The sequence below is a fragment of the Actinophytocola sp. genome (assembly GCF_045807065.1).
Lineage (GTDB): Bacteria > Actinomycetota > Actinomycetes > Mycobacteriales > Pseudonocardiaceae > Actinophytocola.
In genome coordinates this window covers 1-55,771 of the sequence record NZ_JBJMIE010000628.1, presented here as the reverse complement: position 1 = coordinate 55,771, position 55,771 = coordinate 1, and the positions used below count along the sequence as shown (strand labels likewise).

At 70.6% G+C, this 55,771-nt stretch carries 36 protein-coding genes; 16 read left to right on the top strand and 20 right to left on the bottom strand.

Annotation, left to right across the window (positions count from 1 at the left end; genetic code table 11):
• The 3 genes from ACJ73U_RS36695 to ACJ73U_RS36685 all read left to right on the top strand — a co-directional run.
• Positions 1-2,410, top strand: a 2,410-nt coding sequence (locus ACJ73U_RS36695) for a LuxR C-terminal-related transcriptional regulator (protein WP_407782356.1), incomplete at its 5' end; no start/stop codon positions are given.
• A gap of 98 nt (positions 2,411-2,508) precedes the next feature.
• Positions 2,509-3,480 carry a polyphosphate kinase 2 family protein gene (locus tag ACJ73U_RS36690; RefSeq protein WP_407782355.1) on the top strand — a complete coding sequence of 324 codons (972 nt, stop codon included), beginning with the start codon at positions 2,509-2,511 and terminating at the stop codon, positions 3,478-3,480.
• Positions 3,480-6,149: a cation-translocating P-type ATPase gene (locus ACJ73U_RS36685; RefSeq protein WP_407782354.1), complete on the top strand. Its 2,670-nt coding sequence runs from the start codon at positions 3,480-3,482 to the stop codon at positions 6,147-6,149. Before ACJ73U_RS36690 ends, ACJ73U_RS36685 begins: the two co-directional genes overlap by 1 nt.
• Here ACJ73U_RS36685 and ACJ73U_RS36680 read toward each other — a convergent pair.
• Positions 6,135-7,850 carry a SulP family inorganic anion transporter gene (locus ACJ73U_RS36680; protein ID WP_407782353.1) on the bottom strand — a complete coding sequence of 572 codons (1,716 nt, stop codon included), beginning with the start codon at positions 7,848-7,850 and terminating at the stop codon, positions 6,135-6,137. The two genes, ACJ73U_RS36685 and ACJ73U_RS36680, sit on opposite strands and share 15 nt — an antisense overlap.
• Before the next feature lie 132 nt (positions 7,851-7,982).
• Between ACJ73U_RS36680 and ACJ73U_RS36675 the strand changes: the two genes are divergently transcribed.
• Positions 7,983-9,113, top strand: a complete 1,131-nt coding sequence (locus tag ACJ73U_RS36675; protein ID WP_407782352.1) for an aminopeptidase P family protein — start codon at positions 7,983-7,985, stop codon at positions 9,111-9,113.
• A 188-nt stretch (positions 9,114-9,301) separates the two neighbouring features.
• A complete protein-coding gene (locus tag ACJ73U_RS36670; RefSeq protein WP_407782351.1) occupies positions 9,302-9,841 on the top strand; it encodes a hypothetical protein in 540 nt (179 codons plus the stop codon).
• An 86-nt stretch (positions 9,842-9,927) separates the two neighbouring features.
• Here the strand turns inward: ACJ73U_RS36670 and ACJ73U_RS36665 are convergent, their stop codons facing one another.
• Positions 9,928-10,116 carry a hypothetical protein gene (locus ACJ73U_RS36665; protein WP_407782350.1) on the bottom strand — a complete coding sequence of 63 codons (189 nt, stop codon included), beginning with the start codon at positions 10,114-10,116 and terminating at the stop codon, positions 9,928-9,930.
• An 11-nt stretch (positions 10,117-10,127) separates the two neighbouring features.
• Between ACJ73U_RS36665 and ACJ73U_RS36660 the strand changes: the two genes are divergently transcribed.
• A complete protein-coding gene (locus ACJ73U_RS36660) occupies positions 10,128-10,745 on the top strand; it encodes a hypothetical protein (protein ID WP_407782349.1) in 618 nt (205 codons plus the stop codon).
• A gap of 84 nt (positions 10,746-10,829) precedes the next feature.
• On the opposite strand, the gene ACJ73U_RS36655 is transcribed toward ACJ73U_RS36660, so the two are convergent.
• Positions 10,830-12,146: an NAD(P)-binding domain-containing protein gene (locus tag ACJ73U_RS36655; protein WP_407782348.1), complete on the bottom strand. Its 1,317-nt coding sequence runs from the start codon at positions 12,144-12,146 to the stop codon at positions 10,830-10,832.
• A 457-nt stretch (positions 12,147-12,603) separates the two neighbouring features.
• Here ACJ73U_RS36655 and ACJ73U_RS36650 point away from each other — a divergent pair, with 457 nt between their 5' ends.
• From ACJ73U_RS36650 to ACJ73U_RS36640, 3 genes are all read left to right on the top strand, one after another.
• Entirely contained in the window at positions 12,604-13,443 is an 840-nt protein-coding gene (locus ACJ73U_RS36650; RefSeq protein WP_407782347.1) for a helix-turn-helix domain-containing GNAT family N-acetyltransferase, read from the top strand.
• 49 nt (positions 13,444-13,492) lie between these two features.
• Positions 13,493-13,912 (top strand): arsenate reductase ArsC, encoded by a 420-nt coding sequence (locus ACJ73U_RS36645; protein ID WP_407782346.1) that lies wholly within the window; start codon positions 13,493-13,495, stop codon positions 13,910-13,912.
• 232 nt (positions 13,913-14,144) lie between these two features.
• Positions 14,145-15,740 carry a peptidoglycan-binding domain-containing protein gene (locus tag ACJ73U_RS36640; RefSeq protein WP_407782345.1) on the top strand — a complete coding sequence of 532 codons (1,596 nt, stop codon included), beginning with the start codon at positions 14,145-14,147 and terminating at the stop codon, positions 15,738-15,740.
• Between the two features lie 47 nt (positions 15,741-15,787).
• On the opposite strand, the gene ACJ73U_RS36635 is transcribed toward ACJ73U_RS36640, so the two are convergent.
• The 4 genes from ACJ73U_RS36635 to ACJ73U_RS36620 all read right to left on the bottom strand — a co-directional run bounded on the left by ACJ73U_RS36635 (position 15,788) and on the right by ACJ73U_RS36620 (position 21,063).
• Positions 15,788-17,449, bottom strand: a complete 1,662-nt coding sequence (locus ACJ73U_RS36635; RefSeq protein WP_407782344.1) for a BTAD domain-containing putative transcriptional regulator — start codon at positions 17,447-17,449, stop codon at positions 15,788-15,790.
• Positions 17,450-17,459: 10 nt separating this feature from the next.
• Positions 17,460-18,797 (bottom strand): peptidoglycan-binding domain-containing protein, encoded by a 1,338-nt coding sequence (locus ACJ73U_RS36630; protein ID WP_407782343.1) that lies wholly within the window; start codon positions 18,795-18,797, stop codon positions 17,460-17,462.
• Between the two features lie 66 nt (positions 18,798-18,863).
• On the bottom strand, positions 18,864-19,808 hold the full coding sequence (locus ACJ73U_RS36625) for a peptidoglycan-binding protein (protein WP_407782342.1): 945 nt from the start codon (positions 19,806-19,808) through the stop codon (positions 18,864-18,866).
• A gap of 28 nt (positions 19,809-19,836) precedes the next feature.
• A complete protein-coding gene (locus tag ACJ73U_RS36620) occupies positions 19,837-21,063 on the bottom strand; it encodes a GH25 family lysozyme (RefSeq protein WP_407782341.1) in 1,227 nt (408 codons plus the stop codon).
• Positions 21,064-21,210: 147 nt separating this feature from the next.
• Here ACJ73U_RS36620 and ACJ73U_RS36615 point away from each other — a divergent pair, with 147 nt between their 5' ends.
• The 3 genes from ACJ73U_RS36615 to ACJ73U_RS36605 all read left to right on the top strand — a co-directional run bounded on the left by ACJ73U_RS36615 (position 21,211) and on the right by ACJ73U_RS36605 (position 26,382).
• Positions 21,211-25,005: a helix-turn-helix domain-containing protein gene (locus ACJ73U_RS36615; protein WP_407782340.1), complete on the top strand. Its 3,795-nt coding sequence runs from the start codon at positions 21,211-21,213 to the stop codon at positions 25,003-25,005.
• A 232-nt stretch (positions 25,006-25,237) separates the two neighbouring features.
• The gene (locus ACJ73U_RS36610; RefSeq protein ID WP_407782339.1) at positions 25,238-25,528 is read left to right on the top strand and encodes a dihydroxy-acid dehydratase; all 291 of its coding nucleotides are present in this window, start codon (positions 25,238-25,240) and stop codon (positions 25,526-25,528) included.
• A gap of 83 nt (positions 25,529-25,611) precedes the next feature.
• Complete coding sequence (locus ACJ73U_RS36605) at positions 25,612-26,382, top strand: toll/interleukin-1 receptor domain-containing protein (protein WP_407782338.1); 771 nt, start codon at positions 25,612-25,614, stop codon at positions 26,380-26,382.
• Here ACJ73U_RS36605 and ACJ73U_RS36600 read toward each other — a convergent pair.
• Positions 26,300-27,001 carry a hypothetical protein gene (locus tag ACJ73U_RS36600; protein ID WP_407782337.1) on the bottom strand — a complete coding sequence of 234 codons (702 nt, stop codon included), beginning with the start codon at positions 26,999-27,001 and terminating at the stop codon, positions 26,300-26,302. The genes ACJ73U_RS36605 and ACJ73U_RS36600 overlap by 83 nt on opposite strands.
• Positions 26,998-29,484: a tetratricopeptide repeat protein gene (locus ACJ73U_RS36595; protein ID WP_407782336.1), complete on the bottom strand. Its 2,487-nt coding sequence runs from the start codon at positions 29,482-29,484 to the stop codon at positions 26,998-27,000. The genes ACJ73U_RS36600 and ACJ73U_RS36595 overlap by 4 nt, the downstream gene beginning before the upstream one ends.
• Before the next feature lie 1,032 nt (positions 29,485-30,516).
• On the opposite strand from ACJ73U_RS36595, the gene ACJ73U_RS36590 reads away from it, so the two are divergent.
• Positions 30,517-30,657, top strand: coding sequence for a hypothetical protein (locus ACJ73U_RS36590; RefSeq protein ID WP_407782335.1), 141 nt, complete (start codon positions 30,517-30,519; stop codon positions 30,655-30,657).
• A 1,009-nt stretch (positions 30,658-31,666) separates the two neighbouring features.
• Here ACJ73U_RS36590 and ACJ73U_RS36585 read toward each other — a convergent pair.
• The gene (locus tag ACJ73U_RS36585) at positions 31,667-31,876 is read right to left on the bottom strand and encodes a hypothetical protein (RefSeq protein ID WP_407782334.1); all 210 of its coding nucleotides are present in this window, start codon (positions 31,874-31,876) and stop codon (positions 31,667-31,669) included.
• 750 nt (positions 31,877-32,626) lie between these two features.
• Positions 32,627-32,953, bottom strand: a complete 327-nt coding sequence (locus ACJ73U_RS36580) for a hypothetical protein (RefSeq protein ID WP_407782333.1) — start codon at positions 32,951-32,953, stop codon at positions 32,627-32,629.
• A gap of 117 nt (positions 32,954-33,070) precedes the next feature.
• Between ACJ73U_RS36580 and ACJ73U_RS36575 the strand changes: the two genes are divergently transcribed.
• The gene (locus ACJ73U_RS36575; protein ID WP_407782332.1) at positions 33,071-35,878 is read left to right on the top strand and encodes a tetratricopeptide repeat protein; all 2,808 of its coding nucleotides are present in this window, start codon (positions 33,071-33,073) and stop codon (positions 35,876-35,878) included.
• Between the two features lie 12 nt (positions 35,879-35,890).
• Here ACJ73U_RS36575 and ACJ73U_RS36570 read toward each other — a convergent pair whose 3' ends face one another.
• The 7 genes from ACJ73U_RS36570 to ACJ73U_RS36540 all read right to left on the bottom strand — a co-directional run bounded on the left by ACJ73U_RS36570 (position 35,891) and on the right by ACJ73U_RS36540 (position 41,907).
• A complete protein-coding gene (locus ACJ73U_RS36570; protein ID WP_407782331.1) occupies positions 35,891-36,346 on the bottom strand; it encodes a DUF2690 domain-containing protein in 456 nt (151 codons plus the stop codon).
• 190 nt (positions 36,347-36,536) lie between these two features.
• Positions 36,537-36,899 carry a hypothetical protein gene (locus ACJ73U_RS36565; protein WP_407782330.1) on the bottom strand — a complete coding sequence of 121 codons (363 nt, stop codon included), beginning with the start codon at positions 36,897-36,899 and terminating at the stop codon, positions 36,537-36,539.
• Positions 36,900-36,953: 54 nt separating this feature from the next.
• Positions 36,954-37,304, bottom strand: coding sequence for a peptidoglycan-binding domain-containing protein (locus tag ACJ73U_RS36560; RefSeq protein WP_407782329.1), 351 nt, complete (start codon positions 37,302-37,304; stop codon positions 36,954-36,956).
• A 284-nt stretch (positions 37,305-37,588) separates the two neighbouring features.
• The gene (locus ACJ73U_RS36555; RefSeq protein ID WP_407782328.1) at positions 37,589-38,197 is read right to left on the bottom strand and encodes a hypothetical protein; all 609 of its coding nucleotides are present in this window, start codon (positions 38,195-38,197) and stop codon (positions 37,589-37,591) included.
• A gap of 56 nt (positions 38,198-38,253) precedes the next feature.
• Positions 38,254-39,048: a hypothetical protein gene (locus ACJ73U_RS36550; protein WP_407782327.1), complete on the bottom strand. Its 795-nt coding sequence runs from the start codon at positions 39,046-39,048 to the stop codon at positions 38,254-38,256.
• 645 nt (positions 39,049-39,693) lie between these two features.
• Entirely contained in the window at positions 39,694-40,896 is a 1,203-nt protein-coding gene (locus tag ACJ73U_RS36545) for a cytochrome P450 (RefSeq protein WP_407782326.1), read from the bottom strand.
• A 3-nt stretch (positions 40,897-40,899) separates the two neighbouring features.
• Complete coding sequence (locus ACJ73U_RS36540) at positions 40,900-41,907, bottom strand: class I SAM-dependent methyltransferase (RefSeq protein ID WP_407782325.1); 1,008 nt, start codon at positions 41,905-41,907, stop codon at positions 40,900-40,902.
• Positions 41,908-42,332: 425 nt separating this feature from the next.
• Between ACJ73U_RS36540 and ACJ73U_RS36535 the strand changes: the two genes are divergently transcribed.
• Positions 42,333-43,367, top strand: a complete 1,035-nt coding sequence (locus ACJ73U_RS36535) for a TauD/TfdA family dioxygenase (RefSeq protein WP_407782324.1) — start codon at positions 42,333-42,335, stop codon at positions 43,365-43,367.
• A gap of 33 nt (positions 43,368-43,400) precedes the next feature.
• On the top strand, positions 43,401-47,693 hold the full coding sequence (locus tag ACJ73U_RS36530; protein WP_407782323.1) for an amino acid adenylation domain-containing protein: 4,293 nt from the start codon (positions 43,401-43,403) through the stop codon (positions 47,691-47,693).
• A 31-nt stretch (positions 47,694-47,724) separates the two neighbouring features.
• Here ACJ73U_RS36530 and ACJ73U_RS36525 read toward each other — a convergent pair whose 3' ends face one another.
• Together ACJ73U_RS36525 and ACJ73U_RS36520 are read right to left on the bottom strand one after the other, a co-directional pair.
• Positions 47,725-54,156: an amino acid adenylation domain-containing protein gene (locus ACJ73U_RS36525; RefSeq protein WP_407782322.1), complete on the bottom strand. Its 6,432-nt coding sequence runs from the start codon at positions 54,154-54,156 to the stop codon at positions 47,725-47,727.
• Positions 54,153-55,771, bottom strand: a 1,619-nt coding sequence (locus tag ACJ73U_RS36520) for a condensation domain-containing protein (protein WP_407782321.1), incomplete at its 5' end; no start/stop codon positions are given. The genes ACJ73U_RS36520 and ACJ73U_RS36525, both read right to left, overlap by 4 nt.

The following is a 55,771-nucleotide window of genomic DNA, read 5'->3' as shown; positions in this document are numbered from 1 at the left end:
GTCGCTCGACGCCGCCGACAACACCGCGGGACGTTTCTGGACCGCCGTGCTGAGCGCGGTTCGCGCCTGTGCGGCGGTCCCTCCGGCGAACCGCCTGCACGACCTGCGCCCGCCCGTGACCCCGGACGCCCGCGGGTTCTTCGCCGAGTTCATCGACGCGTTGGCGACACTGCCGACCCCGATCCACCTGGTTCTCGACGACCTGCAGACGATCGTCGGCGACGAGGTGGCACGCGGCATCGCCACACTGCTGCGCCACCTGCCGAGGACCCTGCGGCTCCTGCTGTCCACGCGGTCGGATCCGCCGCTACCGCTCGCCCGGCTGCGGGTCCAGGGGCTCCTCGGTGAGCTGCGGGCGCCCGAACTGCGCTTCTCGCTCGACGAGGCGGCGGAGTTGCTCCGGCTCGCCGGTGTGACACTCACCGGGGACCAGATGCGGCGACTCGTCGAGCAGACCGAGGGGTGGCCGGCCGGACTGCGCCTGGCCGCGCGGTCGCTGCGCCACGCGCCCGACCGCGAGGCGTTCCTCACCGAGTTCGCGGCCACGGACCGGACGATCGCCGACTTCCTCGTCAGTGAGGTGCTCGCCAGCCTGCCCGTGGTCACGACCGACGTCCTGCGGCTGGTCAGCATGTGCGACGAGGTGACCCCGCCCCTGGCCGCCGAGCTGGCGGGCCGTGAGGACGCCGGTGCGATCCTCGCCGCGCTCGCGCACGACAGCGACCTCGTCCTCGACATCGGACCGGACCGCCAGTGGTTCCGGGTCCACCCGCTGCTACGCGCACACCTGCGTGCCGACCTCACCCGCAGGCGCCCCGACCTGGTCGTCGAGCTGCATCGCACAGCGGCGGTGTGGTTCGCCGAGCGGGAGCGACCGGACCTGGCGTTCGACCACGTCATGCGCACCGACGAGGACCGGATGGCGGTGGACCTGCTGCGCCGGCACGCCCCGACCGTGCTGTTCTCCGGCGACGACCACGGGGTCATCCGCAGCGCGCTGACCAAGGTCGGCGCCGCGGTCGCGGACGACCCCCGGCTCGGCCTGATCTCCGCGCTCGCGCACCTGGCCGCCGGCGACTACGCACGGGGTGCGGCGGACCTCGCGCGCGTGTCGGCCACGTGGCCGGCCGATCCCGATCCCGAGCTGGTGCGGATGAGCCAGCTGGTGCTGACCACGAAGGCGGTGATCCAGGGCACGCCTCCGCCGCCGGCGTCGGTCGACTGGCACGCGGTCCTGGCCGCGTACGAGGGCGCGGAGCTGGAGGCGTGGACCCGGCTCGGTCTCGGGTGGACCCACCTGTGCGCGGGCGCGCGCACAGAGGCGCGGCGCGAGCTCGAGACGGCGGAACGGCTGGCGAGCGAGAACGGGTTCGACCGCCTGGCCGTGGACTGCCTGGCCGTGCTGGGCACACTGGCCGGCCAGCAGGGGGACTTCACGACCATGGCGGCGGTGGCCGAGAACAGCATCCTGCTCGCCGGGGCGCACGGCTGGACGTCGTCCCGCTGGCTCTCGGCGGACCACCTCATGGTCGGCCTCGCCCAGCTCCTGCGGCTGGACCCGGCCGGAGCACTGGAGCATGCGCGCAACGCCGTCGCCGCCCTCACTCCCGAGACCGACTCCCCCGTGCTCCGCTACCTGACCGGCGTGCTCACGGGCGCGGCCCATATCGACGCCGGCCGTCTCCAGGACGGTCTGGCGCAGGTGCGGCGGGCCCGCCTGGACCACGACACCGCGAACGTGCCTGCCCCGCTGCTCACCACGGGCGCGCTGATCGAGCTCCGCGGCGCACTCGCCCTGGGCCACGGGACCCTGGCACAACAGCTCATGGCGCGGACCCGCGACCAGGTCGGCGAGGTCGCCGAGGTGGACCTCATGCAGGCGTTGACCTCGTCCGCCCACGGGGCGTGGGACGCGGCGGCGCGATCGGTCCGCCGCGTGCTCGACGGTGTCCGGCCGGCGCTGCGCCCGACCACCCGCCTGGAGGCCATGCTGTTCGAGACCGCGCTGGAGATGCGCCTGGGCAGGCGGACCAGGGCGCGCGGCGCGCTCAACGCGGCATTGGTCATGGCGGAGCCCGCTTCGCTGATCGAACCGTTCCACCAGGCCGACGCCCCGGTGCGGCAGCTGCTGCTGGAACAGGTCGGCGGGTTCGGCACCGCGAACGCCTTCGCGGCCCGCGTCAGCCAGGCACTGTCCACAATGGCCAACCGGCGCGCGGACCCGCTGACCGGCCGGGAGCACGCGGTGCTCATCCGGCTGTCCTCCACGCAGTCGCTGGACGAGGTCGCCACGGACATGTCGGTGTCGGTGAACACGGTGAAGACCCACGTCCGGGCGATCTACGCGAAGCTGGGCGTCAACAACCGTCGCGAGGCCGTCGTGGCCGGGCGCCGGTACGGCCTGAACTGACCACTGTTCACCCGGGCCGGGTGAGGTCGCCCTGTCCACTACCCCGGTACACGTTGGTGCGCCTGACTTCCGGGCACTTCCGACGAGGGGATTCGACGATGACCGCAGCACAGGCACGACGTGTGGCCGAGCTCATCGAGCCGCTGCGGGTCGAACCCGGCTCGACAGTGCGGCTCGGCAAGGACTTCGACCCCGCCTACCGGGCCGAGTTCCTGCGGAAGAAGGACGGCCGCAAGCTGCTCGAGACGGGCATCACGCTGCTCGCCGACTACCAGCGGCGCCTGGCCGCCCAGAACACCCACGGTGTCCTGGTCTGCCTGCAGGCACTCGACGCGGGCGGGAAGGACGGGACGATCCGGCACGTCATGAGCGGGGTCAACCCGCAGGGCGTGCACGTGCGCGGCTTCAAGGCCCCCTCGACCGAGGAGCTCGGTCACGACTACCTGTGGCGCTACGCCGGCGGCCTGCCGAAACGCGGCGAGATCGGGATCTTCAACCGGTCCCACTACGAGGAGGTGCTCGTCGTCCGGGTGCACCCGGAGCACCTGGACCGGCAGCGGCTGCCCGAGCCGGACCGGCACGGTGGGCTCTGGCGCCGGCGCTACCGCGAGATCAACGACTGGGAACGCTACCTGGTGGACAACGGGTTCCGGATCGTGAAGCTGTTCCTGAACCTGTCGAAGGAGGAGCAGCGGACCCGCTTCCTCAAGCGGATCGACGTGCCGGACCGGAACTGGAAGTTCTCCGCGGCCGACGTCCGCGAACGCGAGCGGTGGGACGACTACCAGGCGGCGTTCGCCAGGATGCTGTCCGCCACCAGCACCGCGTGGGCCCCCTGGTACGTCGTGCCGGCGGACCGCAAGTGGTTCGCACGCATCTGCGCGGCCGCGGTCCTCGCGCACACGCTCATCGAGATCGACCCGCGGTACCCCGCGGTGAGCGAGGACCGGCGCCGCGAACTGCTCGGGGTGAAGGCGCAGCTGGAGCACGAGGCGCCCGAGGGCGCCGCCCGCGACCCGTACGCCGCCGCGCACGGGAAGCGGAAGGCCAAGCGGGGCAAGGACAAGTAATGGCCGGCACGCACTGGTACGCGTACTCCGCGGAGGACACCGCCGCGGCCCTCGACGTCGACGTGGCCGTCGGACTCGCCTCGGCCACAGCCGAGCAGCGGCTCGCGGCCAACGGCCCCAACGCGCTTGCCGAGGAGGAGCCGAAACCCGGGTGGCGGCGGTTCCTCGACCAGTACCGCACCTACATGCAGATCATCCTGCTCGTCACCGCCGTGGTGTCGCTGCTGATCCAGGAGTGGGGCACCGCCGCGCTGCTGGTGGTGCTGACCGTGTTCAACGCGGTCGTCGGACTGCGCCAGGAAGGCAAGGCCGAGAGCGCGATGAACGCGCTCAAGGCGATGATGAAGGCGACCGCGCGGGTCCGGCGGGACGGCCGCGAGGCGACCATCCCGGCCGAGGGACTCGTCCCCGGCGACGTCGTGCTGATCTCCAGCGGTGACCAGGTGCCCGCGGACTGCCGCATCACGTCGGCCAGTGCGCTGCGGATCGACGAGTCGTCGATGACCGGCGAGAGCGTCCCCTCGGCGAAGGACGCCGCGCCGTTGCTCGACGGCGACCTCGGTCCCGGGGACCAGACCAACATGGCGTTCATGAACTCACCGGTCACCCACGGCAGCGCCACCGCCGTCGTCACCGGCACGGGCGCGGACACCGAACTGGGGAAGATCTCCGGCCTGCTGTCGGCCACGGTGCGGGAGAAGTCACCGCTGACCAAGGAGCTCAACACACTCACCCTGTGGATCGCCGCTGCCGCCGGGCTCACCATGATCGTGATCTTCGTGCTGGGCCGCGCTCGCGGCCTGGCGTGGGACGCGCTGTTCGTCAGCGCGATCTCGCTGGCGATCGCCGCGATCCCCGAGGCGCTGCCCACGGTGAGCCAGGTGATCCTCTCGCTCGGCAGCGTCGACCTGGCCCGCCGCAACGCGATAGTGAAGGACCTCCCCTCGGTCGAGACGCTGGGGTTCACCTCGGCGATCAACTCCGACAAGACCGGCACGCTGACGATGAACCAGATGACCGCCGTCGAGGTGGTCGACCCGGGCGACAGCTACACGGTCACCGGGATCGGCTACGGGCTCGACGGGCAGGTGCGCCACCCGGTGGGCGCCGCGGCGAGCATCGAGGAGGCGATCCTGCCGTTCCTCGTCGCCAACGACGCGGCGATCGTCGACGGCGCGGTCGTCGGCGACCCGACCGAGGGCGCGCTGCTCGTCCTCGCGCACAAGGCAGGCCTGGACGTCGACGCGACGCGTGCGAAGCTGCCGCGGCTCGCCACCCTGCCGTTCGACCCGTCCTACAAGCTGATGGCCACCTTCCACACCGCGGTCGACGCCGCCGGCCGACCGGTCGTGCGGTGCTTCGTGAAGGGCGCGGCACCCGCGGTGATGGACCGCGCCGCCACGGCCAGGGCCGGCGACGGCGCCACGGTCGACTGGGACGCCGGGCTGCGCGCACGGGCCGAGGGGCACATGGTGCGCATGGAGGAGCAGGGCCAGCGGGTGATGGCGGCCGCCCAGCGCGATCTCGACCCGGACTGCTTCGACGCGGCCGGAGATCTGCTCGGCTACGTCACCGACCTGCGGATGACCAGCCTCGTCGCGATGGTGGACCCACCGCGCGAGGAGTCCCGGGAGGCCGTCGCCAGCGCGCAGGCCGCCCACATCCGGGTCCGGATGGTCACCGGCGACGACGTCACCACCGGCGCGGCCATCGCGCGCCGCCTCGGGATCGGTGGCGACGCCGTCCTCGGCACGGAGTTCGCCGCGATGTCCGAGGCCGAACGGCTCGCGCGCATCGACGACATCGGCGTGCTCGGCCGGGTCGCCCCCGAGCACAAGGTCCTCCTCGCCGACACGCTCAAGAAGAAGGGCGACGTCGTCGCCATGACCGGTGACGGGGTCAACGACGCGCCGGCGATCAAGGCGGCCGACATCGGCATCGCGATGGGCAGCGGCACCGAGGTGGCGAAGAACGCCGGCCGGATGATCCTGTCCGACGACAACTTCGCGACCATCGTGTTCGCGGTCGAGCAGGGCCGCAAGATCTACGACAACCTGACCAAGTACGTCCGTTTCGTACTCGTCCTCCTGGTCGTGTTCGTGCTGACCTTCCTCGGCGCGAGCCTGTTCAACATCGCGGCGGGGGAACCGTTCACGCCCGCCCAGGTGCTGTGGATCCACTTCGTCGTCAACGCCCCGTTCGGGTTCGCCCTCGGCTTCGACCGGCAGACCCCCGGGCTCATGTCCCTGGCGCCCCGACCGCGCGGGCAGTCCGTGCTGACCACGTCGATGATCGTCACCGTCGGCCTGGCCGGGTTCGCCACGACCGTCGGGCTGCTCGTGGTGCTCGCGCTCGGTGACCCCGGGACCGCGAACTCGGTCGCGTTCACCGCGTTCGCGCTGTGTCTGATCGTGGCGGCCGTCGAGTGCCGCGGCGCGACCGGCACCGCGCTGACCACGGCGACCTTCGACAGCAGGCACATGAACTGGACGATGCTGGGTGAGCTCGTCGTCGCCGTCCTCGCGGTCCAGATGGACGCCCTGCAGCGGCTGCTGGGCACCACCGACCTCACCCTGGCCCAGTTCTCCTGGGCGCTCGTCCCCGCCGTCGCGCTGTTCGTGTTGTGGGAGCTGGGAAAGCTGGTGGCCCGGCGCTCAACCGGTGGGTGAGGCCGGCGCCGCGGACACCCACTGGGCGCCCGTCTCGGCCTGGAACGCCGCGATCGCCGCCTCGGCCGTCGGGAAGAAGTGGCCGGGGTCGATCGTGTGCGTCAGGCCGTAGCGTTGGAGCTTGCGGCGCACCGGGTCCTTGAGCCCCGCGAAGACCAGGCTGGTCCCCTGCGCGTTCAACGCCTCGTCCAGCCGCGCCAGGACGTCGGCGGCGGTGGTGTCCACGTCGGTGATCGGCTCCGCCGCGATGACGATCCACCGCGGCGCCGGTTCGGTCCGGGCCAGCCGCGTGATCTCGGCGCGGAAGGAGTTGGCGTTGGCGAAGAACAGCGGCGCGTCGAACCGGTAGATCAGGGCGCCCGGCAGGTGTTCCGCGTCCGGGTAGGAGTGGGTGTCGTGGAAGCCCGCCAGCCCCGACACCCGGCCGAGCACCGTCTGGTGCGGCCACCACGCGCGCCGGAAGACGTTGAGGATCGACAGCCCGACCGCGATGCCGATCCCGGGCAGCACACCGAGCAGCGCGACGCCGAGGAAAGCGGCGACCGACAGCAGGAACTCGGCCTTGCGCTGCCGCCACAACCGCACCGACCCGGCGACGTCGAACAGCGAGAGCGACGCGGTGATGACCACCGCCGCGAGCGCCGGCTGCGGCAGGTTCCGGAACAGCCCCGGCACCAGCACGATCATCAGGAGGATCAGGACCGCGCCGACGAGTCCGGTGAGCTGGGTACGTGCGCCGGCCTGGTGCGCGACGGCCGTGCGGGAACCGCTGGTGGACACCGGGAAGCCCTGGAACAGCCCGGTGGCGAGATCGGCGGCGCCGATCCCGGCCATCTCCTTGTTGCCGCGGACCTGCTGTCCCGTGCGAGCCGCGAACGCGGAGGCGGTGGAGATCGTGTCGGCCAGCGAGACCACGGCGATGCTCACCGCGCCGATCAGCAGCGGCCAGATGTCGGCGACCCTGATGTGAGGGATCGTGAACGGCGGGAAGCCCTTGGGCAGCTCCCCCACCAGGCTGACACCGTGCGCGGCCAGGTCGAAGACGGACACCGCGATGATCGCGAGCACGACCATGAGCAGCACGGCCGGCACCTTCGGGGCCCACCGCCCCAGCGCCAGGATCACGGCGGTCCCGCCGAGGCCGACGACGGCGGCCGCCGCGACGACCTGTCCGGTCGCCACACCGCGGACGAAACCGGTGAACTCGCCGACCAGCCCGTCGGCGTCGACCGTGAACCCGAGCAACTTCGGCAGCTGCCCGACGAGGATGGTCAGCGCGAGGCCGTTGAGGTAACCGATCATCGTGGGCTTGGAGATCAGGTCGACGATGAACCCGAGCCGCCCGACCGCGGCGGCGACCATGATGCCGCCGACCATGAGCGCGAGCATCGACGCCAACGCGACCGCCCGCGCGGGATCGTCGCCGCCGGCCAGCGGCAGGATCGTCGCGGCGATCATCGGGCCGAGCGAGGAGTCCGGGCCGAGCACGAGGACCCGCGACGGCCCGAACAACGCGTAGGCGACCAGGCAGGCGGTGGAGGCGTACAGGCCGGTGATCGCCGGCAGACCGGCCAGCTCCGCGTAGGCCATGCCCTGCGGGACGAGCACCGCCGTGAGCACGAACCCCGCGACGAGGTCTTTCACCAGCCATCGCCGCCGGTACGACGTGACCAGCTGGACACCGGGCATCCTGCGCAACATGGCATCACCTCGGCTTCCTCGGCGGTGCGCCCGACGCTAGGCCGCCCGGACCGGCGTGCCCTCGCGTGTCGCGGGTGAGATTCACCCACGACGGATGACCGGCGTGGTGTCGTTCGGTGCCTACCGTGCACCATGACCACGCACCCGCAACCCGCGCCGTTCACCACCGACGACTACGCGGCCCGCCTCGCGCATGCGACCAAGGACGCGGTCCGGGCAGGCATGGACGGCGCGATCGTCGGTCCCGGCCCGGACCTCGAATGGCTGACCGGCTACCGCCCCACCGCGATCACCGAGCGCCTGACGGTGTTGATCCTGCTGCCCGGCGACGTGCCCACCCTCGTCGTCCCCGTGCTGGAACGTCCCGACGCCGAGGGGGCGGTGGGCGCCCCCGCCCTGCGGATCGTCGACTGGGCCGACGGATCCGACCCGTACCAGACGGCCGCGGCACAGCTACCGGCCAGCGGTCGCTTCGCCATCTCCGACGCCACGTGGTCGGTCCACCTGCTCGGCCTGCGGCACGCACTGCCCGAGACCACGTACCACGCACTGGGCTCGAACCTGCCGATGCTCCGCGCGGTGAAGGACACGGGCGAACTGGACCGCCTCGCCATGGCGGCCGCCGCGGCCGACGAGACCTACACGATGATCGTCCACACGCGATTCGCCGGCCGCCGCGAGAGCGAGGTCGCCGCGCACCTCGCCCGGCTGCTGCGCAAGCACGGCCACGAACAGGTGGACTTCACGGTCGTCGGCTCGGGCCCCAACGGCGCCAACCCGCACCACGAGGCGGGCGACCGCGTCATCGAACCCGGCGACGCCGTGGTCCTGGACTTCGGCGGCCTGATGCACGGCTACGGCTCCGACACGACCCGCACGGTGTCCGTCGGCGAGCCACCGTCCGAGGTCCGCGAGGTGCACGCCATCGTGCGCGCGGCACAGCAGGCGGCGTTCGAGGCCGTCCGCCCGGGCGTGCCGTGCGCGGAGATCGACCGAGCGGCCCGAACCGTCATCGCCGAGGCGGGCTACGCCGACCGGTTCATCCACCGCACGGGCCACGGCATCGGCGTCACCACCCACGAGCCGCCGTACATCGTCGAAGGCGAGGACCAGCCGCTCGTGCCCGGCATGTGCTTCTCCATCGAGCCGGGCATCTACCTACCCCAGCGGTTCGGCGTGCGGATCGAGGACATCGTCACGGTCACGGAAACCGGCGGCCGACGACTCAACAACACCGACCGCGCACTGCTCCTCGTGGAATGACCGAGGAACCACCCGCCGGAAGCCCCGGCGGCGGCGCCAACGGGACACCGTGATCACCGAGGGCTTCGCCTTCGCGGTGTTCGCCCGGTATCCGCCGCGTCTCGGCTCACCTGCGGTGGATGAGGCGGCCGGGACCGGTGCGTGTGACAGTCCTTTCGACCGTCGAGTGACAACCGGAGGGAAGAGACATGGCCATCGGGCCCGTCCAACTGCTCGTCCTCGGATTCCCGGAACCCAACTTCCACGGCCAGGTCGTCGCCGAGCTGGAACGTCTGCGGGAGACCGACACCGTGCACGTCATCGACGCCGTCGCGGTGCACAAGGACATCGACGGCGCGATCGAGGTGCTGCACCTGTCGAACATCTCCGACGAGGAGGCCGTCGAGCTGGGCAGCAAGATCGGCGCGCTGGTCGGGCTCGGCATCGACGGCGAGGACGGCATGGCGGCCGGCGCGGTTCTCGGTGCGGAGGCCGCCGCCGAGTCCGGGGGCCGGATGTTCTCCGAGGAAGGCGCGTGGGACGTACTGGGGGACATCCCGAACGGCACCGCCGCGGCACTGATCATGCTGGAGCACCGCTGGGCGATCCCGCTCCGGGACGCCATCGCGGCCGCCGGCGGCTACCGCGTCGGGGACGCGTTCATCAGTCCGCTGGACCTGGTCGAGATCGGGTTGGTCACCGCGGATGTGGCGCAGCTGTTGCACAGCCAGGAGAAGGCCCCGCTGTGAGGTTCACCGGACCCACCGAGAGGAGGTCACCATGTTCCGGTCACGCCGGATAGCCCGCCGGGTCGGGCGGCGCACCGCGCGACGCGTCAGCCGCCGCCACTTCTTCTGACCAGATCACCGGTCCTGATGATCACCCGAGCCGGCCGGGTGCTCACGGGCGGAGCGGTTTCGACCTGACCCGGCGACAGCGGCAGGCTCGGGGACCCGTCGGCCACGGCGGCCAGCGTCAGGTGGTCGTCGAGCAACCGGCGCCACGCGCGGACATCGTCGAGCACCGGAGGCAGCCGTGAACGACAGGTCGATCTCGCCGATGATCCGGCTGGCCAGGTTGGTGCGTCCGCGCCGCAACTCGCTCAGACGCGGCATCGACCGGCTGGAGGGCGCGGTCCTCGCCGTGATCGTCCTGATCGGACTCATGCTGGTGCCGATCCTCCTCGCCCTCGGTTCGCTCACCTACACGAACCTCGCCGAGACAGCCGCACGGGAGGCAGAGGAGCGCGCCGAGGTGGGCGCCACACTGACCGAGAACGCACCGGCGGCGAGCATCCCCACCCCCGAGGACGGGAGCAGCAGCAAATCCGCTGTGCCCGCCGAATGGCGAACACCCGACGGCGCCCGTCACACCGGTCGGGTGTGGGCCGAGGACGGGTTGCGGGCCGGCGCGAAGGTCGACGTCTGGGTGGACGAGAAAGGCCGCCTGGTCGACGAGCCGACCACCTCGTCCGACGCGCTGTTGACCGCCGCGGTGACCGGCGTCATCGGCTGGCTGGCCGCGGCCGGTCTGCTCGTGTTCACCCAACTGAGGCTGCACCGCATGTTCAACCGACGCCGCTTCCACGCCTGGACGCAGGAATGGGCCCGCGTCGAACCGGAGTGGAGCAAGCGGCACCGCCGACCCAGGTGATGGAGTGCCGTCCCGCTCGAGAAACGCCGATGCCGTCCGGGCCGAACGGCAGAACCGGTCGACGGTGCGATGAACACGCCACCGTCAGCACCTTGCCGACAGGCTCAGCGGCTGCGGCTCGGCCGGCGCACCGCAACAGCCACCCGACTGGTCCGCGGCGGAGTCGTCGAACACGCCGGCTCCCCCGCACACACCGGTCTCCGGCAGCACCAACTCGACCCGCTCGGCCGCCTCCCGATCCCCGGCCAGCGCGGCCACGATCGAGCGAACCTGCTCGTAGCCGGTCATCGCGAGGAACGTGGGCGCGCGGCCATAGCTCTTCATGCCGGCCAGGTAGACGTTCGGCTCCGGGTGGGCCAGTTCCTTCACACCGTGCGGGTAGACCGTGCCGCAGGAGTGGACGTTCGGGTCGATCAGCGGTGCCAGCGCGACCGGCGCCTGCAGCGTCGCGTCCAGGTCCAGCCGCAGCTCCGAGAGCCAGGTCAGGTCGGGACGGAACCCGGTGAGCACGACCACCTCGTCCACCTCGGACACACGCTGCCCGTTGTCGGACACCAGGTCGCGTCCGTCGATCCGCTCGGTGCGGAACCCGGTCACCACCGAGATCCGGCCGGCGTCCACAGCGGACTTCGCGCGCAGGCCGAGTGCGCCACGTGCCGGGAGCTGGTCCGCCGCGCCACCACCGAACGTGTCGGCGACCGCACCCCGTCGCAACAGCCAGGTGACGCGGGTCTCCGGTGCCCGCTCGGCCAGATCGGCGAACGCGACGAGCGCGGTCAACGCGGAGTGTCCACTGCCGGCGATGACCACGTGCCGGCCCGCGTACCGCACCCGCACCGCGTCATCGGTCAGGTCTGGCACGCGATAGGAGATCCAGCCGGACGCCGCGTGCTCCCCGAGCGCCGGCAAACCGTCGCCGCCGAGCGGGTTCGGCGTGCCCCACGTACCGGACGCGTCGATCACCGCGCGAGCCGTGATCCGCTCCTCGGCACCGTCGGCCTGACGAACGTGCACCGTCAGCGGTTCGGTGTCCCGACCGTCGTCCACGACCCGGTCCCGGCCGCGACGCGCAACTCCCACGACCTCGACGCCCAGCCGCACCCGGTCCCCCAGCGCCCTGGCCAACGGCCGCAGATAGCCCGTCGCCCACTCCGCGCCCGTCGGGTACGCCGAGCCCGCGGGCCGTTCCCAGCCCACACCCGTCAGCAGCCGGTCAGCCGCCGGGGCAACCAGCTCCGACCACGAGGAGAACAGACGAACGTGGTGCCATTCGGCGACGGCGGCACCGGGCCGAGCCGCCCTCTCCAGCACGAGAGGCGGCAGACCGCGCTCGACCAGCTCGGCCGCTGCCGCCAGGCCCACCGGACCGGCGCCGACCACCACTACGGGCAGATCCGCCATCGCCATCTCCATTCATCGACCCTGCTCGATCCAACTTGGCCGACTGTATCGACTTGCATCGATGAAGACAATCGTCGTTGTCGCGTTCCTCGACGCCGAGGAAGCCGGCGCCCAGGTTCCGCTCACCACGCCGCCCGTGTCTCAGCCGGCACACGCCTCATCAAACATCGACGGCGCCGCAGCCCCCCGCGGTCGAAGCCGGCGGCCCGGCCCACGCTCTGCTCACCACCCTCGACCGGCAGGACGCGACACCGGCCGCCCCTGCGCCCCGGTGCGATGGCCTCGGACAACCGCGGCTACGCAACGGTCGGCCATCCAGCGATCTGCATCGGCATCCCCGGGGTACCAAACCCCCTTTGAAACCCCCGATCGCGTGGACGCCGCCACCCGCCTGATCGTCGCCACCGCCCGCCGCCCTTGTTTGACGCACCATCGATCGGTGTCGATACTCGGCGGTATGACCGCCACCGCCCCGGCCACCTCGGTCCTCCCCGAGCAGGAGGCCGCGACCTACGCCGAGTGGTTCGCCAGCCTCGCCGAACCGACCCGGATACGGCTGCTGCACATCGTCGCCACCAGCCCGGGCGGCACCACCGTCGGCCGGCTCACCGAACTGCTCGGCATCAGCCAGTCAACCTGCTCCCACCACGTCCGCAAACTCGCCGACGTCGGCTTCCTCAAACTCCACAAGGAAGGCACCAGCACCCGCGTGACGGTCAACTCCGCCTGCTGCGTCGGCCTACCCCACGCAGCGGACGCCGTCATGGGTCTGCTCGCACCCCGCCCCTGTTGCCCGGCTGACGTCCCGGATGACGTCACCGTCCGCGCCCTCCGGCCAGCGGACTGGCCGGCCGTCCGGCGCATCTACGGCGAAGGCATCGCCACCGGCATCGCGACGTTCGAGACCACCGTCCCCAGCCGCGCCTCCCTCGACGCCAAATGGCTCCCCGACCATCGTTGGGTCGCCGAACTCGACGGCCAGGTCGTCGGCTGGACCGCCCTGTCCCCCACCTCGAACCGCGAGTGCTACGCAGGCGTGGCCGAAAGCTCCATCTACGTCGCCGACGGCCACCGCGGCCGCGGCATCGGCAAGGCCCTGATCCGTCAACAGGTCGTGGCCGCCGACGAGGCCGGCCTCTGGACACTCCAGACGGCGATCTTCACCGAGAACCGCGCGAGCATCGCACTCCACCACGCCGCCGGCTACCGCACCGTCGGCATCCGCGAACGCATCGCCCAACTGAACGGCGTCTGGCACGACACCGTCCTCATCGAACGCCGCTCCGCCAACGACTGACCTCGGCGCCCACACCTCCTCATCCCCGACCCACCGACCGAGGAGCACGATGACCGACACCACAACGGACAAACCGTCGGTACTGTTCGTATGCGTCCACAACGCGGGCCGCTCCCAAATGGCCGCCGCATGGCTGACCCACCTCGCCGGCGACCGCGTGGAAGTCCGCTCCGCCGGCTCCGCACCAGCCGACGAAGTCAACCCGGCGGTGGTCGAGGCGATGCGGGAGGTCGGCGTCGACATCTCCGCCGAAACCCCGAAAGTCCTCACCTACGACGCGGTCCGCGAGTCCGACGTCTGCGTCACCATGGGCTGCGGCGACACCTGCCCGGTCCTCCCAGGCAAACGCTACCTGGACTGGAACCTCCCGGACCCCGCCGGCCAAGGCATCGACGCCGTCCGCCCCATCCGCGACGAGATCAAAACCCTGATCGAGGGCTTGATCGCCGAGATCGCGCCTCGCCAGTGAGCCCCACGACCCGCCGGACGTACGCCGGCAACCTGGAGTTCGGCATCCGAGCAGGCGTCACGCCAGTCCGCCGGAATTGTTGAAGCACGGTCACCCGCTGCTTTCTTACCGAGCGTCACGCGTCACCGCGAGTGCCCGAAGTGGGTGTCATGGGTTTGTCCTGAACGGGTCATGACGGATTCGGGATCCTCTTTGCCAGAGTGGGTGCTTCAGGTCCACGTTGGGAGGAACCGTGACCGACATTCGAAAACGTCTGCTTGGAGTTGTGGTCGTCGCCGCGGCGGTTGTGCTGGGTATCGGTGTGACGGCCGTGTCGGCGGCGCCGTCAGGCTTGACCGCGGCGAACTTCAGGTTGCAGAAAGGCGCCTACAACCCGGCCATCGCCGGGCTTGACGGGGTGCTGCCCAAGGCGAAGCTGTCCGATGTCGTCGACAGCGCCAACAGAACCGGCAAACCGTGCGGTGCGCATGCCCCGTCGGTGGTCGCCTCCTTCTGCTGGCAGTCCATCTCGGGCGCGGACGACGAGAACACGACCGACTGGTACCCGCAGGGCATCACCACCAGCGCTGACGCCGATCCGTCCGGGACCTACCAGGGTAAGACGGTCATCGCGTCCACGTGGTACTGGCACGCCGGGGGCACCGACCGGGGTGACCGGGTCGCGTTCGTGGACTACTCGCACCCGGACAAGCCGGTGTACCGGTTCGTGCTGCTCGTGGCGCCCACGACGACCGGGGGCAAGCCGGACTTCAAGCCGATGACCAACAGCGGCGGGGAGTCCGTGCACGCGGGCGGTCTCTTCTGGTACGGCCACTACCTGTACGTGGTGGACACCTCGTTGGGGCTGCGGGTGTTCGACCTCGACCACCTCTGGCAGGTCGACTCCACCCAGGACACCATCGGCCTGCAGTCGAACGGCACGTACGAGGCGTTCGGCTACAAGTACATGCTGCCACAGGCTTTCACGTACACCTCGTCAACGGCGGGCGGTTACCCGGCTTTCCGGTTCTCGTCGACCGCGCTGGACCGGACCACTACGCCGGTGAGCATGGTCGTGTCGGAGTACAACACCACGACCGCCGACACCCACCGCCTGGTTCGGTTCCCCGTGAACGAGGCCGATTTCACGCTCGCGACCGCACCGGACGGCCTGGCGCACGGCACGGAGGCCTATGAGACCGGCGTTCTCAAGGCACAGGGCACGGCATCCGTTCGCGGCCGGTTCTACGCGTCCACGAGCTACTCCACGAGCGACTCCCACTACGGGTCGCTGAGCAGCTACACCGGCAGCCAAGGCGTTGTGCGGTACGAGAACGTCCTGCAGCCGTACCCGGAGGACCTGTCGTACTGGCCGGACAAGGACCAGCTGTGGTCGCTGTCCGAGGACCCGGGCACACGCGTGGTCTACGCGATGCAGGAGTCGCTGCTCGCGTGGCCGACCGTGCAGAACGGCGGCAGCGGCACCGACGTGAAGGCGTTGCAGTACCTGCTCAACGGTCAGGGCAACGCGGGGCTGGACGTGGACGGCGCGTTCGGCCCGGCGACGCTGGCCGCGGTGAAGAGCTTCCAGGGCGCGCACGGTCTCGGTGTCGATGGCGTCGTCGGTCCGCGCACGTGGCGGGCCCTGGTGCCGTCGCTCACGCAGGGTGCCGCCGGTGACTCGGTACGCGCGCTGCAGACCGAACTCACCGCACACGGCAGGTCCACGCCGGTCACCGGGACGTTCGACGCCGCGACCACCACGAGCCTGCGTGCGTTCCAGACGGCCAGCGGCCATCAGGCGGACGGCGTGACGGACATGGACACGTGGCGGGACCTGATCAACTGAGGATCGTCTCGATCGGCCGCGTCCGCCCCACAACGGACGTGGCCGTTCTAGTCCACTTCGGACAGTTCGGCGGCGAGGCAGCGAGCCAGCAGACCGACCTCGCCTGCCTCGTCGACCAGCCCGACATCGGCCAGTTCCAGCGGTTCCAGACCGGACAACCGGATGGCTGGAGTCACCGCGAGCCCGCGGAAGGCCGACCGCGTCCGTTCCGCCAGCAGGTCGTAGCGCCGACGCAGGCCGCGGCGGACCTCCTCGTCCACGAGGGACAGCGCCGAGAGCCACCTGTCCTCGGACAGGGACGTCGCCCCGGGAAACCTGTCCAGCAGCACCCGTGCGGCGCGCAGCGCAGCCAGGTTGCCCGCACACATGCGAACAGTCCGCCGGGCTTCGCGGCCGCCGAAACCCAGCAGCGTCAACTCCTCGGCCTCACTCAGTCGGGAAAGACTCACCACTTCGGCGCCTTCGACGGCCAGCAGGGCACGCGCACTGGTGGCGAGCAACGCACTGTTCCCCGCGCCGGGAAGGAGCGGGCGCACCTGGTCCGCGTCCACGACGTCGTCGATCACGATCAGCGTCGGCCGGTCCGCGAGGATCGCGCGGTACTGGCCGGCGCGGGCCGCCATTCCGGCCGGCCGGACACCCAACGCCGTCAGCGCGTCACTCAGCAGCTCCCCTGGCGCGGTCCGCGCTCCCGCGGAAAGGTACAGCTGGCCGCCAGGAAACCGGTCCGCCAGCGCCCCCGCGACCCGCGCGGCCAACGCGGACTTGCCGATCCCGGGTCCGCCCGTGACCACGGCCGCCCGCCGCTCGGTCAGGATCCTCGTCAGCCGCGCCTGTTCGCCGACCCGGCCGACGAAGTCGGGGACCGGCGGCGGCAACTGCCGTGGTCGGGACACGGTGCCGGTGGGCCGAGCGACGCCGAGTTCGGTGCTGTCGACGAGGATCGCCTGCCGCAGCTCGAGAAGCTCCGGCACGGGTTCCAGCCCGAACTGGTCGGCCAGCAGCCGCCGGCTGGCGTCACACACGGCCAGCGCGTCGGCCTTGCGGCCCGCTCGGTACAGCGCGGTCATCAGGTGGCGGACCAGGCGTTCCCGCACCGGGTGCGCGCGGGTCAGGGCCGTCAGCTCGCTGATCACGTCGTCGTGACGGCCGAGAGCGAGTTCCGCCTCGAAACGCAGTGTCTCGACGTCGAGCCGCAGTTCGGTCAACCGGGTGGCCTCGTCGGTGAGCGCCGGACCGCTGGTCCCGGCCAGCGCCGGACCGCGCCACAGTGCCAGCGCGGTGCGCGCGCACGACGCGGCCTCCCGCGCACGGCCCTGTGCCAACAGCCCGCGAACATCGGGTGCGGCGCGTTCGAACACCAACGCGTCCAGGTCGTCGGGTTCGAGCAGCAGGCGGTACCCGTTGGGGTGTGTCTCGATCCTCGCGCCTCTGAGGGCGAGGCGGAACGCGGACACGTGGTTCTGCACCTGCCGCCGACCGGTGTGGGGCGGACGTTCGCCCCACACCATGTCGACGACGGTGTCCACGGACACGACCGAGTTGGCCGACAGGAGCAGTGCGGCGAGCACCGACTGTGCGCGCGGCCCGCCCAGCGGCACCGGTCCGGCGTTCGCGTGGACCTCGACCGGGCCCAGGATGGCGTACCGCACCGCGCTGCCGGCCATCGTGCTGGTCCGCCTCCCGTTCGTCGCGTCCCGGCGATTCACTAGGCGGGTCCTAGTTCACCAGGGCCTTCCACGTGTCGGCGTCCGTGCTGCCGCTGGCGGTCAGGCCGCTCGCGGTCTGGAAGGTGCGCAGGTTGGCGGCGGTGCTGTCGTCGAAGGTCCCGGTGACCGGGGTCGGCAGGTCGTGCGCGGCGAGTTCGTTCTGCACCGCGCGCACGCCGTCACCCGTGCTGCCTGCCGTGAGCACCGGCACGAGTGCGCTCCAGGTGTTCGGTCCGACGACGCCGTCCACGTCCAGGCCCTGAGCGCGCTGGAAGTTCTTAACCGCGGCCAGGGTCGCCGGCCCGAAGTCACCGTCCGGGGACAACCCGGCCGACTGCCGGCTGTTCAGCAGGTACTGGACCGTCCTGACGGCGTTTCCCGTGTCTCCCTGGCGAACATAGGGCCATGTCGGCGCGGGCGTGCCAGCGCCGGTCCACTGGTAGGTGACCTGCACCCAGCCGTTGTCCTTCAGGCCCAGGCCGTCCCAGAACGTCCCGTCGGCCAGGTCGATGCCCGCCGGGTTGCCGACGGTGCGGTTGTACTGGTCCTTGCCACCGTTGTAGTGGTCCTGGTAGGCGGCCTGCGCCTCGGGCTTGCCCTGCGGGAGGTCCTTCCACGACTGCCGGACCGACGAGGGGTTCCAGTAGTCGTCCTGGGTGTTCCACGGGCCGACGTCCCACACCGGGGCGACCTCGCACTTGTTGTTGGCCGGATTGCACAGCTTCACGGAGTAGGTCGCGGTTCCCTTGGGTGACAGCGCCTTTCCCGACGGCAGCGCCACGAAGTGGTCGCGCGAGGTGATGGTGTGCCCGTTGGCGGTCGTCGCACCGACCAGTCCCTCACGTGTCGCGAACACGCGGTAGGTCAACGGTGTGCCCGCGGCCGCGGGTCTCGCGGCGGTCGCCTGGTTGGCTGTGAGCCGTAGTGATGACACGGTCGGCTGCGCTGAACCGTTGCCCTGTAACGTGATGCGTGTCTGCACCGCGGAGGCGGCGGCGGGCAGTGGCGTTCCGGCCGGGACCCACTCGGTCCAGCCGCGGTCGGCCAGGCGGCCGCGGACGTCCACGTGGACGGACGTGCCGGCGGGGGTCCGCGCCGACACCTGGGCGTCGATCCGGTCGGTCACGTGGTCCAGTGTGTGCACGGCCAGCAGGTCTGTCGCATAGCCCTGTCGCCAGTCCGGGTCGTCGACCGTGACGGCACCTGACCGGTGCGCCAGGTTGGTCGGCACGGCGTCGGCGACCAGGTCGGCCTGCCAGGCGGAACCGGCCGGTTCGGCGTTCGCCACCGCGGTGAGCTGGGTGGCCACGCCGATCGCGAGCGTGACCAGGGGGATGAGTCGTCGCACAGGAAATCCTTTCCAGCTGAGAGGACGGTCGCGTCCGATGCCTCGGACGCGACCGTCGCAGAGGGATTACCGGGGCAGGGGCGAGGAGTATCCGCCGATGCTGGTGCCGCTGCGGGCGATGGTCTTCTGCAGCAGGCCGTCGTCGTTGCCGGTGGCCGGGTTGTAGGTGTTGCCCGAGATGTAGGTCACCGTGGTGCTCGTGGACGACACGACGATGCCGGTGTGGCCGTAGGTGAAGTAGATCCCGTCACCGGGCTTCGGGTTGCTGGTGTGCCAGGTGCCGTGCTTCTTGCCATAGTCCATGACACTGCTGGCCAAGCCGTTGATGTAGGTGACGTTCGCGCCGGCCTTCTTCCAGACCCACTTCACGAAGTCCGCGCACCAGGCCTCGGTGCGCCACCCGTTGTTGCAACCACTGCCGCCGACGCCGAGCTGGGTGCTGTAGTAGTTGCAGTTGTAGCCGCCGATCTCACGGTTGTGCGCGGTGTTCGCGGCCTCCTCCGCGGCGATGGACAGGATCTGCGCGACCACCTCGTCGGGGGACGGCCGCGTGCAGGGAGTCTTGACCCGGTCCACGCCCATCGCGGTCATGGTGGCGGCGTCCGCCTGCCCGTTCTGGGACAGGCCGTGCGCGCCCTGCCACGTCCTGACCGCGGCCTGGGTGTTGGGCCCGTACATGCCGTCCGCGCCGGCGCCGACCACGGTCTGGATCCTGGTGACCTGAGCGCTCAGCTCACCGTTGGTTTCCGGACCGGCGTCCCCGTCGATCGACGACAGGCAGCGGTCGGTCTGGAACGCCGAGACCGCGGCCTCGGTCTGCGGCCCGTCCACGCCGTCGATGTCCGAGAACGACAGGTAGGCCATCCCGGCGAGATCCCACTGCGTCTGCTGCAGATCCGTGGCGGCGGATGCCTGTGCCGGGGAGCCGACGGCCAGCCCGGTGGTGACCACCACGGCCACCACACCGAACCCGAGTCGACTGGCCCATGATCTCTTACGTTGGGATTTCACGGTCGTTGTTCCTTTCGTTGTGCTGTGATCACGACACGAGCGCTTGCCAGGTGTTGAGCCCCACGACGCCGTCGGGGTCGAGCCCGCTCGTGTTCTGGAAGGCGATGACGGCCGTGCTGGTGGCGTCGGTGAAGGTGCCGTCGACGGCCACACTCACCCCGTGCGCGACGAGTTCGGCCTGCACGGCCCTGACCGCGGGGCCGGAGTCCCCGGCCTGGACCGTGGTGACCAGCGCGGACCAGGTGGCCGGGCCGACGATCCCGTCGGTCTCGAGGCCGTGGCTGGTCTGGAACGACACGACGGCCGTGCGGGTGGCCGGCCCGAAGTCCCCGTCGACGTCCATCGTGGCGCCGTGCGCGTTGAGCAGGTACTGCACGGTCGTCACCTGACGACCCGTCTGTCCTTGTCGCAGGAGTGGCCATGCGCGTACCGGCGGCGGCGTGTAGTCGCCCAGCGCGAACGTGCGCAGGTCAGCCAGCGTGCCGTTGAAGGTGTTCTGGTCACCGGGGAAGGTGCCGGCATCGTCGTACTGCCAGATCGTCTGGCTGGTCCAGCCGTGCGGAAGCGGCAGCGGAGTGCCCGAGTAGTTGGCGATCCACAACGGGTTGGTCGCACCGAACCCGGCGTAGTCGCCGGTGCACTGCGACCACCAGTCCGTGGTGGAGTAGATGACCGGGGCGCGTCCGGCCCGGGAGCGGTAGCGGTCGCTGAACGCGGCGATCCAGTTGACCATCGCGCTCTGGCTCATGCCGTAGCAGGTGGCGCCCTTGGGGTTGTACTCGATGTCCAACGCCCCCGGCAGGGTCCTGCCGTCCGCGCGCCAGGTGCCGCCGTGGTCGATGAAGTAGTCCGCCTGGGCCGCGGCGCTGGAGGTGTCCGGCCGGGCGAAGTGGTACGCGCCGCGGATCAGGCCGGCGGTGGCCGACCCGTTGTACTGCTGGCCGAAGTAGCCGCTGGTGTACGTGACGCCTTCGGTCGCCTTGACGTAGGCGAAGGACGCGCCCGCGGCCGCCACCGACGACCAGTTCACGTTGCCCTGGTAACCACTGACGTCGAGCCCGCGCACCGCGGTCGCGGCGAGCGGCACCGCCACCCGCTCGGTGGTGCGGGCAGCGAGACCCGACCCGGCGTGGTCCTGTCCGTCCGACGTGGCGGGTGCCGCGGCCGCGGCGCTCGCCGACCACGACATCGCCGCGGTGACCAAGGCGACCAACACCGCGCCCAGTACCGTCGATCTCTCCCGAGTTCTGACCATCGACACGTCTTCCTTCCGCCGTCGGGGTGCGTCGAGGCCCTGTCTACGGAAAACCGCGTTGTCCGGCTTCGTCGGCTGGACGCCGGACAACAGAGCCCGGACAATGGGCGCCTGATCGGGGCGGGACAACCTGGGGCAGGGGTAGCGGTGCCGAGATCCGAGCGGCCGCTCGTGGAAGACGACGTGCTCAGCCGGTTCGCCGCGGACCTGCGGCGACTGCGGGAGAAGGCGGGGCGGCCGCCGTACCGGGAACTGGCGAGACAGGCGCATTACTCGTCGACGACGCTCGCCGACGCGGCGGGAGGACAACGGCTGCCGACCCTCGCGGTGACGCTGGCGTTCGTGCGGGCGTGCGGCGGGGATCCGGACGACTGGGAGCAACGCTGGCGCGAGGTCGCCGCGGGGCAGAACGTCGGCCGGTCCGACGTCGGCACCGCCACGGGCCAGGCCTGTCCCTACCCCGGCCTGGCCGCGTTCCAGCCCGGTGACGCGGCGCGGTTCCACGGACGCGAAGCGCTCACCGAGGACCTGGTGTCCTCGGTGCGCGAACGGCGGTTCGTCGCCGTGTTCGGTGCGTCGGGCTCCGGCAAGTCCTCGCTGATCCGCGCCGGTCTGATCGCACGCCTGCGCGCGGAGCGACCAGTCGTCCTGTTCACGCCCGGCGCGCACCCGCTCGACGAGTGCGCCGCCCGCGTCGCCACGCTCGCGGGCAGCTCCGCGGCCACCCTGCGCCGAGAGCTCGACGAGAACCCGCGCGCGTTGCACATGACGCTACTGCAGGCGTTGACCGGCGACGCCGAACCGCTGCTCGTGGTTGACCAGTTCGAAGAGGTCTTCACCCTCTGCACCGACACGGACGAACGGGCCCGGTTCATCCAGGCGTTGCTGACCGCCGTGCAGGCCGAGAACAGCCGCACCCGGGTGGTGATCGGTGTGCGTGCCGACTTCTACGCGCACTGCGCCGACCACCCCGAACTCGTCAAAGCGCTGCGGAACGCCCAGGTGCTCGTCGGCCAGATGAGCACCGACGAGCTGCGGCGCGCGGTGAGCCAGCCCGCGATCGACACCGAGAACACCCTGGAGACGGCGCTGCTGGCGCGGGTGATCGCGGACGCCGCCGGCCGGCCGAACGTGTTGCCGCTGGTCTCCCACGCCCTGCGGGAGACCTGGTACCGCCGTCGCGGCAACACCCTCACCCTCGCCGGGTACGAGGCGTCCGGCGGCATCCACCACGCGTTGGCCCGAACCGCGGAGAACGTCTACACGTCCCTGACCGGACACCAGCGGCGGCAGGCCCGGGACGTCGTCCTGCGGCTGATCGCCCTCGGCGACGGCACCGACGACACCAAACGCCGGGTCCGGCGCGACGAGCTGCCCGCCGGCGCCGCGGACGTCCTGGACTCGTTGGTGGACGCCCGGCTCGTGACCGTCGACGCCGAGACGGTCGAGCTGACCCACGAGGCACTGCTCGACGCCTGGCCGCGGTTGCGGCGTTGGATCGACGAGGACCGGGCGGCGCTGCTCGTCCACCAGCAGCTCGTCGACGCCGCCCTGACCTGGGAACGCGAAGACCACGACGCGGGTGTGCTGTACCGGGGCAGCAGGCTTGCCGCCGCCCGGGAGTGGGCGGAGCGCCACCACGACGACATCCGTCGCGACCCCCGTGTCCAGCGGTTCCTCGCCACCTCGGCACGGCGGCAGAATCGGGCGCGGTTGCTGGGCCGCGCCACGGTCGCGCTGCTCGCCGTGCTCACCCTGGTCGCCTCGTTCGCCGCCGTGTACGCGATGCGCCAGCGAGACGCCGCCCAGGCCGAGCGCGACCGTGCGGTCGCGATCCACACGGCGACCGAGGCCGAGCAGGTGCGCGACACGGACGTGTCCCTCGCGGCCCAGCTGACCCTGGCGGCACACCGCCTCCAGCAGACCCCGGAGACCCGGTCGGACCTGCTCGACACCGAGAACAGGCCGTTGTCATCCGTCCTGGACGGTGGGACCGGCACCGTCTTCGGCCTCGCGTTCAGCCCGGACGGGCGGACGATGGCCACGGCGGGCGACGACGGCGCCATACGGCTGTGGAACGTCGCCGATCCCGGCCACGCCGTGCTGTGGAGACGGCCGCTGACCGGGCACACCGGGCGTGTGTTCTGGCTGGCCTACAGCCCGGACGGCCGGACGCTCGCCAGCGCGGGACGGGACCGGACCGTGCGCCTGTGGAACGTTGCCGACCCGGCACATGCCGTATCCGCCGGCACACCGCTGACCGGCCACACCGACGACGTCTACTCCGTCGCGTTCAGCCCGGACGGGCGCACCCTGCTGAGCGCCAGCCGAGACCGGACGCTGCGGCTGTGGAACGTCGCCGACCCGGCCGGCGCGGCACCCCTCGGCGGACCGCTGGTCGGGCACACCGACGCCGTGGCCTCCGCGACCTTCAGCCCCGACGGGCGCACGATCGCCAGCGCCGGGCACGACAGGACCGTGCGGCTGTGGAACGTCACCGACCTCGCCCACCCCGTCCCCTGGGGACCGCCGCTGATCGGACACACCGACACCGTCTACGCGACAGCGTTCAGCCCGGACAGCCACACCCTCGCGTCAGTCGGCAACGACCGGACGGTCCGCCTCTGGAACGTCACCGACCCGGCCAACGCCACTCCCCTGGGACAGCCACTGACGGGACACACCGACACCGTGTACGCCGTCGCGTTCAGCCATGACGGCAGGATTCTCGCCACCGCGGGCGCGGACCACGTCGTCCGGCTGTGGAACACGTCCAGTCCCGCCGGCGCGGTCCCGCTCGGCCGCCCGCTCACCGGGCACACGGGTTACGTGTACTGGCTGGCTTTCAGCCCGGACGGGCACACGCTCGCCAGCGTGGGCGCCGACCACATGGTCCGGCTGTGGCACCTGCCCAGGACCGTCCTCATCGGACAGTCGAGCTACGTCAACGGGGTCGCGTTCAGCCCCGACGGCCACACCCTGGCCAGCGCCAGCACCGATCACACGGTCTGGCTCTGGAACGTCACCAACCCGGCCGATCCGGCAGCTCTGGGCAAACCCCTCACCGGAAACACCAACGCGGTCAACCAGGTGACGTTCAGCCCCGACGGCCACACCCTCGCCAGCGCGGGCCGCGACAGGACGGTCCATATCTGGGACGTGCGCGACCCGGGTCATCCCGTGCCGTGGCGCCAGCCGCTCACCGGACACACCGGCCCGGTCACCCATGTGGCGTTCAGCCCGGACAACCGAATCCTCGCCTCCGCCAGCTCGGACGGCACCGTCCGGCTGTGGGACGTCACGGACATGACCTCGCTCGGCCGACCGCTGACGGGCCACACCGGGGACGTCACCTGGCTGGCTTTCAGTCCCGACGGCCACACCCTCGCCAGCGCGAGCTCCGACGACACGGTCCGCCTGTGGGACCTGCGAGATCCCGCTCATGTGACCTCGCGCAAGATCAGCGTCAACACCGGCGGCGTGCTCGGCGTGGCGTTCAGCCCCGACGGACACACCCTGGCGACGGCGGACAACGACCACACCGTCCGGCTGTGGCGCACCACCGGGAATCCCGTGCAGCTCGGGCAGTCCCTGGTCGGACACACCAGCTTCGTCTACCGCGTCGCGTTCAGCGGCGACGGCGCGACCCTGGCCAGCACCAGCGACGACGGCACGATCCGCCTGTGGAACGTCCGCGACGTCACCCATCCCACACCCGCCGGCCGCCCGCTGACCGACCACACCGCGCCCATCGACGGCCTCGCCATCAGCCCGAACGGCCACATCCTCGCCACCGCCAGCGACGACCACACCATCGAGCTGACACCCATGGACACCGGTTCGGCGGCCCGCCGTATCTGCGCGACAACGAGCAACGTCCTCACCGAGGCGCTGTGGGCCAAGCACATTCCCGAAGCGCCCTTCCACCCCGCCTGCGGCTGACTCGCTGTCCGCTCCTCGACGTCCGGCCCACGAAGCCGGACAACATCCCGCGCGCTACACACGACGTCATGAGCCATGAACCGGACAGGAGACAGCGATGCGCGCAACCCTGATCGCTGCTGTGCTGACGCTTCTGCTCAGCTGGCGGGCGAGACCGGTTCCCACCGAGCAGTTCCTCCGAAGTCGCCGATCAATTTCAGCGGCGGAATGAGGGTGCCGCTCGGAGTCCTCGGTGATCCGCAGCCGGAGCCACTGCAACACGATGGGCACTGCGTCGACGATGGCGCTGGTCGCCGAGGCGCTCGGCACGACCGTGCCCGGCGTGGCCGGACCCCGGCGCCGGACAGCCGTCTGCTGGAGGCTGTCCGCGACACCGGAAGCTGGCCGTGCGCTGATCGTCGAGGACCAATGGCCGAGCATCTTCCTGACCAAGGCGAGCGGCTGGCGTGTTGTACCGGATACCCCGGCCCTCGGTTCAGTCACGCGATCGCCGCCAGCAGCTCACCCGAACCAGGCCAGATGACTCCAGTTGTCTCGCACCGCGAAATTTGCCCGGAGAGGGAAGCGATCGCTGGTTCCGGGTCGTGAGTCGGGTCAAATAGTCGTATGTCCCATGTCTTTCTCAGCTACTCGCGTTCTGACCGACGCCTCGCCACCAGAGTGCGTGACGACCTGTCCGATCGAGGCCTGGAGGTGTGGTCCGACCGCAGGCTTGGCCTGGGCGGCTCGTGGCTTGCCGAGATCAGCGCGGCAATCGACGGGGCGCGAGCGGTTGTCTTGTTGGCCACCCCCGCTGCCTTGGCGTCGAAGTGGGTGATGCGAGAGGTAGAGGCCGCGCGAGCGCTTGGAAAGCCGGTCGTGCCGCTGCTGGCGGGCGGGAGTCGTTTTGGCGACCTACCGGCCAGCCTGGCTGGTATCAACGGGGTCGATTTGGCTGACGGGTACGAGAATTCAGTCAGGTCGATCGCGGAAGCGTTCGCATGCGCGGCGGTGGAACCAGACCTGTCGGTCGAGGTACTGCCCGGACCGCTGCCGATGTTGTTACTGCTGACCAGCGACGATTCCATGGCCGCAATCGTCGCGGAGGTCGCGCGTCCAGTCGGGCTCGCCGTGGTGCGACCCGATCCGCTCACCGAGGATGTGCTCGCGGTCGCGGCGAGGGCGCACGTGGCCCTGATAGATGGGCGCATGTCTGGCGACTGCGGGTTCATCGCGGGCTATGTCGCGGGCAGGGGCGGGCGGATGGTGTGTGTGAACAGTGCCTCCGGGTGGAGCGTGCCGGAGGGGGCCGGAGTCAGGTTTTGTCAGGCCGAAGCGGCGGACTTGGAACGCGAGATCTGTGTGGCGGCGTTCCTGCCGGTTCGTGGGCTGGCGTGAGCGGGCGAGAGACGTCGATGGCGGTGCGCAGTTGTTCGGTCAGCGCCCGCGCCGCCAGGGCGGGCAGTTCCTCGCGTCGTGTGGCGTGCTGCCGGTGCGTGCGGGCCGCCACTATCTGGTCGCGTGCGCCAGGCAGGGTTGTGGCCGCCAGGAGAGTGATTGTTGGTCCGGTGGAGATGGGCGTGGAGCGGTGGAAGACGCCCGCTCGCAGGCTGTAGGAGCCGCCCGCGTGGTGCAGTGTTCGTCTCGAGTCCTGCACCGTGACAGCCCGCCCAGTTGATGTCATGCGGTCGAGCGAACCGGTGCTGTCGACGCTGAGCAGGTGGTGCTCGCCGTCAGGGGAGTCGGTCACGGCAAAGACCTCGTTGAGGACAGCACCGGCGACGACATAACTGTTGAGGTGCCAACTGTGGCAGTGAATTGTGAGGGCGGACTGGCCGACCTGCCAGATGTGTCCGCACGCCCCAAACTCGGCGGTGCGCAGGATGGGGATGCAGATGAACTCCAGTGGGTGTGCGATGGCCAACGGTCGCCGGTCGCCGGCGAGGATGGTGTCGAGGACCGCGCGTGCCAGTGCCCGCAGGTCAGATGATGACGTGGGCCTGCCGAAGTCTCTCACCGGAGGCTCTCTAGCGCCTGCCGGGTGAGCTTGGTGTCCGGGTGGTCGGATCCGAGTATGCGGTTCTGGTCTTGCAGCAGGCGTGTGAGGGCCGTGCGCTGGGCCTCGTGATCACCGGTGGCACCCGTCCAGTGGGCCAGGTTGTACCGGGTGCGCAGTGTGTGTGGGTGGTCACCGCCGAGGACGCGCGTCTGGTCGGCCAGGAGGTCCGCAGTCAGCTCGCGGGCGCGGGCGGGATTACCGCCGCGGCCGAGAGATTGCGCAAGGCTGTAGCGGGTACGAAGGGTATGCGGATGATCACGGCCCAATATGCGGGTACGCACGGGCAGCAGTTCCTCGAGCATGGCACAGGCGGATGCGTAGTCCCCGGTCTGCCCCGTCCGATAGGCCAGGCTGTGTTTCGTCCGCAGGGTATCGGGGTGATCCGCTCCGAGTGTCCGTGAGCGCCGGGCGAGGACGTCTCTGAGGCGGCCGCAGGCCCCTTCCGGGTCGCCCGCCTCGCCGAGCCAGTATGCGGAGCTGTGTCTGGCTCGCAGCGCCTCGGGATGGTCCGGTCCCGCCGTCTCCGTCCATAGGGCGGTTACCTCGTCGAACGAAGCGACCGCCGCCGGAAAGTCGCCGGACTCGCCTGTCCACTGGGCTCGGCTGTGTCGCGAGCGCAGCGTGTCCGGGTGAGTCTCGCCCAGGACGCGGGTCTGGTCCTTGAGCAGGTCGGTCAGGTCGACCAACGCCTCGTGCGGGCGACCGATCTCCCCGGTCCACTGCGCACGCCAGTGCCGCAGCCGCAGCGACAGGACGCTCTCGGACAACGGTGTGATGCGCAGGTGGTGGGCGATGTGGGGACGCAGCCGCAGCCAGGTGTCGATTCTGTCGGCGTTGGCGGGCGGGGTTGGGACCGCGGCCAGCAGCAGCGCCGCGGCAGCGCCCGCCCACTCGGCGGTGGCACCCTGGGGCTCGGCACTGTCCCGGGTGACGGCCTGGATCAACCGGTGCACGGTCGCGTCCCGGTCGGTAACGATCGCCAGCCCATACCCCGAGAGAGCGCTCACGGCGTTGAGGTAGTCGAGCTCGTTGGTGAACACGCTGTTGACCCGGTCGGCGACGGCCGTAGGGACGTCGCCGACCGGCTGCCTGCGCAGCAGTAGGTCCAGGGGCACCATCTCCGGCCCCAGCCACGCCAGAACGTTCAGGACTGTCTGCGCATTCTCGGGGATCATCTGGAACGAGACCTCCCATGTGGTTCCGACCCGCAGGTCGTAGTCCGGTGCCGAGCCGAGATGATTGAGCCGTGCGCGGTGCTCCTGGTAGAGCCGCAGATATTCGATCAGCCCAATCGGGTTCTCAGCTACGTAGGAACCGGCCTGGTGCAGCGCGAGCGGCAAACCCCCCAGCTCTGCGACCAGCGCCCGCGCGGCGGGTGCGTTGTCGTCACGACTCGTGTCGCGCAGCAGGGCCGCTCCAAAGTCCTCGGTCAGTGGTGGGACCGGCAGAACTATCCTCGGGTCGCTCCATGCCTGCGTTCGACTGGTCACGATGACGTCTCCGGCTCCCTCAGGAGGAACCAGACCACGCAGGGCGGGTTGGCGAGGCACGTTGTCGAACACCAACAACCATCGGCCCACCCGGTTGCCCAGCAGCACATGAGCCAACTGGACGGGCTGCTCCAACCGCTGTACCTCCGACACCCCGAGGGTGACCAGAAGCCCACGGAAGTCCTCCACTGCCAGCTCCGCAGTTTCGGACCGAATCCACCAAATCAGGTTGTACCGGTCCTGGTTGCGCCCACCGTAAGCTCGGGCCAGGCTCGACTTGCCGATGCCGCCGATACCCGTGAGGACATGTAGCACGGGGCGTGCGGCAGCGCCGGAAGCAGCGCGAGAGAACCTGCCCGCGAGGTCGGCTAACAGCCCGTCGCGCCCAACGACGGGCGTTATGCCGAAAAGCTGGCTGGTAATCACTCTGCTTGCGGGCTGGGCGCTGTGAGCATCCTGCACCTGCTCCGGTTGAGTGACTCCTTTTGGGGCGTAGGTAACGGTGTCACTGGTCGCGTCGTCTCGCATCTTGGCAACAACGAGGTCAGCCACCTGTTCGGGTGTCAGATCACCGGCGTTCAAGTAGCCGACGGTGTCGAGCAGGCCAGGAATCTCGGTCTCGTCGAAGCGAACCGGCAGGATGTAGGCGGTCGCGCTGCGGATGGCCCGCGCCTGAATACTGCGCCGCTCGTGCGTCGTCCAGATCTTGCTGGCGTAGTCGGCCGACACGAACATCACGCAGAAGCGCGCCTGTGCACGGAATACTCTATCCAGGTGATGAACGAGATCCTCACCCCACAGCGCCGCGGTCTCGTAACGGTCGTAAAAGACTCGGACAGCCTCCCGCACCAGTTGAGCGGCTACCCGGTCGACATAGCCACGCTGCTCCCCCGCGAAGGACAGGCACACGTCGTAAGGCGCACCGCTCCCGGCATCGCTGGTAAAGCGCATCGCAAGCCCACCTCCCCATCCATCGTCTCCGCGCAGCCAAGCCAGGTCAAACGGTGATCGGGGCTATTGCTGATGTCCTTCCATGCACTGCACCAAACCCCTTCCGCAGGAATCAATCCCGCAGGTGGCAGATCGCGTCGCCGTGCAGGCGCTTCCCATCCGGGCCAAGCCGACGGCGTGGCGTTCTCCCTTGCCCAAGTCCACCCCTGGGAGCACGTCCTCCACTGGAGGGCGTAAGCCATGCCAGACCTGGCGATACAACTCCTCAATCAGGAACTGCCAAAAGGTGGCTGTGGTTGCTGGGTGGCAGTTAGAGATCATTTCGCTCTTGCCGGGCAACGCAAGCGGCAGAAAGGTCTACCGACGGTAGCCCAAGAACCACCACCGCTTCGAACCGTCGCGACAACTGTTATGCAAGAAGGCCGCAGACGATGCCGCGCCCTACCCCGGCAGTTGACGAAGATCAACACCTCGGCATCGTCGGCTCGTCCGGCAACGAGATCCATCAGCACCTCTTACGGCTCGCCCACATCCACGCCCAAGTGGCGCGGTCATCTTCGTCGGCCGGCACGGACCAAATGTGGATCAATCGTGGATGCCGCGGCCGCTGACACGAGGACCTACCCGAATTCCCAGCACCGGCACCCGGCTACAACACGCCGATTACCAAGGGTCGGCATCGATAGCCCCCTCGTGGCACCGTCGTGCTTGTCTACCCGCGCGACGGCAACCCTTCGAACGTCCACGTACGGATCAACGAGAAGCAGCAGGCCGCTCTGACCCGTGCAGACTGTCTAGGTACAAGTTCCGCCCCGCCGTGAACTTCGATTCACGTTCCGTTAGCAACGCCGACACTGTTCACCCGTGCAGGTGCATCTACAATCAGCCGGTCGTGTACTTGCATTCTGGTTCTCTGCAGAGGATCACAGAGGATACGGGTGATCCTATCGAGGTGGACGTCGTGGCGTGGGCCGAGCGGACGAGTGGCGAGCATTAGATGCCTGGCTCACCCGCTGGTGGCCCACTCTGCCAGTGAACGACCTCACCATCGAAAACTACGCCTACCTGATTAGCAAGCACATCCGCCTTCCGTTCGGCCGCACCGCGCTGGGCGACATTCACAAAAGCGACATCCAGCACTGGTCAGCCGACCTGCACGCGTGCGGCTACTAGCACCACCGCCCACGGGCCTGCTCAGCCTCCTCGGCCGCATCCTCAGCGCCGCGATCGATGACGGGCTCATCTCTCCAACCCCGCCCACCACCGCAACCGCGGCAACGAGCCCACCACAACATCCGCGAAATGCTCTGGGCCACGCCCGAAGGGGCCCTCCGCGACGCCCTGCAAGCAGCGCGACTTCACCACCGAGGCAGCGCGCTGCTCATCGTCACTTGCCGCGTGGACTGGCTGCCGCTGGGACGAGCCCGCCGCACTCCAACGTCGCAACACCCCATCCGGACGACCGCGTGATCGTGATCGACGCCGACATCGGCGCACTAAAAAGGAGCGCTTCGCGTCAATGGCCCGGCCTGGCGAAGACCGCTGCCAGCGCCCGCGCTACCCCCTCCCCGCCTTCCTCACCGTCCTACTCAAACACCACCTCAAGACCCACAGCCACTCCCCTCTTCCCCAACACCGACAGGGTTCCTCTGGCGCCCCAGCTGGCACACCCGAACCTTCAACCTCGCGTTCGACGGCAACCAACACCTGCCCAACCCGCGCACACGGCGCTATCCCATCCGGCCAGGCCTGACCTTCTACGAAATACGCCACAGCCACAAACCCTGGCTCATCGCCGCCGGCATCCCCAAAATCGCGCAAGCCCGACGTCGGCCACCGCCTCGACAAACGCGTCACCGAGGGCACGGCCACATCGCCGACGAAGTCGAAACCCGCATCCAGGCCGCCCACAAACAAGCCTGGCTCGACGCCCGCCACACCATCGCCGCAGACTCCACACCACCACCACCAATCACACCCCGCACCGGCCTCATCCGCCGACACCTATCCGACCACAGCACCGCGGCGCACCCGCAAGCAACATCACTGGCTCCACCACCTACAGACCGGGCTCAGAGTCCCGACCAACACACACGCGCACCGCCTGACTCAAAGATGCATATCGTCGGAGTGCGCCGGGCGCGGCCGGAACTACGAGATCACCACTTGATCGAAAATACAGCTACGGCATCTTGGTGACGTAGATGTCGAACCCGGTCTCGAAGTCAGCTCGATGATCACCGTCGAGGACGGTCAGCATCTCGTTGTCATTGGCGGCTTGCTTGTCAGCCCACACTCGAACATCCGAAGGAAGCTGATCCCAGTCGACAGGGCGACCAGGCAGCATGCTTCCCAGCGGGGCGGCGAAGAAAGTAACGGTGCGCATACCCACGAAGTCTCCTTTCATCTACCGGAACAAGATTGCGGCGATGTTGACGCAGCGGCAAGCATCGGTGCACGCATCGGCAACCATCCCGCACGTCAGGAACAGTGGGACCACCGAGCTTCCCGCTGATCGTGGAGGACTCCTGTATGCAACTCGGTTGACCACACTGGTCTCGTAGTCGATCGGGGATTGCATGCCACAAGAACTGTGCTTCGTTCCGTGCGGTGAGATGATGCCGGGACAACACGATCCAGTTCGCCTCTTCGACTGCTGGACCGTGGCAGCCGTGCGCCTCTGCACAAAACCCGCAACCGCAGTGGCTATGCCGGCTCCCCGAGCCGCGCCGAGCGTGCTGCGGCGACGGTGGTAGCCGATTTGGCCTTGGTAGCCACATCCAACGCCGTGAACGTCGGCCACATGCTCCTCCACCAACCTTGGTGAAGTGGGGTCATCCCGAGGTCGCCGACCGTCGAGCTTCTGCGCGCTCGGGCGAACAACGAGACCGACGACGACGATCGGCGCTGGCGAAGCACCCGGTGCCTGGTCGACGTCCTGATCGAAGCCGGCGATCTCGGCGCGGCGGTCGCCATCCGTGGGCTCGCGCCGACCGCGCCGGCGCGTACGCCGAGGACACGCCGGACTCCTGTATGACGTTTTCGAGCAGGTCAACCGACGTTGGCGGGCTGCACCACGTGGCTCGATACCCGAACGCGAGGAAAGACCAGGCCGCGGCCGGCCTTCCCCGCGTCGCGACGATCAGGTCCAGCGGCAGTTGGTGAGCCGGTGTGCGCCGTTCGAGTGAATGTAGATGAAGTTCCTGGCGGAGTGGCCGGTGCCGTGGCCCACCGCCCAGTCGACGAGTGTCTCCATGCTGTCGATGCGGATCTGTTCGCCCCTCTGCACCGTGTAGCTCGGCGTGTTGTAGTCGTTGGCGTAGAACTGGATGTTCTCCACGGCGTCGCAGAGCTGGCCGGTCGTCGGGATGTCGGCGTGTGCCACGCCGGCGCCGAGCACCATGGCTGTGCTCGCGAGCGTGGTAGCGGCCGCGGTGACAACCGTGCGGTGGAACAGGGTTCGGTTCATCGAGATCGTTCTCCTCAACTGTGGTGGGGTTCTGGCGCGGTCCGACGGTCCGCGCCACCTGCGGCTAGGCTGGAGGGCTGGCCGGGCACTGACACGGGGCCGGCGAGGGAGGGCATCGTGTACGTCGGGGTTCTCGGTGCGTTCGAGGCGTCGGCCGATGGTGAGCCGCTGCGGCTCAGGCGGCGGCAGCAGCGGTTGTTGCTGGCACTGCTCGCGCTCAACGCCAACGTGCCGCTGCCCGCCGACCGCATCGCCGATCTGCTCTGGGACGACGAGCCGCCGCCGACCGCCCGCAACCATGTCCAGGTCCTGGTCTCCGCGTCGCGTAAGGCGGTGCGGGCGACGGGGGCGCGGGACACCGCCATCGGCACCTCCGCGCTCGGCTACCGCCTCGACGCCCCGCCCGCCGAGGTGGACCTGCTCTCCTTCGAGCAGGACGTGGCCCGCGGCGAGCGGGCGGTGGCGGCCGGCCGGCTCGACGAGGCCGTCCCGGCGCTGCGCTCGGCGCTGTCCCGGTGGCGCGGGCGTCCCCTCGGTGACCTGACCGGCCGGTTCGCCGAGTCGGAGTCGGCCCGGCTGACCGAGCGGCGGCTCGCGGTCGAGCTGCGGTGGATCGACGTCGAGCTGGCGTTGGGGCGGGCGGACCACCTCGTCGCCGACCTGACCCGGCAGTGCGCCGACTGGCCGCTGCACGAGGGACTGCGGAGCAGGCTCGTGGTGGCGCTCTATGCCGTCGGACGGCCCGCCGACGCCCTCGGGGCCTACCGGGCCGGCGCGCGGCTGCTCGCCGAGGAGCAGGGCATGGTGCGGCCCGGGGAACGCTTGCGTGCCGTGCACGAGGCGGTGCTGCGCGGCGATCCCGTCGAGCAGGTGGTGGCGGCGGTGGCGGCGCTGCCGTCCGATGTCCGCGTGCCGGCACCCGTCCACGTCCGTCCCGGTCAGCTCCCGCCGGACGTCACCGACTTCACCGGCCGCGACGACTGCGTGGCCTGGCTCGACCGGGCCGGCCCCGGCGTCAGCGTGCTGTCCGGCACCGCGGGGGTCGGCAAGACCGCGGCGGCCGTGCACTGGGCGCACCGCGCCCGCGACCGGTTCCCGGACGGCCAGCTCTACCTGGACCTGCGCGGGTTCAGCGACGACGCGCCGATGTCGGCGGGAGAGGCGCTCGCGCGGATGCTCGCCGCGCTCGGGGTCACGGACCTGCCTGCCGGGGTGGACGCCCAGGCCGACCTGTTCCGGTCGCTGACCGCCGACCGGCGCGTGCTGGTGGTGCTGGACAACGCGGCGAGCCCGGGGCAGGTGCGCCCGCTGCTGCCCGGCGGTGCCGCGAGCCACGTGGTGATCACCAGCCGCGGCCTCATGTCCGGGCTCGTGGTGCGTGAGGGCGCGCGCCGCCTCGTGCTCGAGCTGCTCCCCGAGGACGACGCGGTACGCCTGCTGAGCAGGGTCATCGGCGCCGCGCGGGCGGGCAGCGAACCGGCGGCGGTGCGGGAGCTGGCGCGACAGTGTGCCCGGCTGCCGCTGGCGCTGCGGGTGCTGGCCGAGCGGATCGCCGCCCGGCCCGGTCTGCGGCTGGCCGACCTGAGCGCCGAGCTCACCGTGCAGCGGCGCACGCTCGACGTGCTCACCACGGCCGACGACGAGACCGCCGCGATGCGTCCGGTGTTCTCCTGGTCCTACCGCTCGCTGCCGCCCGACGCCGCACGCCTGTTCCGGCTCCTCGGGCTGCACGCGGGCCCGCACGTGAACGGGCTGGTGGCCGCGGCCCTCGCCGGCGTTCCCGGTGCGGGCGACCTGCTCGACCGGTTGACCGGCGCGCACCTGCTGACCGTGGTCGGCCAGGACCGCTACCAGTCGCACGACCTGCTGCGCTGCTACGCGCGGGAGCTGGCCGACGAACGCGAGGACGACGAGCGGGAGCGCGCGGTGCGCGACATGCTCACCTGGTACCTGCTGACGGCCGACGCCGCGAACACCGCGCTCATGCCGCAACGGATGGCCGTGCCGATCACCGCCCGGCCGGGCCCGGCGTCGCCGCTGCGGTTCGACAGCCCCGACCGCGCGCGGACGTGGTTCGAGGCCGAGCACCCCAACCTGGTCGCGGCGGTGGGGCAGGCCGCCGACGAGGGCCTGCACGACATCGCGTGGCAGCTGCCCGCGACGCTGTGGTCGTTCTTCTATCTCAGCAAGCGGTGGGCGGACTGGACCGGCACCCACACCGTCGGTCTCGCGTCGGCGCGGTTGCGCGGCGACGAGCACGGCGAGGCGCGGATGCTGCACAGCCTCGGCACCGCCGCGTGGAACCAGGGGCTGCTCGACGAGGCCCGCGGCCACTACGACGGGGCGCTGGCGATCTGGCGGCGCAGCGAGGACCGGCTCGGTGAGAGCCAGACTCTCAACAATCTCGGCGCCACCCTGTGCGCGCGGCAGGAGTTCGACCAGGCGCTGACGTGCTACCGCCGTGCGCTGCGGCTGCGGACGGAGATCGGCGACCGGCGCGGTCAGGGCCAGACGCTGAACAACCTGGGTGAGGCGCATCGTGAGCTGTCCCAGTTCGGTGCGGCGATCGGGTACTTCGAGCAGGCGCTCGACATCCACCGCGAGGTGGCGGACTCGTTCGGGCAGAGCGAGACGCTCGCCAACCTCGGGGTCCTGCACCGGGAGGTGGGCCGGTCGGCGGAGGCTGTCGAGTACTTCCGGCGCGCGCTCGCGGTGTGCCGCGGGATGGGCGACTCCCTCGGCGTGGCGGAGTACCTGATCGAGCTGGGCCGGACGCTGCGGCAGACCGGCGCCTCCGGTCCGGCGCACGACAGCTGGGCGGAGGCGTCAGCCGTGCTGTCGGGCCTGCCTGGTGCGGATGCCGCCCGGCTGCGTGCCGACCTCGCCGACCTCACCGGGGTCCGGGCGTACGCCGGGCCCCGGTGAGGTCTCCCCCGGTCAGTACGACACGGTGGTCTCCCGGTAGATGGCGAACCCGGTGTCGACCGTGCCGGTGGCGTGCGAGGTGTAACCGGCGTCGTTGAGCATGGCGGTGCTGCAGGAGGAGTCGGTGCCCGAGTAGCAGCGGTCGGCGGCGCCGTCCTGCTCGCGGTAGATCAGGGCGGAACCACCCGCGTTGTCCTGGGTGCGCGGCGGCGCGCCGCTGATGTGGGCCCAGACCGTCCGGCAGCTCGGGCTGTACCGCAGCCAGATGTCGGCTCCGGTGTGGGGGATCGACTTCCGCTCGATGGTCACCGCGTCGTCCGAGCAGCCGGTGACCTCCGCGCTGAGCCCCTCGAAGTTGGTGACGCCGGCCTTGGCCTCGGCAGCGGCCTGCCCGGCGCCCAGCACGAGCGTGGTGGTCAAGCCGGCAGCGCAGGCCACGAGGGCCGCCATCCGGTGCAGTCGGGTCATCGCTGACTCCTAGTCGGGAGTGGGTGAGAACGCTCCCGACCCTGCCGACGACCACTGACCCGGTCCTGAACAAACCGCTGAACACCGCGGCTCGAACGCGTGCCGGCCCTCGGACCGGCGCGTCGAGTCCCGCGGGCCTTTGACGGAGTCAGTCCCCGCGGTCGTGCGGGTGTATGTCACATGGAGTGGCTCACTGTCCGCCGTCGTCGCCCGACGGGCCGGCGAGGTGGCCCACCTTGTCCGCTTCGGCACCAAGCCCCTCCTCCATCTGTTCGAGGTTGTCGGCGATCTGCGTCATCTCCTCGGCGCCCTCGCCCTCCTCGTCGGAACTGGAGTCGGAGTCGGAGTCGTCGCGGACCGCGATCTCCCTGCACTTGAACGCCAGCCAGGTGATCGCGCCGGACATGGCGACGAAGCCGCCGGTGACCATTGCCGCGCCCGCGTTGATCGTCGTGTTGCCGCTGCCCTCCTCGTTCTCGTTGGCCTGTGTACCAAGCACTATCGCCGCGACACCGCCTGCCATGGACAGCAGGCCGCCGATGAGAGTGGTCACAGGCGTCACCATCGACGTCTGGTCCTCTGGTGTGCACTTGCCCATCGGTCCTCCTCAGGCCTGTCCGGTCAGAACATCGACGTCGATGCCGCGGTCGCGCAGGAACTGGCGCATCCCGTCCTCGGTGGCCTCGTACTGGGCCAGCTCCGCCAGCCACGGGAGCTCCGACCAGTCCACCGTCAGCGATTCCGTGGTGGAGGCGGTGAGCTTGTCCCACGTCGTGTCGCCGACCACGCCGTCCGCGGTGAGCTGGTTGTCCTGCTGATACGAGCGCACCGCGGACTCGAGCACCTCACCGAAGACCCCGTCCACCCGGCCCGGACCGATGCCCTTGCTCTCGAGCACCTGCTGGAGGTAGGTCACCCACTCCCCCTCATCGCCTCGTTGCAGCCGCAAGTTGGCCATTCGCCGCCTCCGCAAAGTTGTCGGTTACTCACTGCCCTTCAGTTCTCGCACCCGACCACCCCTCGGCGCGACGCACGCAGGGGTGGCCGATCGGGCAGGGACACCGACCCGTCGACGGGCACCCCAGCACATCGGTGACGATGTCGCTTTCCGGCCCTTGATATTCTCCCCGCGTCGATCCCCTGACTGGTTTCGCTGACGTTGCAGGAGGTCCCATCCTCCAGCCTGACCAATCCGGGCAGATCAGGTTGATGGCCTTGATCCGTCCGGATTGGAGAGAAACATCAGACAGTCAGTTGAACCGCTTCCATGCCCAGACCCTGGCCCGTGGTGCCGGCCAGCGCGAACGAAGGGGTGGATGCGCAGCGCGAGCCCTGCCAGCCGATATTCTCTACATGGGCGTTGGCACACACCGTTCCCGAGCTGACGCTGATGTCCAGTGCCTCCATGCGAAGGCCGCGGCCGGTCGTGCCAACCATGACGTTGATGTTGTCTCCGGCGCACGTCACGGGCTGCCAGCCGATGTTCTCCACATGCGCCGCGGCACACACGCCGCCGACACCGGAAACGACGATGTCCAGCGCTTCCATGCGCAGACCCTGGCCGGTAGTCCCGGTTGTCACGCCATCACACACCGGCTGCTGCCAGCCGATGTTCTCAACGTGGGCGGCGTAACAGATATGGCGGTCACTCGCATTCGGATGCAGCACGGCTTCGCGCCTGACGGCGGCGACGAGTGCGGCCTGCCGGGAATTCGTGCTGCCGTACCCACCGCTGATGTGCGCGGTGCCGCCGGACGTCGCAAAAGCATTGGGCGTCACCAATGCGTACAGGCCGGTCATTGACATGATCAGGACAAACAGCGCCGCCATCCGGCGGACATTGCGAATCATGGGATTCCTTCCTTCCGTGAGTCACAGCGGTTATTCGGGCTCAGATCTCGTCGGCGTCAGGTACCCGAGGCGGAGGCCCAGTACAGGCCGGGGTCGCTGTCGCTGCCCTTCCACAAGGCGTAGAGCCGTCCGCCGAACACGGCCAGGGCGGGGCCTTCGCTGGTGCCGGAGCTGCTGAGCTGTTGTTGACTGGTCCAGGTCAGACCGTCGCTGGAGGCCCAGTACAGGGCGGGGTCGAGCCCGATGCCCTTCCACAAGGCGTAGAGCCGGCCGCCGAACACGGCCAGGGCGGGACCCGCGCTGGTGCCGACACTGACGATCTCCTGCTGACCGGTCCAGGTCGTACCATCGCTGGAGGCCCAGTACAGGCCGGGGTCACTGTTGCTGCCCTTCCACAAGGCGTAGAGCCGTCCGCCGAACACGGCCAGGGCGGGGGCTTCGCTGGTGCCGACCCTGAGGATCTCCTGCTGGTCGGTCCAGGTGCTGCCGTCACTGGAGGACCAGTACAGGCCGGTGTCCACACCGGTGCCCTTCCACATGGCATAGAGCCGCCCGTTGAACGCGGCCAGGGCCGGCGCGGCGCTGGTGCCGCGGTTGCTGATCTGTTGTTGACTGGTCCAGGTGGACCCGTCGCTGGACGCCCAGTACACCGCGGGGTCGTTCTGGCCGCCCTTCCACATGGCGTAGAGGCGCCCGTTGAACGCGGCCAGGCCGGGGCCTTCGCTGCTGCCGACGTTGCCGATCTTTTGCTGACCGGTCCAGGTCGTACCGTTGCTGGAGGACCAGTAGAGACCGGTGTCAAGGCCGGTGCCCTTCCACATCGCGTACAGCTGCCCCTTGAACTCCGTCAAAGCGGGGTCCGCACTGGTGCCGGAGCCGCTGATCGCTTGCTGACCTGTCCAGCTCAGTCCAGGACCTGGCTGCGCCGATGCCGTGCCGGATCCCGCGGAGAACACCAGAGCGCAAGCGCCGATGACCAGGGTGAATAATCTGTGCGAGAGTCTTGTCAACTTTTCGCTCCCATCAAGTGATCCTTTTGAAAGCACACGCCGGCTCAGCCGACGACGGTGGCGGGGACCCGCGGTCAGCCGCCGCAGGCGGGCACCGGGGCGACGTCGACAGCGGCGTCGATAACCTCGCCGGTCGTGTGGTTGACCGCGTGCGCGGTCATGTGCTGGTTGGTGCCCGGCTGGTTGGCGGTCGCGTGCTGCTCCCTGACCCCCGTGCCTCGGCGTTCCCGGTGACGACCAGGCCGAACAGACCGGCGACGACCATCGCCACCGCGAAGTGCTTGTACCGCAAGGAATCCTCCCCGCTCTCCATGATGCGTTTGTCTACGCCCATAGATAGGCCAGGGGGTTACGAGACGCGGAACGGGCGCCCCCACCTTGGCACCCTCTCGTGCCCGGCGTTCGGGCTTGCTCGACCTGAGCAGCCGCGCAACGGGCCGGCCGGCACACCAGCGTGCTCAGCGCCCTTGATCGGCGACCGGGCTGTTACCGGACGAGGACGGGCAGGCGCCTCAGGAACCTGAAGTTGATGCTCTCCAGCCATTCCGGCTCGGGTTCGGCGAGGGCGAGGTCGTCGAACCGGCTCAGCAGGACCGAGATCGCGATCTCTGCCTCGGTCAGTGCGAGTGCCGCACCGAGACAGTAGTGGATGCCATGCCCGAACGAGAGGTGGTCAGCGGCCTTGCGGGTCACGTCCAGCCGGTCGGGGTCGGGATAGTGTCGTTCGTCGCGATTGGCTGAGCCCAGTACCAGGGTCACGGACTGGCCCTGCCGTATGCGGTGGCCGGCCACCTCCATGTCGGTCAGCGCGATCCGGCTGGTGTACAGCACCGAGGCGTCGTACCGCAGGAACTCGTGGGCCGCGTTCGCCGTCAGCTGGGGCCGCTCCCGCAGCAACCGCAACTGGTCCGGGTGCCGGAGGAGGGCGAGAACGCTGTTGGCGATCAGATGCGTTGTGGTGGCTTGGCCGGCGTCCACCAGCAGCAGGAAGTTCGCGAAGACCTCGTCCTCGGACACGGACTCGGCCCGCACCTGGTCACCGACGACCTCGCTGAACCGACCGGGGATCGTCCCTGCCGCGCGCTGGGCCCTGCCACCGTCGAACACCTCGCGCAGGGCGTGGATCCGAGGCATCTGGCGGGTGGACTGCGTGAAGAACTCGTGCATCAGGCCCTGCCAGTTCTCCAGCAGGTACGCCGACTCGGCAGGTATCCCGGCGAGCTCCGCGATCGCGCCACGGGTCAGTGGCTCGGAGTAGTCGGCGATCACGTCGAACCGGTCCCGGTCAGCCACCCGGTCGAGCAGGGCGTTGGCGAGGTTCTCGATCATCGGCCGGATGTCCCGGATGAACCGGGGCGCGAGGGCCGGCCTGATCAGCTTGCGCAGCACGGTGTGCCGGGGCGGTTCGTTGAACAGCATCATGTCGGAGAGGATGTCGCTCAGCTCTCGCAGGTCACGCTCGACGCCGGACGGGAGCCGCTGGTGGAACTCGGAGATCCGATCGCCGGACAGCCGGGTGTCCTTGCTCAGCCGGGACACGTTCTCGTAGTCCAGCACGACCCAGCTGCGCATCCCCTCGTCCCAGAAGGTGTCGTGCCGCCCGCGCAGGAGGCGTAGGAGCGGGTAGGGATCCGGCAGCCATTCCGGCCGCAGGATGTCGAGCAGGCCGAGGGTTGTCACCGGGCGCACCGGTCACCTCGACGGTTGGAGCTCGAAGATCACTTCGCCGACCGTCAGGTCGATCGGGTAGGTCGCGCGTACCGACCAACCGCCCGCCTCGAACACCGACTCCCAGTCCTGAACCGTTGGCAGGTAGACACCCATCAGGTCGTGGGCCAACTCGAACCCGAGCGTGAACACCGGGAGCTCGGTGTCCGGGATGCCGCTGGTCCGGGTGGCGTCGCCCAGCAGGAACCGGCGGGCTTTCGGGAACATCCGACGCAACAGGCGCAGCGTGTCGACGCATCGCTCCTTCGGCCAGAAGTCATGTCCCATCATGAAACACGTGATCAGTTCGACCTCGTTGAACTCCGGCCTCGGCGCCAACCGCAGGACGTCGGCCCGCAGGAAGGTCACCCGGTCGGCGAGACCCGTCCGGTCGGCCTCCCGCTGGGCCATGTCCACCGCGGAGGCGGCGATGTCCACACCGATTCCCCTCGTGCCGGGATACCGCCGCAGCACGTCCATCACCCGCTCGCCGCTACCCGAACCCAGGTCGGCGACAACCCGGAACTCGCAACCCAGTCCGGCCATCGCCTTCTGGAACGACGGCTCGTAGCACAGGGTGTTGATCTCGCGGCACGCGTACGCGATCGCCGCGCCGTCGCGCTGATAGAAGTCCCCGGTTCGGTTGGCCGTACGGATCACCGTGGGCAGGTCGCGGAACAGCTCCGCGCTTCCCCGTGCCAGCCAGTGGAAGAAGGAACGGTTGCGATGTATCTCGGCAAAGTTGGGCCCGGCGCTGACGCGGGCGCCGTCCCGATCCACCACACCGACCGCGGCGAGGGCGCGGCACAGCCCCAGTGTCGACTGTTCGTCCAGGCCGTTGTCGATCGCGAACCGCCGTGCGTCGAGCGCACCGGACCGGTGCAACTCGTCCATCGCCCCGAGCTCCCAGGCCGCGGCGATCGCGAAGGCGGCGACCGCGGAGTTGAAGATCCGCGCGGCTTCGCTCCGGGCCGTCGGCGGGCTGATGCTCATCGGATGTCCTCCACCGTCGGGGCACGCTGTCGCCCAACCAACCGCCCGCCGCACGCGGGTCGTCTTGTTCCCGCCGGAAGGGTCGAGCCAGCAGGGCTCGGTTTCGTGGCGCGTCGAAGCCGATCGCGGCGAAGTCGCCGCACCGGCTCCCTCGCCGTGGCCACCATCGCCGGTCCGCTGTCGGCTGGCATGTCCCCAAAAGTCGGTACCACGGGCCGCCGAACACGTCCCCCGGAACGAGGCCCAGGTGGGCGGCGGTCAGCCCGCGTCAGGGATTCGGCCCGATCAGACTGCCGACGATCGATCACTCCCGAGCCGTGTGGTTCCCCGGTCGCAGCGCGTCCCGACTTCATGGGACACCGTTGGACGGGCGGACGTCCCTACAGTCGCCACCAGGTGCGACACACTTGAGGAGAACCCGTTCCATGCACACCTCCCCCGGCGACGCGGCACTCGCGGACCTGGACATCGAACTGTCCACCGGGCGGCCGGCGATCGCCGTCGCGCACGGCGTGTCCGGACGCCAAGCCATGCGCGAGTGGCTGGCCGGACACCGGGACGCGATCCGGGCCGGGCTGCACCGGTTCGGCAGCCTGCTGGTCCGCGGCCTTCCGATGTCCGATGTGGACGACTTCGCGACGGCGCGGGACGAGCTGCTCGACGGCCACCTGCAGTACCGGGAGCGGTCGACCCCGCGCAGTGAGCTGAGCGAGGGCGTGTACACGTCCACCGACATGCCCGCACGGCACCCGATCCGGCTGCACAACGAGAGCAGCTACGTCGTGCGGTTCCCGGGCATCCTGCTGTTCGGCTGTGCCGTCGCCCCAACAGAAGCGGGTGCGACCACCGTCGGCGACAGCCGGGAGGTGCTGGCCCGGCTGGATCCTGAACTGGTCGGCCGGTTCCGCACGCGCGGCTGGACCCTGCGGCGCAACTACCATCCGAGCCTGAGCTTGTCCTGGTCGAACGCCTTCGGCACGGACGACCGCGCGGAGCTGGCCGAGATCCTCCACAACGGCCGCATCGCCTGGGAGTGGCAGCCCGACGGCAGCCTGCGAACCAGCCAGCGGCGGGCGGCCGTGCTCCGGCACCCCGACACCGGCGAGGAGACCTGGTTCAACCACGTGGCCTTCTGGAACCGGCACACGATGAACCCGGACATACGGGAAGCGCTCCTGGAGAGCTACGGCGAGCACGGACTGCCGTACGACACGTGCTACGGCGACGGAGAACCGGTCACGCAGGCGGAGGCCGAGCACCTCAACGCGGTGTACGACGAGGTCGAGCGGCGCGAGACCTACCGGGCGGGCGACCTCCTCCTGGTGGACAACATGTTGTCCTGCCACGGCAGGGAGCCCTATCGCGGGGACCGCAAGATCCTGGTGGCCATGGGCGAACCGCGTGACGTCCTCGACTGCGCACCCGACGTGCTGCCCGCGCCGGGACCGATGCCCGGCTGACCCATCATCCAGGACCAGCGAAGCAGGGATCTCGTGACCAACCTCGACGACGTCGTGGCCGCACCACCCGCTGTCCCGGCCACCCCTGCCCAACGGCGGCTCGCCGGGTTGATCCAGTCGGACGGACCCGAGCCGTACCGGACACTCTGCCGCGTGGCCGTGCCCGGCGGTCTTGACGAGGCCGGGTTGCGTGCCCGAGCCGAGCCGATCATCGCGGCCCTGCCGCAGGACGCCTCGGGCGGGCACGCCGAGCTGACGGTGGCCGATGGGGTTCTCACGCTCGAGCTGCCCGCGGGCCGAGCCGACGAAACCACGGCCGAGGCCCTCGTGAAGGAGTTCCTCGGCGTGGAAAGCCCGCGGACCGATGTGCTGCCGTACCGGGCCGCCGCCCAGTGGTGGGACCGGCTGGCCACGGCACCGGACGCCGTTGGGGTGCGCGAGTTCTGGCGGGCCCGCGCCGAGGGCTGGGACTCCCCCCTACCATCTGTCCTTTGTGGGCAGATGGTAGGCACCGGTGGTTTCACCGTGCGCGGTGTCGTGGCCGATCTCGACGCCGGGCTGGTGGACCGCCTGCGTGCCGGGCAGTCCGTGCGGGCCTGGTTGGTGACGGCGTGGCAGGTGCTGCTGCGACGGCAGACCGGTGTGACCGGTCTCGTCCTCGGGGTCGCCACGGACCTGCGCAGGCATGACGAGCTGCGCGACTGCCGCGGGCCGTTGACCGCCTACCTTCCGATGCGGGCCGACACGCCACTCGACGCCCCCATCACCGACCATGTCCAGGACGCCGCCAGGCAACTGCGCGAAGGTGGCGAACGAGCCGAGTGGTTCGACTGGCCCCCGGGCAGTGCCGACGGGTTCTCCTTCGGGTTCGCCCACCGCGTGCTGCCCAGCTGGACGACCCCTTCGGGGCCCGCGGTGGTCCAGGAGTCGGACGCGCGGGGTGATAGGTTCGCACTCCGGCTGATCTGCCAGGAGCACGCGCACGGGCTGCGCCTGCGGCTGGAGTACGACCCCCGGCTGGTGGCCACCGAGATGGCCGAGGACCTCCTGGCCGAGTTCCCGGCCCTGCTCGACGACGGGCTGTCCGACCCGGCGCGGCCCGCCACGATGCCGAAGCTGGTGACTCCGGGGATCCGCGACCGGTTGCTGGCGTGGGGGTCGGGGCCCGTCACGCACCTGCCGGACGGCGGCCTGGCCGCCATGGTCCGCGCGACCGCCGAACAGCACCCGGAGGTGGTCGCCGTCCGCGACGCCGGGCAGAGCCTGACCTACCGGGAGCTGGTGGCCAGGATGGACGAGGTCGCCGGTCACCTCGCGGACCGGGGGGTCGATCCAGAAGAACCGGTCGCGGTGCACCTGCACCCGGGCGTGGACCTGCTGGTCACGCTGCTCGGCGTGTTGGCGGCCGGCGCCGCCTACGTGTGTCTCGACCCCGGCCAGCCTGCCGACCGGACAGCACGGCTCGCCGCAGCCGCGTCGGCACGGCTGGTGATCACCGACGGTGACGTACCGGCGGGGCTGACTCCCGTGCCGATCGACTCGGGGCCCGTACGGCGGGCGGCCACGCCGGTGCACCTCGACGCGTTGGCGTACGTGCTGTACACGTCCGGCTCGACCGGTGCGCCCAAGGGCGTTCGCGTCACCCATCGTGGCCTGGTCAACTACCTCACCGGCATCGCCGACGACTGGCCACGGGCCGCGGTGAGCCTGGTGTCGACCTCCGCGGCGTTCGACCTGACCCTGCCCAGCCTGTACCTGCCTCTGCTGTCCGGTGGGACTGTCGTGTTCGGTCAGGCGGACCCGGCCACGCTCACCGACGACCTCGCGCACCCGTACACCCTGGCCCGCGCCACCCCCACCCACCTGCGTGCGGTGCTGGCGGAGCTGGAAACCGGTGACGGTCGCCGGCTCGCCACCCGCCGGATCGCGGTCGGTGGCGAGCCGCTGCCCGCCGCGCTCGCCGCGCGCTGGGCGAAAGCCGCGCCGTCGACCACGTTGCTCAACTACTACGGCCCGACCGAGACGGTGGGCGCGCGGGTGCGTGGCCCCGTCGACCCGGACTCGGCCGGGCCGACCGGGACGATTCCGCTGGGCACGCCGATCGCGAACACGACGTTGGTGGTGCTGGGACCGGACTTCGAGCTCTGCCCGCTCGGCGCCGTCGGCGAGCTGTACATCGGCGGCACCGGCCTGGCCCGCGGCTATACCGGCCCGTCCGCCGAGACCGCGGACCGGTTCGTGCCGGATCCGTGGGGCCCCGCCGGTGCCCGGCTCTACCGGACCGGCGACCTGGTGCGCTGGCTGCCCGGCAGGCGTCTGGAGTTCGTCGGCAGAGCCGACGACCAGGTCAAGGTCCGCGGGTATCGGATCGAGCCGGCCGAGGTCGCCATCGTGCTGGCCGGGCATCCCGCGGTCACCGACGCCGTGGTGGTCGGCGCGCCGGACGGTGCCGGGGACATCCGGCTGGTCGCCTACGCGGTCGCCGAGGCCGGACCGGTGTCCACCGAGGACCTCCGCGCGTACCTCGGCGAGCGGTTGCCGGCGTACATGTTGCCCGCGGCACTCGTCTGGCTGGACACGCTTCCGGTGGGACCCAACGGGAAGCTGGACCGATCAGCGTTGCCGGAGCCCGGCGGGCAACGACCGCACCAGTCCGTCGCCCACGTGGCGCCGCGCGACGACACCGAGCAGGTGCTGGCCGATGTGTGGGCCGAGACGCTCGGCCTGGAGCGGGTCGGCGTGCACGACAACTTCTACGCCATCGGCGGCGACTCGATCCTGAGCATCCTCGTCGCGTCCCGTGCGGCCAAACGCGGGCTCAAGGTGTCGTTGCGGGACTTCTTCCGGCACCCGACCATCGCGGAGATGGCCCCGCACGTGCGGCCGGCAGGGGCGGTGACCGGAACCGGCGTGGCGGGTCACGGGCTCACCCCGGTCCAGCACTGGTTCTTCGAGCAGGACCTGCCACACCCCGGGCACTGGAACCAGGGGTGGCTGCTCGGCCTGGACACCGCGCCCGACCACGGCGCTCTCTCGGTGGCGGTGGCGGCCGTCGCCGGGCACCATCCGGCGTTCACCAGCCGGTTCCATGCCGACCCGGCGGCGCCAGGCGGATGGCGCCCCGAACGCTGCGACGTCGCCGTGCGCCTGGAACGCGCTGTCCTGCCTGCCGAGGGCTGGCCGTCGGCGCTCGCCGAGACCCTCGCCGGTCTCCAGGAGTTCGACGTGTCCACGGGCCCGCTGCTGCGGGTGGCGTTGATCGACGGTGGCCCGGGCCTGGTCCGGCTGGCCGTGATCGCCCACCACCTCGTCATCGACGCGGTGTCGTGGCAGATCTTCTTCGAGGACCTGCAGATGGCCTACCGCCAGGCACGTGCGGGCGGCCCGGTCTCCCTGCCGCCGACGACCACGGCGCCCGGCGAATGGGCGGCAGCCCTCGCGACCGCCACCGGCCGGGCGGCGGCGGACCTGGACCACTGGGTCGCGCAGAGCCCGGCCGACCTGCGGGACCTGCCGGTCGACCACGACGCGGGCGAGCCGCGACAGGGAGACCGGCGCGTGGTCGAGGTCGTGCTGGACGCCGAGCGCACCACGTGCCTGCTACGCAGCATGCCGCGCGACGTCCGGGTCGACTACGCGATCACCACCGCGGTCGCGCTGGCGATCGCCGACTGGACCGGACAGCGGTCGGTCCACCTGACGGTGGAGGGCCAGGGCCGCGCGCAGGATCTCGTACCGGGGGCGGACCTCTACCGTTCGGTCGGCTGGTTCACCGCACTCGCCCCGATGCTGGTCCAGTTGCCCGGCGGCGACCCGGTCGAGGCCCTTCGGTCGGTCCGCCAGCAGTTCCATGAACTGCCGCACGACGGGCTGAGCTACGGCGTTCTCCGGTATCTCGACCCGGTACACGGTCCCCGGCTGGCCGCCCGCCCGCAACCGCGGATCTCGGTGAACTACGTCGGCCAGACCGGCGGCGGGGCCCGAACCACCACCGACGGGCTGGCGTTCGCCCCCGCACCCGAACAGCTCCCGCCCTTGCTGCACCCCGGTGCACCGGCACCCCGGCTCTGGATCGTCAACGCCGTGGTCCGCGACGACCGCCTGTACGTCGTGGTCGACTACGCGGGTCTGCACTATGAGCCCGAGACCGCACACCGGGTCGCGGACGGGATCCTGACGCACCTCCGCCGTCTGGTCGACGCGTGGTCACGGGACGGTGGCCGATCACTGGCTCCGGCCGGTCCCCCGCCGGTCGGCACCGACCAGCGGGCCCTCGCTCCCGCCTTGGTCCAGGCACTGGCCCGCGCGCCCCGCCGGAAAGGCTGACAAGCCGTACCGGCCGACTCGGGACAGGCGCTCACTCGGCGGCGAGCTGGTCGTGGGCGCGCAGCATGGCCAGCACCTGGTCCATGGTCGCCTCGTCGACCGCTCCGCCGGCGGACGCGGCCGGGTCGGGCCGAGGGCTCGTGCCGTCCTCGACGTCCTCGACGGCGACCGCCGCCAGCTCGGCAACGGTCTGCTGGTCGAAGAACTGCCTCGGGCTGATCCGGATACCGGCCTTCGCCGCCCGGGACACCACGAGCAAGCTCATGATCGAGTCACCGCCGAGCTGGAAGAAGTTGTCGTGGACGCCGACCGTCTCGACATCCAGCACCGCCGACCACAGGCCGCACAGCACCTCCTCGGTCCGGCTGGCAGGTGCGGCGTAGGCGGGCGCCTGGTCCGACCGCCACGTGTCCGGCACCGGCAGCGCGGCCCGGTCGAACTTGCCCGCGGCGTTCACCGGCAGGGCCGCGAGCGGCACGAACCTGGCAGGCACGAGGTAGTCGGGCAGCCGGGCGGCGAGATGGCCGCGCAGCTCCGACTCCGCCGGTGTTCCGGCAGTGACCAGATAGGCGACCAGCCTGCCCTCGACGACGGTCACCACTGCCTCGGTCACCGCGGGGTGGGCCGCCAGGGCCGCCTCGATCTCGGCGGGCTCGATCCGCAGCCCGCGCAGCTTCACCTGGAAGTCCGACCGGCCCAGGTACTCCACCGCGCCGTCCGGTAGCCACCGGGCCACGTCGCCGGTGCGGTACATCCGGCTGCCGGGTGGGCCGGACGGGTCCGGCACGAACCTGTCCGCGGTGAGCCCCGGACTGCCGGCGTAGCCGCGGGCCACCTGCACCCCGCCCAGGTACAGCCCGCCCTTGGCGCCGATGGGCACCCGGTCGCCTGCCGGGCCGAGGATCTCGACGCGGACGTTGTCCATCGGCCGGCCGATGGGCACCACGGCGGACGGCTCGCACCGGTGCCACGTCACCTCGATGGCCGCTTCGGTGGGCCCGTAGAAGTTGTGGAGATCCACCGCGGGCAGCTGGAGCCGGCACCGTTCGACCAGCCGCGGTGACAGCTGTTCGCCCGAACAGGCGACCGTGCGCAACGCGCCAGGCGGTCGGCCCGCCTCGGCCACCACGTCCAGGAACGGACCCAGCATCGACGGTACGAAGTGGACGAGCCCGACGCCCTCCTGGTCGAGGATCTCCCACAGCAACCGAGGATCGCGCTGGGTGTCCGGCGGCGCGACGACCAGCTCGGCACCGGACGACAATGGCCAGAACAACTCCCACACCGAGACGTCGAAGCCGAACGGGGTCTTGTGCAGCACGCGGTCACCCGCGCCGATCGGCAGCACTCGCTGCAGCCACCGCAGCCGGTTGACCACGGAACGGTGGCTCACCTGGACACCCTTCGGGCGCCCGGTCGATCCGGAGGTGTGGATCACGTACGCCAACGCGTCGGCCGGGATCCGCGGCGTGCCGGCCGGCCGGCCTCGCTCGGTGACATCGACGATCCGGGTCGCGATACCGGTGAGCAGGGCCGCCGGGCCGATCACCACCTCGGCACCGGCGTCCTGGACCAGCAGGCGGAGCCGTTCGGCGGGATGGTCGAGGCTCAACGGCAGATACGCCGCCCCGGCCGCCACCACCGCGTGCAACGCGATCACCATGCTCGCGCCGCGTGGCAGGCACACGCCCACCACTGACTCCACGCCCACGCCGAGCTCCCGCAGCCGGCCGGCCAACCCGGCCACCTCCGCGTGGAATTCCCGGTAGGTCAGCGACCTGCCGTCCCACCGCAGCGCCGGGGCGTCGGGCGAGGCCGCGACCTGCGCCGCGACGAGATCCGGCAGGGTCTCGGGCTGCCGCAGGGCTACCGGCCCGGTCGTCCACCGCTCGATCTGCCGGCGTTCACGGTCCGGGACCTGGTGCATGGTGCCGATCCACCGGCGCGGGTCGGCCGCCGCCGAGCCGAGCAGCATGGACAGCTGTTCGCCCAGCCGCCGCGCGGTGTCCGGGTCGTACAGGTCGCTCGCGTACTCGACCACCACGTCCCAGCGGCCGGCCTGGTCGGTCACGTACACGTGCAGGTCGAACTTGGCGGTCGCGGTGAACGGCGCGGGATGGGCGACCGCGGTGCGGTCCCCCGCGGTGTGCCACTCGGCGGGGGTGCCCTGCATGGTCAGCATGACCTGGAAGATCGGGTGGTGCGCGAGGCTGCGCCGAGGTTGCACCCGCTGGATGAGCGTCTCGAACGGAAGGTCCGCGTGCGTGTAGGCGTCCAGGCACACCTGGCGAGCGCGGCGCAGAGCGGCCAGGAAGTCCGGTCGGCCGGACAGGTCGAGCCGCAGGGGGACGGTGTTGACGAACAGCCCGACCACATCCCGGACCTGGGGGTGCTCCCGGCCGGACACCGGGACCCCGATCACCAGGTCGTCCTGGTCCGCCCAGTTGCCGAGCAGCACGCCCAACGCCGTCACGAGCACCATGAACGGCGTCGCCTGCTCGGCCTTGGCGAACCGCCGCACGGCCGCGACCACATCCGGCGGGATCACGAACTCGTGCTTGCCGCCACGGTAGGACTGGCGAGCCGGGCGGGGCCGGGTGGGCGGGAAGGTGCTCAGTTCGGGAGCGCCGGCCAGGCGGCTGGTCCAGTGGGTCACCAGCGCGTCCTGCCGCTCGCCGGTCAGCCCGGCGCGTTGCCACACGGCGTAGTCCGCGTACTGGACCGGCAGGTCCGGCAGTTCGGCCGGGCGGTCGGCGGACGCTGCCAGGACCAGCTCCACCAGGTCACGCACGAGCACGTCGTTCGACCACGCGTCGGTGACCGCGTGGTGCAGGACGAGCGACAGCACGAGCTCGCCGGGGGCGAGCCGTACCGCGCGGATCGTCGCCAACGGCGGCGCTCCGAGCGGCACGCCCCGGCGTGCGTCCTCGGTGAGCAGCTCGCGGACCCGGTGCTCCCGCGGTTCGTCCGGGACCGTCGAGAGGTCCACGATGACGAGCGGGTCGGGTACCGAGTCGGCGATCACCTGGACCGGCAGGCCGTCGCGCACCTCGACACCGGTCCGGAGCACCTCGTGGCGGGCGAGCAACCGGCCGACGGCGGCACGCAGGTCCTCGTCGGAGATCAGCACGAACAGCTTCACCGCGAGCGGGACCGCGTACAGCGCCGGTGACTCGGCGAGCTGGTCGATCACCCACATCCGCTCCTGGGCGAACGAGGCGGGCACGGTCGTGGACCGGTCGGCACGTGGTATCGGCGACAACGGCTCGGTCGCCAGGCCCTCCCGCAAGGCCGCCCGTACGGTGCCCGCGATCCCCGCCAGGGTCGGGGACTCCAGCAGGTCGGCCAGGGACAGCCGCACGTCGCACGCGGCGCGCACGTGGTTGAGCAGGCTGATCGCGAGCAGCGAGTTGCCACCGGCGTCGAAGAAGTCCTCGTGTGCGTCGATCCGTTCGCGACCCAGCACCTGCTGCCAGATACCAGCGATCACGGACTCCACCGGTGCGCCGCCCATCGGATCGGGCTCGCCGCGAGGCACGGACACCGCGTCGGTGCCGGACCCGGGGGCGGGCAGGGCCGCACGGTCGAGTTTGCCGTGGGCGGTCACCGGCAGCTCGTCCAGCCACACCACGTGGTCGGGCACCATGTAGCCGGGTAGCCGACCGGCGGCGAACCGCCGCAGGTCGGCCGCGGGGACGTGGTTGTGCTCCGCGACCACGTACGCCACCAGGCGGCGGTCCGGTCCGGCGGCGCCGGACGTGCCGACGACCGCGGTCCGTACCGCGGGATGCGTGGCGAGGGCGGCTTCGATCTCTGCTGGTTCGATCCGGAAGCCCCGGATCTTGACCTGGTGGTCGGACCTGCCGAGGAACTCCAGGGTGCCGTCCGGCCGCCAGCGCACGACGTCGCCGGTGCGGTAGCACCGTGTTCCCGGTTCGCCGAACGGGTCCGGGACGAACCGGTCCGAGGTCAACCCCGGCCGGCCGACATAGCCACGCCCCACCCCGACACCACCCAGGTGGAGGTCTCCCGGTACGCCCGCCGGGGCCATTTCCAGATCGCCGGTGAGCACGTACGCGCGCATGTTGTCGACGGGTGTCCCGATGGTGGCGATCGCTCCCGCCGACGGCGCGGGCGGCGCGGCGATCACCGCGTGGCACTGGTCGTCGCTGCATTCCGTCACGCCGTAGGTGTTCAGCATCGGGATACCCGGGTGCGCGGTGAACCACCGGTGCACCAGCTCCGCGGGCAAGGCATCGCCGGTCGGCACCAGCCAGCGCAGCCCGGTGAGCATGCGGGTCGCGGCCGCACTCGCCAGCAGCAGTGCGATGGTGGACGGCACCGCCTGCAGGACCGTGACTCCGCCGTCGGCCAGGTCGGCAGCGAGGCATTCGGGGTCGGTCAGCACGTCGTCGGGCACCACGTGGACCCGCCCACCCAGCAGCATCGGCGCGCAGCACTGCCAGACGACCACGTCGAACGTCGCGGGCCCGTTCTGGGCGAGCACGTCACCCGGTCCCATCCCGAGGTCGCCGATCTTGGCGAGGACGTGGTTGGCCAGGCCGTCGTGGGTGACCATCACGCCTTTCGGCACACCGGTCGTGCCGGAGGTGAAGATGATGTAGGCCAGGCCGGCTGGCCGGTAACGACGTTCGAGCGGGTCACCGGACAGGTGCTGGTGCGCCGCCGGTGCGATGTCCACGGCGGGCACGCGAGAGTTCAGCACCGCGCGGCCCGCCGTGTCCGTGAGCACCAGGCGGCAGGCGCTCTGGTCGAGGACGTGGCCGATCCGGTCGGCCGGATGGGCCGGGTCCACCGGGACGAAGGCCGCGCCCGCCCGCCACACCGCCTGTACGGCGACGACGAAGTCCACGCCCCGGCTCGCCGCGATGCCGATCGTCGTCTCGGGTCCGGCGCCAGCCGCGCCCAGGGCGCGGGCCAGCTGGTTCGCCCTGATGTCCAGCTCCCGGTACGTCAGCCGTTCGGTCCCGCTGCTGACCGCGACGGTGTCCGGGGTGCGTGCCGCCTGTTCCTCGATCCGGGCCGGGACACAGCCCGCGGCCGTGTCCGCCACGGGCGCGGGCACACCGCGGCCGAGGGCGAGCAGGGTGGCCCGCTCCCCACCGGCCACGAGCGGCAGGGCGGCGACCGGCCGGTCGGGGTCCTCCCCCGCCGCCGTCAACAGTGTGCGGACGTGGCGGGCCAGCCGGGTCGCGGTGTCGTGGTCGAACAAGTCGGTGCTGTACTGCACCCGCAGCTCCAGCCCGGCCGCATGCTCGACCGCCGACAGCGACAGGTCGAACTGGGTCCAGCCGGTGGCCGCCGGGCGCAGGGCGGAAACCTGGACGTCCCCGAACGACGGCGGGTCGGCGCTGGTGGTCTGCAGGGTGAGCATCACCTGGAACACCGGCTGGTGGGCGGTGGTCCGGCGCGGCTGGACCAGGTCCACCACCCGCTCGAACGGCAGGTCCTGGTGGGCGTACGCCGCCAGGCACATGTCCCTGGTACGCCGCACGAGGTTCCGGAAGGTGGGCTGCCCGGACAGGTCGGTCCGCAGCACCAGCGTGTTGACGAAGAAGCCGACCACGTCGTCGAAGTCGCTGTCGCCCCGGTCGGCGACAGACGTACCGATCACGATGTCGCGCTCGCCGCTGTAGCGGCCCAGTACCGCGGCGAAACCGGCCAGCAGCACCATGAAGGTCGTCGCGCCCTCGGCTCGCGCGAGCGCCCGCAGGTCCCCGGCGGCGGCATCGGACATCGTGTCCATGGTCCACGCGCCCCGGAAGCTCTGGACGGCGGGCCGGGGCCGGTCGGCGGGCAGGGCGATCACCTCCGGTGCCCCGGCCAGCCGGTCACGCCAGAACCGTTCCAGGACGCTGCGCCGCGCGCCGCGCAGCCTGCGCCGCTGCAGCGTCGCGTAGTCGCCGTACCCGCGTCGGGACGCGGGCGGGTCAGGGGCCTTCCCGGTCACGGCGGACTCGTAGAAGGTGGCGATGTCCCCCAGGAAGAGCCCGGCGGACCACTCGTCGTAGACGATGTGGTGGATGCACAGGTTCAGTGCGTGCCTGCGCTGCGCCAGCCGAACGAGGCGAGCCCTCAGCAACGGTGGCACCGCCAGGTCGAACGCTACCGCGGAGTCCTCGCCGAACAGCCGCCACATCTGCGCCGCTGCCTCGTCTGCGCCCAGTTCGCGCAGATCGTCGTACTCGACCGGTACCGACACGGTCGGCCGCACCACCTGGACCGGAACGCCCTTCAGCGTGCTGAAACCCGTACGCAGCGCGCCGTGCCGGTTCACGGCGGCCGCCACGGCACCACGTAGTGCCTCGACGTCGAGGTCACCCTCGAGGCTCAGTGTCGTCGTCCCGTTGTACGACGTTCCCCGGCCTTCGAGCTGGTCGACGATCCACAACCGCTCCTGCGCGTGGGAGGTGACGTACACCGCTGGGCTGTCGGTGCTCATGCGTGCTCCGGGAACGATGTCGGGGTGAAGGGGTGCGGTTCTGCCGCGGTGAGGCACATCTCGATCTGCCGGGCCACCGCCGGAACGGCCGGCCCGCTCACGAGCCCCATGTGCGTGTCCGCGTCCGTGACCTCGACCCGCAGCTCACCGATGGGCAGCGCGGCCCATTCGGCGGTGATGTCCCGGCCGGTGTCCCCGCGCTTGCGGAAGAGGGTGACCGGTCCCGGGTAGGAGGGGTCGCGATAGCCCGCGAAGGCACGTGCGTTGTGCTCCAGTCCGCCGGCCAGCCGCTCGAACTGGTCGAGCGTGAAGTTCGGCGGGACGTCACCCGCCCGGGTGCCTGCCGCGAGCGTCGCGGCCAGCTGTCCCGGACGGTCCAGTTCGGACAGTTCGGCGTGGGACGGCGCGAAGGGCAGCCACCGGGACAGCACGGTGGCGAGGTCCGGGTCCGGGTCGACGTCCCCGAACGGCGCGGTGTCCAGCAACACCACCGCGCCCACCGGACGCCCCAGCGTGGCCAGCTGGTCGGCCACGGCGACGGCAAGGCGGCCCGCGGCGGAGAAGCCGCACAGGTGGTAGGGCCCGCCGGGGTGGCAGGCGATGATCTCCTGGGCGTACCGGGCGGCCAGCTGGCGCAGGGTTCGCGGCCCGGGGTCGGCGCCGCCCCGGAAGACCCCGTCGGACTGCACGCCGTACACCGGCCGCAGGTCGCGCAACTCGCGGGCCAGGTGGAAGTACAGGACCAGTTCCCCGACGACCGCGTGCATGAAGAACAGCGGCGGCCGGTCGTGGACGGACGGTGGGCTGACCGCGAGCGTCACCACGGTCCTGGCCTTCTGGCCGGTGCCGGTCCCGCGCAACGCGGTGGCCAGGGTCTCGACGGTCGGATGGCGCATGAGGGTCGCGAGCGGGACCCGGTGGCCGCAACGCCGCCCCAGCAGGTCGATGACCAGCATGCCTGCCATCGAGTTGCCACCGAGTGCGAAGAAGTCGTCGGTCGCGCCGACCGGGTCCACCCCCAACACCTCCGACCACGTCTGCGCGACGTCGCGTTCCCACTGGTCGCGAGGGGGGACGAACCGTCCCGGCCCGCTCGCCTGCCGGGTGGCCAGCGGTCGGGTGCCGGTCGGCAGGTCCAGGCCCGTTCGTTCGATCGGGGCGTCCGGGGCGTCCCCACCCGCGGCGAGCAGGTCGTCGAGGTGGCCGGTGACCGTGTGGATGGTCGCCTCGTCGAACAGGTCGCTGTTGTACTCGACGCTGAGGTACCAGTTCGGCTCGGATTCCGTGACGTACAGCGAGAGGTCGAACTTCGCGGTGCCCACGTCGGAACCCGACACGGGTTCGGTGAGGATGCCCGGGAGCGTCAGGTCTTCGCGCGGGAAGTTGCCGACGCCGAAGTTGACCTGGAACACCGGGTTGTAGGCGGGATCCCGCCGTGGCTTGAGGACATCCACGAGCCGCTCGAACGGGAGGTCCGCGTGTTCCTGTGCGCCGAGGACGACCTCGCGCGCCTGCCGGACGAGCTCGCGCAGCGTCGTCACGGGTGGGACGGCCAGCCGGAGCACGATGGTGTTGACGAACGGCCCGACGACGCCCTCCAGGTCGGGGTGGGTGC

Excerpts from the sequence above, each read along its gene's own strand:
- ACJ73U_RS36690 (WP_407782355.1), top strand. The coding sequence starts at position 2,509 with ATGACCGCAGCACAGGCACGACGTGTGGCCGAGCTCATCGAGCCGCTG.
- ACJ73U_RS36685 (WP_407782354.1), top strand. The coding sequence starts at position 3,480 with ATGGCCGGCACGCACTGGTACGCGTACTCCGCGGAGGACACCGCCGCG.
- ACJ73U_RS36680 (WP_407782353.1), bottom strand. The coding sequence starts at position 7,850 with ATGTTGCGCAGGATGCCCGGTGTCCAGCTGGTCACGTCGTACCGGCGG.
- ACJ73U_RS36675 (WP_407782352.1), top strand. The coding sequence starts at position 7,983 with ATGACCACGCACCCGCAACCCGCGCCGTTCACCACCGACGACTACGCG.
- ACJ73U_RS36670 (WP_407782351.1), top strand. The coding sequence starts at position 9,302 with ATGGCCATCGGGCCCGTCCAACTGCTCGTCCTCGGATTCCCGGAACCC.
- ACJ73U_RS36655 (WP_407782348.1), bottom strand. The coding sequence starts at position 12,146 with ATGGCGGATCTGCCCGTAGTGGTGGTCGGCGCCGGTCCGGTGGGCCTG.
- ACJ73U_RS36650 (WP_407782347.1), top strand. The coding sequence starts at position 12,604 with ATGACCGCCACCGCCCCGGCCACCTCGGTCCTCCCCGAGCAGGAGGCC.
- ACJ73U_RS36645 (WP_407782346.1), top strand. The coding sequence starts at position 13,493 with ATGACCGACACCACAACGGACAAACCGTCGGTACTGTTCGTATGCGTC.
- ACJ73U_RS36620 (WP_407782341.1), bottom strand. The coding sequence starts at position 21,063 with ATGGTCAGAACTCGGGAGAGATCGACGGTACTGGGCGCGGTGTTGGTC.
- ACJ73U_RS36605 (WP_407782338.1), top strand. The coding sequence starts at position 25,612 with ATGTCCCATGTCTTTCTCAGCTACTCGCGTTCTGACCGACGCCTCGCC.
- ACJ73U_RS36595 (WP_407782336.1), bottom strand. The coding sequence starts at position 29,484 with ATGCGCTTTACCAGCGATGCCGGGAGCGGTGCGCCTTACGACGTGTGC.
- ACJ73U_RS36580 (WP_407782333.1), bottom strand. The coding sequence starts at position 32,953 with ATGAACCGAACCCTGTTCCACCGCACGGTTGTCACCGCGGCCGCTACC.
- ACJ73U_RS36570 (WP_407782331.1), bottom strand. The coding sequence starts at position 36,346 with ATGACCCGACTGCACCGGATGGCGGCCCTCGTGGCCTGCGCTGCCGGC.
- ACJ73U_RS36560 (WP_407782329.1), bottom strand. The coding sequence starts at position 37,304 with ATGGCCAACTTGCGGCTGCAACGAGGCGATGAGGGGGAGTGGGTGACC.
- ACJ73U_RS36555 (WP_407782328.1), bottom strand. The coding sequence starts at position 38,197 with ATGATTCGCAATGTCCGCCGGATGGCGGCGCTGTTTGTCCTGATCATG.
- ACJ73U_RS36540 (WP_407782325.1), bottom strand. The coding sequence starts at position 41,907 with ATGAGCATCAGCCCGCCGACGGCCCGGAGCGAAGCCGCGCGGATCTTC.
- ACJ73U_RS36535 (WP_407782324.1), top strand. The coding sequence starts at position 42,333 with ATGCACACCTCCCCCGGCGACGCGGCACTCGCGGACCTGGACATCGAA.
- ACJ73U_RS36525 (WP_407782322.1), bottom strand. The coding sequence starts at position 54,156 with ATGAGCACCGACAGCCCAGCGGTGTACGTCACCTCCCACGCGCAGGAG.